The organism is Kluyvera intermedia, from assembly GCF_034424175.1.
Classification (GTDB): domain Bacteria; phylum Pseudomonadota; class Gammaproteobacteria; order Enterobacterales; family Enterobacteriaceae; genus Kluyvera; species Kluyvera intermedia.
Map to the genome: position 1 here is coordinate 3,336,346 of NZ_CP139986.1, position 57,671 is coordinate 3,394,016.

A 57,671-nucleotide genomic window follows, 5' to 3' on the forward strand; every position below is an offset into this window, starting at 1 on the left:
CGTGAGAGTCCGAATCCAGTAACCATTGTCTCTACCGGCCCGCAAACCAACGTTGCACTGTTGCTTAATAGCCATCCGGAACTTCATGCCAAAATCAATCGCATCGTCATCATGGGCGGTGCCATGAGCCTGGGTAACTGGACACCGGCGGCTGAATTCAATATCTACGTTGATCCTGAAGCCGCTGAAATTGTTTTCCAGTCAGGGATCCCGGTGGTAATGGCCGGGCTTGATGTAACCCATAAAGCACAAATCCACGCCGCCGACACCGAACGTTTTCGCGCCATTGGCAACCCTATCTCCACCATCGTGGCGGAATTACTCGATTTCTTTATGGAGTACCACAAAGACGAGAAATGGGGATTTGTCGGCGCACCGCTGCATGATCCGTGCACCATTGCATGGCTGCTGAAGCCGGAGATGTTTACCACCGTTGAATGCTGGGTGGGCGTGGAAACCCAAGGCAAATATACCCAGGGGATGACGGTCGTGGATTACTACTTCCTGACGGGGAATAAACCAAATGCAACGGTGATGGTTGATGTTGATCGCCAGGCGTTTGTGGATTTGTTGGCTGAGCGTTTGAAGTTTTACGGCTGAGTCTTTCCCGGGGCGCTTCGCTTGGCCGGGCTACATTGTAGGTAGCCCGGCCAAGCGAAGCGCCGCCGGGATTATCTACTATGGCTCAAACGGCCTGCGCTGGAACTGGTCATGTCCACATTTCGGGCAACGTGACAGCACATCAGGTGTATAAACCGCCAGGTGATAGTGGCATTTCTCGCACACCAGATTTCCCAGCCCCACCACTTCACCACTGTGGTACACGCCGTGGTGGTTGAGATCCTGAAACACCTCGCGCCACTCCAGCTGCGTCTTATCGGTAATATCCGCCAGCTCTTGCCAGATGCTCTCTTTAATCACTCGCAGGAATACGCTGTCAGACTCATCCTCCTGACTTTCACCATAGCTCATGGCGAACTCTTCCAGGTCGCGACGAACGGCGCGCAGAAGTTCATCAATTTCAGTGCGCGTTAACTCGCTGGTTTGCGCCACTTTCGCGCGCGCCTCGGCCACCAGCGTATCGATATCGCGTTCGCCGTTACGTAAGCGTTCGGTCAGTGTAGCGACCAGTTCCCGGTAAATTTGAGCAACCTTGTTCATTGTTTCCACTCCCAGCTAGTTAACCTACTCTAATAGTAGCCGTTATTTCCTTTTCGCTTTGCCAGCATCACCACAGAGTTCACAATTTAAGGCTTGAGCTTTTCACCCGCTTAACGTGCGAAAGGCTGTTTTGACGTGAGCGTTTGGGCTATGCTATGCGGATCTGGAATATCACATCTATTGGCTACATTTGTAGCTGCATTGAAAACAGGATCACTGGCTGCCATGCAAGAGCAATACCGCCCGGAAGAGATAGAATCGAAAGTCCAGCTTCATTGGGATGAGAAGCGCACATTTGAAGTTACTGAAGACGAGAGCAAAGAGAAGTATTACTGCCTGTCGATGCTTCCCTATCCTTCTGGCCGACTACACATGGGCCACGTCCGTAACTACACCATCGGCGACGTTATTGCTCGTTACCAGCGTATGCTGGGCAAAAACGTCCTGCAGCCTATCGGCTGGGATGCTTTCGGCCTGCCGGCTGAAGGTGCAGCGGTAAAAAACAATACCGCGCCCGCTCCGTGGACTTACGACAACATCGCGTACATGAAAAACCAGCTCAAAATGCTGGGCTTTGGCTATGACTGGAGCCGCGAGCTGGCAACCTGCACCCCGGAATACTACCGTTGGGAGCAGAAATTCTTCACCGAGCTGTATAAAAAAGGCCTGGTGTACAAGAAAACGTCCGCCGTTAACTGGTGCCCGAACGACCAGACCGTTCTCGCTAACGAGCAGGTTATCGATGGCTGCTGCTGGCGCTGCGACACCAAAGTCGAGCGTAAAGAGATCCCACAGTGGTTTATCAAAATCACCGCTTACGCTGACGAACTGTTAAACGATCTGGATAATCTCGATCACTGGCCTGACACCGTGAAAACGATGCAGCGCAACTGGATCGGCCGTTCTGAAGGTGTCGAAATCACCTTTGACGTGAAAGGCTACGACAACACGCTGACCGTTTACACTACCCGCCCGGACACCTTTATGGGTGCCACTTATCTGGCGGTTGCTGCCGGTCACCCTCTGGCGCAAAAAGCCGCCGCGGACAACGCGGAACTGGCTGCTTTCATCGACGAATGCCGTAACACCAAAATGGCCGAAGCCGAAATGGCGACCATGGAGAAAAAAGGCGTCGATACTGGCTTTAAAGCGGTTCACCCACTGACTGGCGAAGAAATTCCAGTCTGGGCAGCAAACTTCGTGCTGATGGAATATGGCACCGGTGCCGTGATGGCCGTTCCGGGCCACGATCAGCGCGACTACGAGTTCGCGACCAAATACAGCCTGAACATCAAACCAGTTATCCTCGCCGCTGACGGTTCCGCCCCGGATCTTTGTGAACAGGCGCTGACCGAAAAAGGCGTACTATTTAACTCTGGTGAATTTGATGGACTGAGCTTCGAAGCAGGCTTTAACGCTATTGCCGACAAACTGGTCGAAAAAGGCGTGGGTGAGCGCAAAATTAACTACCGTCTGCGTGACTGGGGCGTTTCCCGTCAACGTTACTGGGGCGCACCAATCCCAATGGTCACCCTGGAAGACGGCACCGTGCTGCCAACTCCAGAAGATCAGCTGCCGGTTATTCTGCCGGAAGATGTGGTTATGGACGGCATCACCAGCCCAATCAAAGCCGATCCAGAGTGGGCAAAAACCACCGTTAACGGTATGCCTGCGCTGCGTGAAACCGACACCTTCGATACCTTTATGGAATCATCATGGTACTACGCGCGTTACACCTGCCCGCAGTATCAGGAAGGCATGCTGGACTCTAAGGCCGCCAACTACTGGCTGCCGGTTGATATCTACATTGGCGGTATTGAACACGCTATCATGCACCTGCTGTATTTCCGCTTCTTCCACAAACTGATGCGTGATGCAGGCCTTGTGAACTCTGACGAACCGGCTAAACAGCTGCTGTGCCAGGGCATGGTTCTGGCCGATGCCTTCTACTACGTCGGCGTCAACGGCGAGCGTAACTGGGTTTCTCCGGTTGATGCTATCGTTGAGCGTGATGAAAAAGGTCGTATCGTGAAGGCGCAGGATGCTGAAGGTCATGAACTGGTGTATACCGGCATGAGCAAGATGTCCAAGTCGAAAAACAACGGCATCGACCCGCAGGTGATGGTTGAACGTTACGGCGCTGATACCGTACGTCTGTTCATGATGTTCGCCTCCCCGGCTGATATGACTCTGGAATGGCAAGAATCCGGCGTTGAAGGGGCAAACCGCTTCCTGAAACGCGTCTGGAAACTGGCATTTGAACATACCGCTCGTGGCCCGGTTGCCGCGCTGAACGCTGATACACTGAGCGAAGATCAGCAGGCGTTGCGTCGTGATATTCACAAAACTATCGCTAAAGTGACTGATGATATCGGTCGTCGTCAGACCTTCAACACCGCCATCGCGGCGATTATGGAGCTGATGAACAAGCTGGCGAAAGCACCGCAGGAAGGCGAGCAAGACCGCGCCCTGATTCAGGAAGCGCTGCTGGCCGTTGTGCGTATGCTTAACCCGTTCACCCCTCACGTCTGCTTTACTCTGTGGCAGGAACTGGGCGGCGAAGGCGATATCGACAATGCACCGTGGCCGGTTGCTGACGAAAAAGCGATGGTGGAAAACACCACGCTGGTCGTCGTGCAGGTTAACGGTAAAGTCCGCGGTAAAATCACCGTCGCCGTTGATGCAACCCAAGAACAAGTTCGTGAACGTGCAGGCCAGGAACACCTGGTAGCAAAATACCTTGAGGGCGTGACCGTACGTAAAGTGATTTACGTTCCGGGCAAGCTGCTTAACCTGGTCGTTGGCTAAGCGCGGGAGGAAGCGTGCGATATCTGACAACATTGTTGTTATCTTTGGCGGTGCTGGTCACCGCTGGATGTGGCTGGCATTTGCGCAGTACGACGCAGGTGCCGGACGAAATGAAAACTTTGATCCTGCAGTCAAGCGATCCAAACGGCCCATTAAGCCGTGCGGTGCGCGAACAGCTGCGGAGCAATGATATTACGCTGCTGGATCCAAGTACGCTGCGTAAGGATGTTCCGTCACTGCGTCTAGGCTCAAGCGGTATTCAAAAGGATACGGCATCGGTCTTCCAGAACGGTCAGACGGCGGAATACCAGATGGTGATGACCGTCAATGCCACGGTACTGATTCCGGGACAGGATATCTTCCCAATCACGACCAAGGTCTATCGTTCGTTCTTTGATAACCCGCAAAAAGCGCTGGCCAAAGACAACGAAGAAGGCATCATCATCCAGGAGATGTACCAGAAAGCCGCAGAGCAGCTGATTCGTAAACTGCCAAGCGTGCACATTGCAGATGTTAAAGAAAGCGAAGAGACAACAGCCACTACCCCGGCTGAAAGCCCTCGCGTTTCGACGACTCTGGGTAACTGATGATTCGGTTGTACCCAGAACAACTCCGCGCGCAGCTCTCTGAAGGGCTGCGCGCGGCGTATCTCCTGCTCGGTAATGACCCCCTCTTTCTCCAGGAAAGCCAGGACGCCATACGGCATGCCGCCGTCGGTGAAGGCTTTATCGAACACCATACTTTTACGCTCGATACCAGCACCGACTGGAGCGAGCTATTTTCACTTTGTCAGGCAATGAGCCTGTTCGCCAGCCGTCAGACGCTATTGCTGTTGTTGCCTGAAAATGGCCCGAATGCGGCAATTAACGAGCAAATGAACACGCTGGTGAGCCTGTTGCATGACGACCTGCTGCTTATCGTGCGCGGTAATAAGCTCACCAAATCTCAGGAAAATGCGGCCTGGCTAACCTCACTCGCCACTCGAGCAGTGCAAATCAATTGCCAGACGCCGGAACAAGCGCAACTGCCACGCTGGCTGGCGAACCGTGCTAAACAGCATAATCTCCAGCTTGATGAACCGGCCAGTCAGCTGCTTTGCTATTGCTATGAAGGCAATCTTCTGGCATTGGCGCAGGCGCTTGAGAGGCTGTCACTGCTGTGGCCTGACGGTAAACTCACGTTGCCTCGTGTTGAGCAGGCAGTTAACGACGCGGCGCACTTCACCCCGTTCCACTGGGTCGACGCCGTACTGGCCGGTAAAAGCAAACGTGCACTGCACATCCTGCAACAACTGCGGCTGGAAGGTAGTGAGCCGGTGATTTTGCTGCGCACTATTCAGCGTGAGTTGCTGCTGTTGGTGACGCTAAAACGCCACAGCGCACATACGCCCCTGCGCTCACTGTTTGATAAACACCGAGTCTGGCAGAACCGTCGGGCGATGGTGGGTGAAGCGGTGAATCGCCTTAGCAGCCCACAGCTACGTCAGGCCGTGACCTTGCTGAGCCATGCTGAGCTAACCTTAAAACAGGATTACGGTCAGTCGGTGTGGGCTGAACTGGAAAGTTTGTCGCTGCTGCTTTGTCATAAAGCGCTGCCCGACGTTTTTATTGATGGATGATATGGCAAAACTACAGGCGCTTTTCGGTGGGACCTTCGATCCCATTCATTATGGTCACCTGAAGCCGGTGGAAATTCTGGCCAATCAGATTGGTCTTTCTCGGGTGATCATTATGCCCAACAATGTGCCGCCGCATCGTCCGCAACCGGAAGCCAGCAGCGAGCAGCGCAAACTGATGGTCGAACTGGCGATTGCCGACAAACCGCTGTTTGTGCTCGACGAGCGTGAACTGCGCCGCGATACGCCGTCCTTTACGGCGGATACCCTTCAGGAATGGCGTCAGGAACAAGGTCCGGAAAAACCGTTGGCCTTTATTATCGGCCAGGATTCCCTACTCACTTTCCCAAGCTGGCATCGTTACGAAACCATTCTTGAAAACGCGCATCTGCTGGTCACCCGTCGTCCGGGATATCCACTCGCGATGGCAGAAGAAGCTTACCAACATTGGCTGGATAAACACCTCACCAGCAATATTGAGGATCTGCATAACCAGCCAGCGGGAAAAATCTATCTTGCCGAAACGCCGTGGTTTGACGTTTCTGCCACGCTTATCCGCGAACGTCTTGAACGTGATGAATCATGTGAAGAGATGATGCCGGAAGCGGTGCTGGCTTACATCATGCAGCAAGGTCTGTATCACCACGGCGCGTAGCGTCGCAATGAGGGGGAGCGCACCATGAAACTCTGGTTAGTGCGTCATGGCGAAACCGAAGCCAACGTGGCTGGACTTTATAGCGGCCATGCCCCGACTCCGCTCACTGAAAAAGGTCAAACCCAGGCCCGTCAATTGGGCAAAATGCTGCGTCAGGTTCCCTTCGATCGCGTGTTATGCAGTGAACTGGAACGGACTCACCTCACCGCCAGTCTGTTGTTAGGCGATCGTACACTCCCGCTTACCCCTCACTCGCGGTTAAACGAGATGTTTTTCGGCGATTGGGAAATGCGCCATCACCGCGATTTACAAGTCGAAGATAAAGAGAACTACGCCGCCTGGTGCAATGACTGGCAGCACGCCGCGCCCACCAACGGTGAAGGCTTTCCCGCATTTTCACAGCGCGTGAGCGATTTCGTGGGTGAGCTTGCCCATTACGATGACCAGAATCTGCTTATCGTCAGCCATCAGGGCGTCCTCAGCCTGTTAACCGCCCTGTTATTGGGAATGCCGACCGCCAGCATGTGGCATTTCCGCATCGACCATGGCGCCTGGAGCGTCATCGATATTTCGCAACAGTTTGCCACGCTAAGAGTACTCAATAGCCGCGCTATCTGGTTGCCAGACGAAGCATAAGACGGATTTCTGCTCTTGTGACTCGCCAATCCATTGACACGCATAAATAGACTGTTATTCTCCGCAGCCTGAAACATCCCCCTCCAGCATTTGTGGACAGAAATTGTTTTACAAAAATGGCGATGCAATCGGCATTAAGGAATGGGATGATAGCCCGCCTGAACGGCAGTAGCCGTTTTTAATCCCGACATGACGTTCAGTTCGGGTATACTGTCGGGCTATTTTATATTGTTTATCTTCACACCCCAGGGGGAACACTTGCAGGGTAAAGAACTCCAGGATTTTGTTGCTGACAAAATTGATGATTTGAAAGGTCAGGATATCGTCACTATCGATGTTCACGGTAAATCCAGCATCACCGATTGCATGATTATTTGCACCGGTACTTCCAGCCGCCACGTTATGTCCATTGCCGATCATGTGGTTCAGGAATCCCGCGCTGCCGGTCTGCTGCCACTGGGCGTTGAAGGCGAAAATGTTGGTGATTGGATCGTCGTCGATTTAGGCGATGTTATCGTCCACGTCATGCAGGAAGAGAGCCGTCGTCTGTATGAACTGGAAAAGCTCTGGGGTTAAGTTGTGAAGCTGCAGTTGGTCGCCGTCGGCACCAAAATGCCGGATTGGGTACAAACCGGTTTTACCGAATACCTTCGTCGCTTTCCGAAAGATATGCCGTTCGAACTGGTAGAAATTCCTGCCGGTAAGCGCGGTAAAAACGCGGACATCAAACGTATTCTGGATAAAGAAGGCGAAATGATGATCGCCGCCGCAGGAAAAAACCGTATCGTCACGCTGGATATCCCTGGAAAGCCCTGGGATACGCCTCAGCTTGCTCGTGAGCTGGAGCGCTGGAAGCTTGATGGTCGTGACGTCAGTTTGTTGATTGGCGGTCCTGAAGGTCTTTCTCCGGCATGCAAAGCCGCAGCAGAACAAAGTTGGTCGCTCTCCACATTGACGCTCCCTCACCCGCTTGTGCGCGTGCTGGTTGCCGAAAGCCTGTATCGGGCGTGGAGCATTACCACCAACCACCCTTACCACCGCGAGTAATGATGACCAGGGTAGATTAAGCAGCGAATGAAACTACAGAATTCTTTTCGCGACTATACGGCAGAGTCCGCGCTCTTTGTGCGCCGGGCGGTGGTCGCTTTTTTGGGAATTTTGCTGCTGACCGGCGTGCTGATTGCCAATCTCTACAATTTACAGATTGTGCGTTTCACCGACTACCAGACGCGTTCTAACGAAAACCGCATCAAATTGGTTCCAATCGCCCCGAGCCGCGGCATCATTTACGATCGCAACGGTGCTCCGCTGGCGTTAAACCGGACCATCTACCAACTGGAAATCATGCCGGAGAAGGTCGACAGCGTGCAACAGACCATCGATGGTCTGCGTAACGTTGTTGATCTTTCTGATGACGATATTGCCGCTTTCAAAAAAGAGCGCGCCCGTTCGCACCGCTTTACTTCAATACCGCTTAAAACGAACCTCACGGAAGTACAGGTCGCGCGCTTCGCCGTTAACCAGTACCGCTTCCCAGGCGTAGAAGTGAAAGGCTATAAACGCCGCTTCTATCCGTACGGCTCCGCCCTGACCCACGTTATCGGCTACGTCTCTAAAATTAATGATAAAGACGTCGACAGACTCGATAAGGACGGCAAGCTGGCCAACTACGCGGCCACCCACGATATTGGCAAACTCGGTATTGAGCGCTATTACGAAGACATGCTGCATGGTCAAACCGGCTATGAAGAGGTTGAAGTCAACAACCGTGGCCGTGTCATTCGCCAGCTCAAAGAAGTCCCGCCACAGGCAGGACACGATATTTATCTGACCATCGACCTGAAGCTACAGCAGTATGTTGAAACGCTGCTGGCCGGTAGTCGCGCAGCCGTCGTGGTCACCGACCCGCGTACGGGGAGCATCCTGGCGCTGGTGTCGATGCCAAGCTACGATCCCAATCTGTTCGTTGATGGCATCTCCAGCAAAGATTACAGCGGTCTGTTGAACGACCCGAATACTCCGCTGGTTAACCGTGCCACGCAGGGGGTTTACCCACCGGCCTCCACGGTAAAACCGTACGTTGCTGTCTCTGCAATGAGCGCGGGGGTTATCAACCGCAATACCAGCCTGTTTGACCCGGGCTGGTGGCAGCTTCCAGGTTCTGAAAAACGCTATCGTGACTGGAAAAAATGGGGCCACGGCCACCTGAACGTCACGAAAGCGCTGGAAGAATCAGCGGATACCTTCTTCTATCAGGTCGCCTACGATATGGGGATCGACCGCTTATCCGAGTGGATGACCAAATTTGGCTACGGTGATTATACCGGCATCGACCTTGCGGAAGAGCGCTCGGGTAACATGCCAACTCGCGACTGGAAGCTGAAACGTTTTAAAAAACCATGGTATCAGGGTGACACCATCCCGGTCGGTATCGGACAGGGCTACTGGACGGCAACGCCAATCCAGATGAGTAAAGCGCTGATGATCCTGATTAACGATGGCATCATTAAAACCCCTCACCTTCTGGCAAGTACAGTAGAAGAAGGGAAAAAAGTACCGTGGATGCAGCCACAGGAACCCCCTATTGGCGATATTCACTCCGGCTACTGGGAAATTGCCAAAGACGGGATGTATGGCGTCGCCAACCGGGGTAACGGTACTGCTCACAAGTACTTTGCTAACGCACCGTATAAAATCGCGGCGAAATCCGGTACGGCACAGGTCTTTGGCCTGAAAGCTAACGAAACGTATAACGCGCATCGTATTGCCGAGCGTTTGCGTGACCATAAATTAATGACCGCTTTTGCGCCTTATAATGATCCACAGGTCGCTGTGGCGATCATTTTAGAGAACGGCGGTGCAGGCCCGGCGGTGGGTACCATCATGCGTCAGATTCTTGACCACATCATGCTGGGTGATAACAACACCGACCTGCCAGCCGAAAATCCAGCGGCTACCGCGGCGGAGGACCAATAATCATGACGGATAATCCGAACAAAAAATCCATATGGGATAAAATCCATATCGACCCAGCCATGCTGCTGATCCTGCTGGCGCTGCTGACCTACAGTGCGCTGGTTATCTGGAGCGCCAGCGGCCAGGATATGGGGATGACGGAACGTAAGATCGGTCAGATCGCCATGGGGCTGGTTATCATGGTCGTGATGGCGCAGATCCCGCCTCGCGTTTATGAAGGCTGGGCGCCCTGGCTGTACATTGTCTGTATTATTCTGCTGGTGGCGGTTGACGCCTTTGGCGCCATATCCAAAGGCGCGCAGCGCTGGCTTGACCTCGGCATCGTCCGTTTCCAGCCCTCCGAGATTGCTAAAATTGCCGTCCCCTTAATGGTGGCTCGTTTTATCAACCGTGATGTCTGCCCACCTTCACTGAAAAATACCGGCATTGCGCTGGTATTGATTTTCATGCCAACCCTGTTGGTTGCCGCACAGCCTGACCTGGGGACCTCTATTCTGGTCGCCCTCTCCGGTCTGTTCGTGCTATTCCTCTCAGGCTTGAGCTGGCGCTTAATTCTGGTCGCCGTCTTGCTGGTCGCCGCCTTTATCCCGATTTTGTGGTTCTTCCTGATGCACGACTATCAGCGCCAACGTGTGATGATGCTGCTGGATCCGGAATCCGACCCACTTGGCGCGGGCTACCATATCATCCAGTCGAAAATCGCCATTGGCTCCGGAGGTCTGCGCGGTAAAGGCTGGCTGCACGGAACGCAATCGCAGCTCGAATTCCTGCCTGAACGCCACACCGATTTTATTTTCGCGGTGCTTGCCGAGGAGTTAGGCCTTATCGGTATTCTGGTTCTACTGGCGCTCTATGTGCTGCTGATTATGCGTGGCTTATGGATTGCCGCCCAGGCGCAAACCACCTTTGGCCGTGTCATGGCCGGCGGGTTGATGCTGATTTTATTCGTTTATGTGTTCGTAAATATTGGTATGGTAAGTGGCATCTTGCCGGTGGTTGGCGTGCCGCTACCGTTAGTCAGCTACGGGGGTTCTGCCCTCATCGTACTGATGGCCGGGTTCGGTATCGTGATGTCGATACACACCCACAGAAAAATGTTGTCAAAAAGCGTCTAAGGGGTGCTCAATGCGTAAGCAATGGCTTGGGATCTGCATAGCGGCAGGGCTGCTGGCGGCTTGTTCGAGTGATGATGTTCAGAAACAGACCGTTTCAGCACCACAACCTGCGGTATGTAACGGCCCAACGGTCGAAATCAGCGGGGCCGATCCACGCTTTGAACCGCTGAATGCCACCGCCAATCAGGATTACGAGCGCGACGGTAAGAAATACAAAATCGTCCAGGATCCGTCAACATTCAGCCAGGCCGGTTTCGCTGCCATTTATGACGCCGAACCTGGCAGCAATCTGACGGCGAGCGGTGAAGCATTCGATCCGAACCAGCTTACCGCCGCGCATCCCACGCTGCCTATTCCGAGCTATGCGCGTATCACCAACCTTGCCAATGGTCGGATGATCGTGGTGCGCATTAACGATCGTGGCCCATACGGTAACGATCGCGTGATTTCACTCTCACGCGCATCCGCAGATCGCCTGAATAACTCGAACAATACGAAAGTCCGTATCGATCCGATTATTGTGGCTCAGGATGGTTCGCTTTCAGGGCCAGGCATGGCGTGTACGACCGTCGCCAAACAAACTTACGCCCTTCCTGACCGCCCTGATTTGAGCGGTGGTATGGGTAGCGTATCCTCAGCACCACAGGCAGTCTCGCCGCAGGGCGACGTTCGGGCAATCAGCAATGACACACTAACCTCCGAGAGCACAGGCGAAGGCGCTCCGGTTAAAAGTAGTGGTTTCCTGGGTGCACCAACTCCGCTAAACAGCGGCGTTCTCGAAGACACCGCGCCGGCTGTTTCAACACAGGCTGCCGCTACCGCCCCTGTTACTGCTCCCGTAACCGCACCAGCAAGCGCGGCAACGGCTGCTGTAGCAGCCCCTGCAGCTACCTCTGCGACGGGTGACTTTGTGGTTCAGGTTGGCGCCGTCAGCGATCAAGCTCGCGCCCAGCAATACCAGCAGCGTTTAAGCCAGCAATTTTCCGTTCCTGGTCGCGTCACGCAAAACGGTGCCGTCTGGCGTATTCAGCTCGGGCCGTTTAGCAGCAAAGGCGAGGCTAGCACCATACAGCAACGTTTGCAGAGCGAAGCTCAACTGCAATCGTTTATTACACGCGCCAACTAAAACGCTCAGAGGTATCCGAATTTTCGTATATGACAAAGTCATTAACAAAGTCATATACGATGTCGGATGCCTGTCTGTAAGGCATTTGTTATAGTAAGGCACTTTTTTCACTTCATCACGGATGTCGTTGTTTTGACCATGAAGACCTCTTTCCTCGCACGCTTACTGATTCCGGCGCTTTCCGTCGCAGCTCTGACTTCCGCTGCTCACGCCGATGACCTGAATATTAAAACAATGATCCCAGGCGTTCCGCAGATTGACGCGGAGTCCTACATTCTTATTGATTACAACTCTGGCAAGGTACTGGCAGAGCAAAACGCGGACACTCGCCGCGACCCAGCAAGTCTGACCAAAATGATGACCAGCTACGTCATCGGTCAGGCAATGAAAGCCGGAAAGTTCAAAGAGTCTGATCTGGTGACCATCGGCAACGATGCCTGGGCAACCGGTAACCCGGTATTTAAAGGCTCATCGCTGATGTTCCTGAAACCAGGCATGCAGGTACCGGTATCACAGCTGATTCGCGGGATTAACTTGCAGTCAGGCAACGATGCCTGTGTAGCAATGGCCGACTATGTCGCCGGTAGCCAGGACGCCTTCGTCGGCCTGATGAACAGCTACGTTAACGCACTGGGCCTGAAGAACACCCACTTCCAGACCGTTCACGGCCTGGACGCCGATGGGCAATACAGCTCCGCACGTGATATGGCGCTGATCGGTCAGTCGCTTATCCGCGACGTGCCGAACGAGTACACCATCTATAAAGAAAAAGAGTTCACCTTTAACGGCATCCGCCAGATGAACCGTAACGGCCTGCTGTGGGATAACAGCCTGAACGTTGACGGCATCAAAACCGGCCATACCGACAAAGCTGGCTATAACCTGGTGGCATCAGCAACCGAAGGCCAGATGCGTCTGGTGTCTGCGGTGATGGGTGGACGTACCTATAAAGGTCGTGAAACCGAAAGCAAAAAGCTGCTGACCTGGGGCTTCCGCTTCTTTGAAACCGTTAACCCAATCAAAGCGGGTAAAGAGTTTGCCTCAGAACCAGCCTGGTTTGGCGATAACGACCGTGCCTCATTGGGTGTGGACAAAGACGTTTACCTGACCATCCCACGTGGCCGCATGAAAGACCTGAAAGCCAGCTACGTGCTGACTACCAGCGAGCTGCATGCGCCATTGCAGAAAAATCAGGTTGTTGGGACCATTAACTTCCAGCTGGACGGCAAAATTATCGACCAGCGTCCACTGGTGGTGCTGCAGGAAATTCCTGAAGGGAACTTCTTCGGCAATATCATTGATTACATTAAATTAATGTTCCACCATTGGTTTGGTTAAAAATCACCCACTTGAAAGTGTGATTTCCATCCCCATATAATATGCATTGTAAAAACAACTCCCGCCCAAGATGCGGGAGTTGTTCTTTTTTAACACTGGAGCTGACATGAAAACCAAACTGAACGAACTGCTTGAATTCCCTACACCATTTACTTACAAAGTAATGGGTCTGGCGAAACCTGAGCTGGTTGACCTGGTGGTTGAAGTGGTACAGCGCCATGCGCCAGGTGACTACTCTCCGCAGATAAAACCGAGCAGCAAAGGCAACTACCACTCGGTGTCTATTACCATCAACGCCACCCATGTTGAACAGGTAGAAACGTTGTACGAAGAGTTGGGCAATATTGAAATTGTTCGTATGGTGCTGTAATTGCATCTGATGTTACCCGGTATCGCCGGGTAACTCCGCCCTCCCCCTTCCCTGTGATATACTCTGCGTCCATGATTCCTCCTCTTAGCGGAGACCCTGTTTTGGACTTTAATACCCTCCTCATTCGTCAGCTTGGCCTTCAGCCCTATGAGCCCATCTCGCAAGCCATGCACGACTTCACCGATACCCGTGATGAAACAACGCTGGATGAAATCTGGCTGGTTGAGCATCAGCCGGTGTTTACGCAAGGACAGGCAGGTAAAGCTGAGCACGTATTGGTTCCCGGTGATATTCCGGTCATTCAGAGCGACCGTGGCGGCCAGGTCACCTATCATGGCCCAGGCCAGCAGGTGATGTACGTTTTGCTGAATCTAAAACGACGCAAACTTGGCGTCCGTGAGTTGGTCACGCTGCTGGAACAAACCGTGGTCAATACGCTGGCAGAGTTAGGTATTGAAGCCCACCCAAGAGCGGATGCTCCGGGAGTTTATGTGGGTGAGAAAAAGATTTGCTCGCTCGGTCTACGCATTCGCAAAGGCTGCTCATTCCACGGCCTTGCGCTGAATATTGCGATGGATTTATCTCCGTTCCTGAGAATTAACCCTTGTGGTTATGCGGGAATGGAAATGGCGCAGGTATCGCAGTGGGATTCAGCGGCTAAACCTGAAAATATTTCGCCGATTTTAGTTTCCCAATTTTTAGCGCTGCTTAATAATCCGCCTCACGAATATATCGCCGCTTAATATATTATATATTCTGACCCAATATTCTATTGGGTCATTGTCCGGCGCTTTATCAGCACATGAGGACAGGCCGCGCCATGAGGCCACTCACCGCTCAAATATCCCCACAGAAATGTCTACTGCCTCTCACTTTCATGAAAAATCACCACTAATTGCATTAATACTTCTAATATATTAAAAATATTAATAGGTTGAGTTTTCACGTAAAATTTCTGTTTTCACCTTGCGAATTTGTGTCTGCCGTAATAATAACAATAATAAAATCATCAACTATCATTCATGGAGTGAATGAATTCGGAGTGAGCAGTGTGGATTATAACGGTAAGCCAGAAAATAAAGTTAACCTAAACGTCGATAATGATACGCCACAAATTTTTCGCACCCTGCGTAATATAGATCTTAATTTATTGACCATATTTGAAGCAGTATACGTCCATAAAGGTATCGTCAATGCGGCGAAAATTTTAAACCTTACGCCGTCTGCTATTAGCCAATCCATTCAGAAACTCAGACTACTTTTTCCTGATCCACTGTTTATCCGTAAAGGCCAGGGCGTCACGCCCACGGCTTATGCTACGCATTTGCATGAGTATATAAGTCAGGGGCTGGAGTCGATTCTCGGGGCACTGGATCTCAATGGTAGCTACGATAAACAGCGGGTGATCACTATCGGAACAGCGGCTTCAACCGGCGCTATCGTGATGCCGGTTATCTATCAAGCCGTAAAGAAAACCTATCCGCATGTCCTGCTAAGAAACGTTGCGGTCACCGATGCCAATACGCAACTCAGCCAGTTTCAGACCGATCTGGTGATTGATAATTACGAGCACAACAATCCACGCACGCTGGGGCGGCATCCCTTGTTCAGTGATACTTTGGTTCTTGTTTGCCGCCACGACCATCCGATACACCAGGTTGGGCCATCTGCTGATGCCCTCGTTCAGTATGAGCACACGCTGCTGACGATGGATGGTGCCGGTAACAGTGACTTATATAAGCGCATTCGCGACATGCTGCCAGACCGTCAGGTGAGCGTAAGCAGTTACAATCTGTTCACTATTGCGTCACTGATCGCCTCAAGCGACCTGATCGGTATCATGCCGCAACGTTTTTATCATATTTTCAAACAGTGCTGGCCGCTGAGTACGTTAGACTTCGCGCCTCTGCAGCAAGAACAGCTCGACTTTTCATTGCATTACAACAAACTCAGTTTGCGTGACCCGGTAATGCAAAATATTATCAACGTCATCCAGGAGGCATTCTAGAACGAATCCCCCCTTATTCCTGTTGCCGGCAAAAAAGCATTATTCAACAACTATTTTACAATTTGCCGGCCTGATAGGCTGCTTTATACACCGTTTCAATGCTATACTGCGTGCCATTAATTCAAAAATAGTTGATAAATACAACATTCGCTTGAATTGAAACGCTTTCCCTCGATACTCGGAACTGGAAGACGCACGCTATGAGTAAACCCATTGTGATGGAACGCGGTGTTAAGTACCGCGACGCCGATAAAATGGCCCTAATCCCGGTTAAAAACGTGGTAACAGAGCGCGAAGCGCTGCTGCGAAAACCGGAATGGATGAAAATTAAACTTCCGGCGGACTCTTCCCGTATTCAGGGCATCAAAGCAGCCATGCGTAAAAATGGCCTGCACTCCGTATGTGAAGAAGCCTCTTGCCCGAACCTGGCGGAATGCTTTAACCACGGTACCGCCACCTTTATGATCCTCGGGGCAATCTGTACCCGCCGCTGCCCATTCTGCGATGTGGCCCACGGCCGTCCAGTGACGCCAGATGCCAATGAACCGCAGAAACTGGCGCAAACTATCGCCGACATGGCGCTGCGTTATGTGGTAATTACCTCTGTGGATCGTGACGATCTGCGCGATGGCGGCGCTCAGCATTTTGCCGACTGTATTTCCGCTATCCGCGAGAAAAGCCCGAGCATCAAGATCGAAACGCTGGTACCTGACTTCCGTGGCCGTATGGATCGCGCGCTGGATATCCTGACCGCGACCCCACCAGACGTCTTCAACCACAACCTGGAAAACGTACCGCGCATTTACCGTAACGTTCGCCCAGGCGCTGACTACAACTGGTCACTGAAGCTGCTAGAGCGTTTTAAAGAAGCACACCCTGAGATCCCAACCAAATCCGGGCTCATGGTTGGCTTAGGCGAAACCAACGCCGAAATCGTTGAAGTGATGCGCGATCTGCGTCGTCATGGCGTCACCATGCTGACGCTTGGGCAGTATCTGCAACCTAGTCGCCACCACTTACCGGTACAGCGTTACGTTAGCCCGGATGAATTCGAAGAGATGAAAGCCGAAGCTATGGCGATGGGCTTCACCCATGCTGCCTGCGGCCCATTCGTGCGTTCGTCTTACCATGCGGATCTCCAGGCTAAAGGCATGGAAGTGAAGTAAGCTTCGCAGCTGGAAACACGAAGCCGCGCTCGTTAAGATCGCGGCTTTTTTATGCCTGTATGAGTAATAAATTGTTTCAATAAGACAATTTTAGCAATGTTAATCGCATAAAAAAGGGCAACAACGGCTTGTCGTTGTCACCCTTCCTGCGAGTCATTAACCTCGCGCATGGCACGCACAGTTGTCTGCACACCACGTTAACCGCTGCCCTGCTTACTCTTTATGAGAGAGTTTTTCTGCCGGAGCTTCTTCTGCGCTTTTCTGCGCACTGGTTTCATCGTCATTCATGGCTTTCTTAAAGCCCTTGATCGCTGAACCCAAGTCTCCACCCAGTGTCCGTAATTTTTTGGTACCAAACACCAGAACAATCAGTGCTGCCACTACCAGCAGTTTGGTAATACTAATCTCACCCATAGATACCTTCTTCTCAAAAACAGGCTGCAGAATGCGCCACATCACTGTAGGTTATTAACGGTCATCTGGCGCGCGCACACAATAGCAATCTGTAACAAGGTGAATCAAGCGTTGTTTAAAAAAACGTCATATTAATTGCGGTAGCGCAAAGCGTCGGTTCTCTAGCACCGGTAGCTGCTGTCTAACGGTTAAAAGATGATCGCGTGACACCTCTGAAACAACCAGCTGCGGCGACAATCCTGCCCCGGCGAGGGTGATCCCGAGTGGGTCAATGATATAACTTTGCCCAATATTTCGATTTCCACACTCACCGCTGGCGACCACGTAGCAGGTGGTATCCAGCGCACGAGCCGCCAGCAGCGTCGACCAATGATGCTCCTTCAGCGGCCCACGAACCCAGGCAGCAGGTAGCGCCAGTATTTCTGCACCTTGCAGTGCCAGCGCTAGCGCCATATCGGGAAAGCGTAAATCATAGCAAGTCATCAGTCCGACCTTAAAGCCAGCCACCTCAATCAGCGGCGGTAGCGTTTGTCCGGCATCAACCCGTTTTGATTCCTGAATCGAAAAAGCATCATACAGATGCAGCTTGTGATAGTGGGCAATCACCTCTCCAGCGCGTAGCGCCACCAGCGTATTCCTTGCCCGGCCATCGTCAGAAGGGGTATGTACGGTAAAAATAGTCGTTAGCGTATCGCCACAGCTCTGCGCCTTGAGATGCTGAATAAAACCGCCGTCCAACGGCTGGGCTGATTTTACCGACAGGTCAGGGTCACGATCATCACGAGCCAGCAATGCCTCCGGCAATACAAGCAGCTCCGCTCCCTGCTCCACGGCCGATTTCATCAGCGTCACGCAGGTCTGCGCATTCACCCGCCACTCTGGCGTAACAGCAAACTGTCCCACAGCCACCCGCATGTCTGCTCCTTAAATTTGGCAATTATTTCAACATCATGAATAATGGTTAGGCTATGCCCTTAAAAACAGGTATAGAGTCAGACTCACCTCTGGCGTAATACGCTCAGGGGATTTATCAAAAATGGCAGGAAATACGCATGATGCAACTTTTATTAGCCGTTTTTATTGGCGGAGGCTCCGGTAGCGTCGCCCGCTGGTTGCTAAGCCTCAAGCTTAACCCAATGCACCACGCCCTGCCCCTGGGTACGCTTACGGCAAACCTGGTTGGCGCCTTTATTATTGGCGCTGGACTGGCGTGGTTTAACCGTCTGCCACAGATTGATCCGATGTGGAAATTGCTTATCACCACCGGTTTTTGCGGTGGGCTAACCACCTTTTCGACATTCTCATTAGAAGTCGTTTTTCTGCTGCAAGCGGGGAAATTTGGCTGGGCGCTGTTAAACGTCGCGGTCAATTTACTGGGATCATTTGCCATGACGGCTCTCGCCTTTTGGTTATTCACGGCCAGTCGGTAGGCATAAAAGAGGCGAAAAAAAACCCGCGATTAAGCGGGTTTTGAATTCTGAATGCTAGCGTCGCTTAATTACAGAGCGGTTACGTTAGCAGCAGAAGGGCCTTTGGCACCGTTAGTGATTTCGAACTCTACGCGCTGACCTTCAGCCAGAGTTTTGAAACCGTTGGTCTGGATTGCAGAGAAATGTACGAATACATCTTTGCTACCATCTTCAGGAGTAATGAAACCGAATCCTTTGGACTCATTAAACCACTTAACGTTACCTTTAATCTTAGACATCAAAATTACCTTTATATGAAAAAACGACACTCATCTGTGTCAGTAACCAGTACAACAATTGTGATGCGTTTTGTCCAGCCCCAGTTCGTCAAAAAGTGATAAATGTCGCTAACTTTTATTCGCGGGTTGACTTTGTCCTGCACTCCGCTACACACCTGGATTTCAGAACTGGAAACGCAGCCAGGCGAAGTAGACATTACCGTTGTTATAGGTTCCAGGAATGTAGGTCATCTGGAACGTTGCCGGGCCGTAGCCTATCGACGCCATCGGTAACACTACCGGTACCGGAATATAGTTCCAGTTATCACGCGCCGTTACACCCACGGTATACCCCAATCCCCAATGGAAATTATCATCCGCCAGCGGTCGCCAGGTGGCTTCCCAACCATAGCCGCCGATGGGTTCCCATTTGTTATAAGAGTCCTTAAAGGCCATCAGATAAATACCGTGCCAGTTACCTTTATCATCCCAGCGCGACACGCCGAAACCCGCCCCCCAGGGACGTTCGTTGTAACGGTCGGTTTTATCTTTGTCATAGGCAAACCGGGCATGCCAGGTAATCGCTGGCACGTACAAATCGTAATTCTGCGGCGCTTGCCATGTTTCGGCCACATTGTCGCTCAATGTGTTGTAGCCCTCTTTTACCGTTTGTGTAAAAGAGGCATAGGCAGGTTGTACCGCACTAAGCAGTCCAACAGAAACACATACCAGGAGAATAAATTTTTTTAATTTTAACACGATACTCTTGCCTATTAATCATCCATTACGAATAGTCTATCAAGAGTAAACTTAATCGCACCTTAACAGCATCGAAAACAACTCTATTTTTTTTGCTTCAATAGCAAATTAGAATAATCTTAGGGCCAGCGTCAAGTAAATACCATGGGCGATGATGAATAGTTATGGCTCGCCACCGCTCACTTTATGCACTTCTGATACTTCTGCAGCACAACTCACCCAAACTAAATAAGGTTATATTTAACAAATGACATTATCCCTTATATTATTCAGGCTTTAAATAATTCCTTTACCATTTAATTTAATAGTGAACACACTGATATTTTCTATTTATATTATTTATGCCCCGAACACAGCAAGCATCTATTGAGCCAAAAAAACGACCGCAACGCGCGATCAAATTCGCTGTTTGTAGGGTTATCATACGCTTTGATGACAAACTGCATCTCACAGACATTACCGCACACACCAATATCCATAGAAAAAATAACATTCCATTTACCTTAATTGTTTATTATTCCACCACCACGCTATACTCGATGCGAGGATAATGTTCAGCTTTGTGAGAACATCGCGTAAACTGAACTATCGTTGCCTTAATCAGGCTATTTTTTGATTTTCATCAGCTAAATCTGCCGCATTTTTCGGCACATTCCACCCCTAACTTTTTGGTGCAAATCTGCATCAACGTTTACAACTGGGCGATAGGTGTTAATAATGTTAACGTTCTTTGAACTCCTGATTGGTGTTGTGGTTATTGTCGGCGTAGCCCGCTACATCATCAAAGGTTATTCCGCAACGGGAGTCCTTTTCGTTGGTGGCCTGTTACTGCTGATTGCCAGCGCATTGATGGGCCATAAGATTTTACCGAGCAGTGAAACCAGTACCGGTTACTCCGCAACTGATATCATCGAATATATCAAGATCCTACTGATGAGCCGTGGCGGCGACCTCGGCATGATGATCATGATGCTGTGTGGCTTTGCAGCTTATATGACGCACATTGGCGCCAATGATATGGTTGTGAAGCTGGCCTCCAAGCCGCTGAAGTTTATCAACTCACCCTATTTGTTGATGATTGCCGCTTATTTTGTAGCATGTCTGATGTCGCTGGCCGTCTCTTCCGCCACCGGCCTTGGCGTATTGTTAATGGCAACCCTGTTCCCGGTCATGGTCAACGTCGGTATCAGCCGTGGCGCCGCTGCTGCTATTTGTGCGTCACCGGCGGCGATTATTCTATCACCAACATCCGGCGACGTTGTGTTGGCTGCTAAAGCCGCTGAAATGCCGTTAATTGATTTTGCTTTCAAGACCACCCTGCCTATTTCTATTGCCGCTATTATTGCTATGGCTATCGCCCATTTCTTCTGGCAGCGCTATCTTGATAAAAAAGAAAATATCTCTCATGAGATGTTGGACGTAAATGAAATTACCACCACCGCACCAAACTTCTATGCCATCTTGCCCTTTACGCCGATTATTGGCGTATTGATTTTCGATGGCAAATGGGGCCCGGAACTGCATATTATTGCTATTCTGGTTATCTGCATGCTGCTGGCAGCCGTGCTGGAATTCTTCCGTGGCTTTAATACTCAGAAAGTCTTTGCCGGTCTTGAAGTCGCCTATCGCGGCATGGCTGACGCCTTTGCTGGCGTGGTAATGCTGTTAGTCGCCGCGGGCGTATTCGCTCAGGGTCTGAGTACCATCGGCTTTATTAACAGCCTTATCTCTATCGCTACCTCGTTTGGTTCCGCCAGTATTATTCTGATGCTCGTACTGGTTGTGCTAACCATGCTGGCGGCAATGACCACGGGTTCTGGCAACGCGCCATTCTATGCTTTCGTCGAGATGATCCCAAAACTGGCTCACTCCTCCGGCATCAACCCAGCGTATCTCTCCATCCCAATGCTACAAGCTTCAAACCTGGGTCGTACTATCTCCCCGGTCTCAGGTGTGGTTGTGGCGGTTGCGGGGATGGCAAAAATTTCACCGTTTGAAGTGGTTAAACGTACCTCGGTGCCCGTTATTGTCGGCCTGATTGTGGTGATTATTGCCACCGAAATTCTGGTCCCAGGCGTCGCCGCGTAAGTATTTCCTAGCTAAATAAATAAGGCGCCTGATGGTGCCTTATTTTATGATTTAATAACATGACAAATGATAAAAACGTGGAGTCAGGAAAATGCTCAGGAAGAATATTGTGTCAGGATGCGCACTGCTGTTGTGTGCTGGTAGCCTTCATGCCGCCCCACTCACGCCGACACAATATGGTGACTTCGACCGTTATGTTCTGGCCCTCTCATGGCAAACGGGCTTTTGCCAAAGCCTGCATGACCGCAACCGCAAGGAACCACTAGAGTGTCATCGACAAACAGAGGCGAGCAATAAAGCCGATTATTTAACCGTGCACGGCTTATGGCCAAGCCTGCCGGGCTCTATCGCTTCCCGCGGCGTCGATAACAACCGCTGGATGCGTTTTGGCTGTGCCACCCGCCCTATCCCAAATATGCCCGAAGCCAAAGCTAGCCGAAAATGTGCGGCGCAAGAGACCGGGTTATCTTTGGAAATAGCCAATAAGCTCAACCAGGTCATGCCTGGCAGCGGCGGGAAAACCTGCCTGGAACGCTACGAATATGCCAAACATGGCGTCTGCTTTGGTTTCGATCCCGATGACTATTTCGGCACGATGGTTCGCCTGAATAGTGAGATAAAACAGAGTGCACTCGGCCAGTTCCTCGCCGACAATTACGGTAAAACGGTCACCCGCGTAAGCTTTGATAATGCCGTCGCCAGCGCTTTTGGCAAAGACAACGTCAAAGCGATTAAGCTCACCTGCAACGGTAATCCGGCGTATTTGACTGAAATGCAGATAGCCATCAAAGCAGCCAGCATTAACGCACCGCTTTCCAGTGATTCGCTATTACCACAGCCACACCCGGGCAACTGCGGTAAACAATTTGTACTGGATAAGATTGGTTACGGATCCCAGCCCCCGTTTTTCACGGGGGCCAGATCCGACTACTTCTGAATAAATTCCAGCAAATCGGCATTGATCTGATGTTTGTGCGTGGTACAAATTCCGTGTGAACCGCCGTGGTAAACCTTCAGCTCAGCGTCCGGTAGGATCTCTGCCGCCACCTTGCCGCAACTTTCAATCGGCACTATCTGGTCCTCATCGCCGTGAATCACAAGCGTTGGGATGGTCATCTTACGCAGGTCTTCACGCAGGTCAGTTTCAGAGAACGCTTTGATACAGTCGTAAAGCGCCTTAATCGATCCCTGCAACCCCTGCTCCACAAAGCCTTCACGCACGGCTTTTGATTCCTTCGCGCCATCACGGTTATAACCGTAAAACGCCGCCGTCAGTTCGTAGAAGAACGCACCGCGATCGTTAATCACGCCGTCACGAATCCCGTCAAATACCTCAATCGGCACACCGCTCGGGTTAAAATCGGTTTTCACCATGATTGGCGTCACCGCGCCTATTAGCACCGCTTTTGCCACTCGGCTCGTGCCATGACGCCCAATATAGCGTGCCACTTCCCCCCCGCCGGTGGAGTGACCAACGTGGATTGCCTCTTTTAAATTCAGATGCGCCGTGAGTTCGGCCAGATCATCTGCATACTGATCCATATTGTGCCCATCCCAGGGTTGAGCCGATCGTCCGTGTCCTCGTCTATCGTGGGCGATTACGCGATACCCTTTTGAACCCAGATACAACATCTGATCCTCGAATGCATCAGCCGTCAGCGGCCAACCGTGACTAAACACGATAGGTTGCCCGCTCCCCCAATCCTTGAACCAGAGGTAACTACCATCTTTCAGGGTCAGTTTATCGAAACCGCTCATACATTCTCCTGTGCTGGAGGGACGCTGCCAGGCGCAGCTTAAAAAGAATAATCCATATTTGCTGGTTGTGATGTCTTTCGCATAAAATTCATACAGAGAATAATTCACCGTGTCTGAATGTGCGCTACATCACTTCAAACCTGACGCTGGGATCAGTATGATGGGATCAGATGAACCCTTGCCGCTGGCGGTGAGGGTTTTCTTTTGGATAATAGAAATGACATGGAGTAGAGAATGACCAGACCTGCCATCATTATTAATGAGTTCGATGCCGAGCGTATCGACCGCCTGCTTGAGCAACCTGCTTACGCAAATTCACCGGTGGCGAATGCGCTAAACGACGAGCTGGATCGTGCCCAGATGTGTGCCCCAGAGGACATGCCGCATGATGTAGTGAGTATGAATAGCCAGGTCAAATTCCGCGACCTCACAACGGGCGAGGAGCGTGTACGTACGTTGGTATTCCCAGCCAACATGACCGATAGCGCTACCCAACTCTCAGTGATGGCTCCCGTCGGTGCGGCCCTTCTTGGCTTGCGTACCGGTAGCACGATTCACTGGGAACTGCCGGGCGGCACGTCCACCCACCTGGAAGTGCTTGAACTCCTTTACCAGCCGGAAGCCGCTGGCGAGTTCAATCGCTAACACCAGTAGCTGACTGATTAAGAGGATGCCGGGCATCCTCTTTCTGCCTCCCCACCTCACGAAACTTTACAACTCTTCCCCTACCTCGACACTATTTTGCGAACTGAATGACATATTAAAAATGCATTCTGTGTTTTGATAGTTTCACAAAGACAAGGAGGAGCCTATGTACAAAACAATCATTATGCCCGTTGATGTTTTTGAGATGGAGTTGAGTGACAAAGCCGTTCGCCATGCCGAGTTTATGGCGCAGCAGGATGGTATTATTCATCTTTTGCATGTGCTGCCGGCCTCGGCCAGCTATACCATGAGCCGCTTTGCGGGCGACCTGCGTCGCTTCGAAGAGCACCTACAGCAGGAAGCCGAAACCCGTCTGCAAACCATGGTGAGCCATTTCAGTATCGACCCTTCGCGTATCAAGATGCACGTTCGTTTGGGCAACGTTCGCGACGCCGTCAATGGTCTTATCGAAGAGCTGAATGCCGACATGGTGGTGATTGGTTCACGCAATCCATCAATCAGCACCCATCTGCTGGGCTCTAATGCTTCCAGCGTGATTCGTCATGCCCATATCCCAGTATTGGTCGTACGGTAGTCACAATCCAAAGCAAGCCTGAAAGCTGCGCGCCATCAGGCAATACGCAACAGATTGCCTGATGGACACAAAAAAAGGCCACCTTTCGGTGGCCTTTGACATTGCAGGTATTGTCTTCTTTTTTATGCTGTTTTGGTGCGAATCAGATAATCAAATGCGCTCAATGACGCCTTCGCACCCTCGCCTGCGGCGATGATAATTTGTTTGTAAGGCACGGTGGTACAGTCGCCCGCCGCAAATACGCCTTTGACGTTCGTTTCACATTTCGCATCGATGATAATTTCACCCATACGATTACGTTCGATAGCGCCTTCCAGCCAGTTAGTGTTCGGCAGCAGGCCAATCTGAACAAAGATACCCGCAAGCGCAACATGATGCTCATCGCCACTCACGCGGTCACGGTACTGTAAGCCGGTGACTTTGCTGCCATCACCTTTCACTTCCGTGGTTTGCGCGTTCAGGATAATGTCGACGTTTTTCAAGCTGCGCACTTTATCCTGCAATACCTGATCGGCTTTCATTTCTGGGGCAAATTCCAGCAACGTCACGTGTTCAACCACGCCCGCCAGGTCAATCGCCGCTTCAACACCGGAGTTACCGCCGCCGATCACCGCCACGCGTTTGCCTTTAAACAGCGGGCCATCACAGTGCGGGCAGTAGGTCACGCCTTTGGTGCGATACTGATCTTCGCCCGGTACGTTCATGTTACGCCATTTAGCACCGGTAGAAATGATGATACTGCGTGCTTTCAGCACCGCGCCGGAAGCCGTTTCAATCTGATGCAGACCACCTTCTACCGCTGCCGGAATCAGCTTTGAAGCACTCTGAGAATCAATCACATCAACGTTATATTCATTCACGTGTGCTTTTAACGCACCCGCCAGCTTCTGGCCTTCCGTCTTCGGCACGGAGATGTAGTTCTCAATGTCGACCGTATCCAGCACCTGGCCGCCAAAGCGTTCGCCCATCAAGCCTGTACGAATACCTTTACGTGCAGAATACACCGCAGCCGCTGCGCCGGACGGGCCGGATCCGACGATCAGCACGTCATAGGCATCGCGTTGATTCAGTTCTTCCGCTGCGCGTTTTTCCGCACCGGTATCGACTTTCGCTACGATCTCAGTCAGCGTCATACGCCCCTGACCAAATTCCTGACCGTTCAGGTAGACCGCCGGAACGCCCATCACGTTACGTTCCGTGATTTCGTTCTGGTAAACCCCACCGTCAATCGCGGTATGTTTAATGCGTGGATTCAGCACCGCCATCAGGTTCAGCGCCTGCACAACATCCGGGCAGTTGTGGCATGAAAGCGAATAGTACGTTTCAAATTCAAAATCACCGTCAAGGTCGCGAATCTGCTCAAGCAGAGACTGTGCCTCTTTTGACGGATGACCACCAGTCCACAACAGCGCCAGTACCAGCGAGGTAAACTCGTGGCCCAGCGGGGAGCCTGCAAAACGCGGCCCCTGATCAGAACCTGGATTAGTAATCAGGAACGATGGCTTACGCACTGCCAGGGTGTTGTCTTCTTTAAAGGTCACTTTATCTGACAGTTCAGCGATTTCAGCCAACAGTTCCTTGATCTCTGCCGATTTTGCGCCGTCATCCAGCGTGGCAATCAGCTCAACAGGTTTGGTCAGCTTCTCAAGGTAAGCCTTGAGCTGGGTTTTCATGTTGGTGTCGAGCATTTTTATCTCCTGGGCTTAAAACATCATCATGCAAGCGGCCACATACGCGCTGCGTGTAAGCAACTTGCATCATGATGCTGGAATAAAACAGGCGCAGAGTTGCGCCTGTTGGATGCCGGATGGCACTGCGTTTATCCGGCCTACATACTGGTGCACCCATTTTAGAGGGGTGATTTCCTAAGTATTTCACATCACAGCAAGGCGGCTAGCGAGTGAATCCCCGGGAGCTTACATAAGTAAGTGACCGGGGTGAACACGCGACGCCAACGCCGCTGTGGTGCGAAAGACGACGGAAATTTAAATCTTACCGACCAGGTCTAAAGATGGAGCCAGAGTCGCTTCGCCTTCTTTCCACTTAGCCGGGCAAACTTCACCTGGGTGGGAAGCAACGTACTGAGCGGCTTTAATTTTACGCAGCAGGTCAGACGCATCGCGGCCGATACCTTCAGCAGTAACTTCGATTGCCTGGATGATACCCTGTGGGTCAACAACGAAGGTTGCACGGTCAGCAAGACCTTCATCTTCACGCATGTTTTCAAAGTTACGGGTCAGGGCGCCAGTCGGGTCACCGATCATCGCATATTTGATTTTTGCGATGGTGTCAGAGCTACCGTGCCATGCTTTGTGGGTGAAGTGGGTATCGGTAGAAACAGAGTACACGTCTACGCCCAGCTTCTGCAGTTCTTCATAATGGTCTGCTACGTCGCCCAGTTCAGTTGGGCATACGAAGGTGAAGTCAGCCGGGTAGAAGAAGAAGACGCTCCAGCGACCTTCGGTATCTTTCTCGGTTACTTCGATGAACTCACCGTTTTTGAACGCCTGGTTTTTGAAAGGTTTGATTTTGGTATTAATTAAGGACATCTATACTTCCTCCGTGTTTTCGTTGAGGTCTAAGTTAACGAACTTTTCCCGATTCGACCAATGCGTTTACATTATCAAATCAATCAGCGTTACCTAACAACCGGAACAGAACAACTTTGTGAACCTATGATGGGGACAGGCACAAATTGCCCATACCCGGAGATCAATGGCCCCATGGGCCGTTACAGCTTCTCGATTACAGCACCCAGTGTTTTAAAGGACAACACCTCAGTCATCTACCTGACCAATGGTTGTGATAGGCTATGCCATAGATACGTGATTACATACTGATTTTACAGAGATTTTACATGCAAAACTCTTCTTTACTGTCGTATTTTCTGTCGCGATTTGCGCAGCGTCATACGTTTCCACCTGGAAAAATGGGAAGAAGAGCCGCTAAAAACGAAAATATATAATAAGGACAAATAAAATCTGTTTTCTTTATTTATATAATTCAGAGAACAAATACATTTGCCAACCTTAACAAATAGTGGATAATTTCTTTTCTCTGCTATATATTTAGTTTAGATTGAAACTATATTTAGATTTTCGAACACATGGATTGTTTCGATGAAATATAACAAAGCGCACTATGCTGTGCACGGTAGACAAAAAATATCAAGGAGATTCAATGGCTAACCTCTATAACCTGAAGCGTTTCGATCTCAACCTGCTGATCATTTTCGAATGTATCTATCAAAACCTCAGCATCAGCCAGGCGGCACAAACGCTCTTTATTACCCCTTCGGCCGTTAGCCAGTCGCTACAGCGTCTTCGTGTTCAATTAAACGACCCTTTATTTGTTCGCTCAGGGAAAGGCATTACGCCAACGACCGTCGCGGTCAATCTGCACCATCATCTTGAAAAGAACCTGAACAACATTGAAGAAACTATCAATATGATGGGGACTTCTGAGCTCAAAAAACAATTTGTGGTTTACGGCCCACAGTTTCACGCCATACCAGCAATAACAGATTTCATGAATATCCTCATCGAGGACCCCAATCTGGAAGTGACCTATCATGATACTTCAGCCATCACTGAAGATATTGAAGACATCATGAACTACCGCAAAGCAGATGTTATATTTCATATTGCCCCTTGTACCAATCGTTCACTTATCTGTATTCCATTGAATAAGTTCAATATTTCCCTTATCTGTCGAAAAGATCATCCCCGACTAGGTAATAATGCAACATTTTCAGAACTGTCGAAGGAACGGTTTATACTATTTCAGGCGCGTGAAAATGAAATAAAAGATTATAAACAATACTATGAAGAAATTTCATTAACTGAAAGAAACATTGCCTTTCGCTCATCTTCACTGATGAGTCTTGCTAATACCATTCATAGCAGTGACCTAATTGGATTCATGCCAACGAGAGTGTTTGAACTGCTTAAGGACTCTCTAAAATTAAAAGAAGTAATACTTCCAAAGAGCCTTCCGGAATTCACTATGTATATGATTTACAGTCGCTCATCAATGAGCTCTCCGTTCTTTTCAGAAGTAATTAATAAAGCCAACAAATTAAAGTCGCATTCAGCAAATGAATGCAACAAAGATATTTAATTAAAAACAAATATATAAACTTTTATTTATCCTCCTACGATTCATTGTATTATATTAGCCTTCCGTTAGACGTCATCGCCATAAAGGACGGCTGATTTATGTCAATCACCAAACTCCCGCTGCCTCTTTCCGTACTTGAGGCAAGCCGGGAACGTATTCGCTGGACATTAGAGAATTTCCCACGCGTCTGTGTTTCATTCTCAGGTGGTAAAGATTCCACGGTAATGCTGCATTTAACCGCTGAAATTGCGCGTTCATTGGGTAAAAAAATATGTGTCCTGTTTATTGATTGGGAAGCTCAGTTTTCCTCAACCATCGCCCACTGCGAAAAATTACGTGAAGTCTACCAGGATGTTATTGACGAATTCTATTGGGTTGCGCTGCCGCTCACCACGCAAAATTCACTGACGCAGTTTAACCCTGAGTGGCAATGCTGGGAGCCCGGCGCAAAATGGGTACGACATCCCCCGAAGGATGCCATCACCGACCCCGCCTTCTTCCCCTTCTACCAAACGGGCATCACCTTCGAAACGTTTGTACAAAAGTTTGCTGAATGGTTTTCTCAGCGGCGTCCGGCTGCCGTGATGGTCGGTATTCGCGCTGATGAATCTTATAACCGATTTTTAACCATCTCCTCCCAGCGTAAACGACGCTTCGCCGACGACAAACCCTGGACCACCGTTGCTCCCGGTAACCATGCCTGGTACGTCTATCCCATCTATGACTGGAAAACCGCCGACATCTGGACCTGGTGTGCGAAAAGCCACCAGCCCTATAACCCGCTTTATGATCTGATGTACCAGGCGGGGGTTCCACTGCGGTATATGCGCATCTGCGAGCCTTTTGGCCCCGAACAACGCCAGGGACTGTGGCTTTATCACGTCCTCGAACCGGAACGTTGGGCGGATATGTGCCAACGGGTGAGCGGCGTTCACAGCGGCGGTATTTATGCAGGCCAGGACAACCAGTTCTATGGGCATCGAAAACTCGACAAGCCGCAGAATCACAGTTGGCGCAGCTATGCCCATTTCTTACTCCAAAGCATGCCAGAGACTACAGCGGACCACTACCGCAACAAAATTGCTGTTTATCTGCACTGGTATCAAAAACAGGGATGGGAAGATATTCCCGATAGCCAGGAAAAAGATCTGGGTTCAAAAGATATTCCATCATGGCGACGAATATGCAAGACACTGTTAAATAATGATTACTGGTGTAGATCGCTCTCCTTTAGCCCCACGAAATCCAGCCACTATCAACGCTACCGTACGCGTATGGAGCAAAAGCGCCAGCAATGGGGAATTTTATGCGACAACGACTAATAGAAGAAATGCATGACTACCTGCAAGCCCTCTCGTTTGATGAAAAAATCGAGGCGCTGAATCAGTTTCGCCAGGCGCTGCATGAAGAAAGTCCGTTTAACGATCAGCCTATCGACTGTGTGCTGTGGGTCAAAGAAGAGCAGGTTTCACCTAACGACTACAATCCCAACAATATGGCCCCGCAGGAAAAACGGTTACTGACCAAATCACTGGAAGCCGATGGTTTTACACAACCGATCGTGGTGATTGAGAAGCAAGATCACAGCTTTGAAATCGTTGATGGCTTTCATCGCCACGTGCTTTCTCAGTCCAAAGCCGCATTGAAAAAACGCTTTCACGGCTACCTGCCGGTCACGCAGCTAGAACGCCAGGACAGTTCGCTGCCTTCACGGATGGCTGCCACCATTCGTCATAACCGCGCGCGTGGGCGTCACCAGATTAGCGCAATGTCAGAGATTGTGCGTGAGCTCAGCCAGCTCGGCTGGAGCGATGAGAAAATGGGACAAGAATTGGGAATGGACGCCGACGAAGTACTGCGGCTGAAACAGATAAACGGCCTGTGCGAAATGTTCGGTAATCGTCAGTTCTCACAGGCCTGGACGGTCAAATAACTACAATTGACACAGTCGCTCGGCGGCCGCCAGCAGGGTTGATTCCTGCTTGGCAAAGCATAGACGAATTAACTTGTGTGGGAACGGCGCGGCGCAAAATACCGACAACGGTATTGCCGCCACGCCAATCTCCGTCGTTAACCACCGACAGAAACTGACGTCATCCCACTCAGAAATTGCGCTGTAATCGGCCAGCAAGAAATAAGTGCCTTCACAGGGCAGAAGTTTTAATCGGCTTTGGCTTAACGCATCAATAAACAGATCGCGGCGCGCACGGTAGAAATCAGGTAGCTGACGGTAATGTTCGGGTTCTTCGCGCAGCATATCGGCAAGCGCCAGTTGAGCCGGTGTATTAACCGCAAATGTCAGATACTGGTGAACCTTGCGAAGCTCCGCGCTAATAGCCGCAGGCGCAATGCAGTAACCCACTTTCCAGCCGGTCATATGATAGGTTTTGCCAAACGACGATACCGCTACCGCCCGCTCCCGAAGCTCGGGATGAGCCAACACGCTGGCGTGTCCTTGTGTTGCAAAGCAGATGTGTTCGTACACTTCATCACTGAGCACATAAATTTCCCGCTCGGCAATCGCCTGCCAAAGTGACTCAAAGTCCGCTGCCTGCCACACCGTGGCCGTTGGGTTATGCGGAGTATTGAGGATAACCAGCCGAGTTTTGTCCGTTAATTGCGCGGCAAACGCCTGCCAGTCAACGCCAAAGTGCGGTGGCTGGAGCGCGATACGCTTCACTATGCCACCAGAGAGCTCGACGGCTGGGGCATAGCTGTCATAACTAGGATCAAAACAGATAACTTCATCACCAACGCGTACCAGCGCGGTAATGGCGGCGTACAACGCTTCGGTTGCCCCTGCGGTTACCGTGATATCGCTATTCGCATCGGCCACATAACCGTACAGCGCGGCAGTTTTCTCAGCAATGGCTTCACGCAGCGCCTGCGCGCCGGTCATCGGCGCATATTGATTGGCCCCGCTTGCCACATGGTATGCCAGCCGCACCTGAAGATATTCCGGGCCGTCAAAATCAGGAAACCCCTGAGACAGGTTGATGGCCTGATGCTCATGGGCCAGCGCGCTCATCTGGGTAAAAATCGTGGTGCCAAGATGGGGGAGTTTACTTTGCGGGATGAGTTGCTTTGTTGTCATTCGTTGTCTGCCGCTCGAGAGACCAATGTTAACAACAATATAACACGGAGAGCGGGTTTGGCAATCAAGACGTTTAGATGTCTAAATAAACATTAGCAACACTTAGCGCCTCCCTTCCCGCCATAGCGCGCGTCCTGACGATCGCGGAAGAACGCTTCGTAAGTCATCGGCTCCTGGTCTGGATGATTGATGCGCATATGCTCGACGTAGTTGTCGTAATCCGGCACGCCAATCATCATTTTTGCCGCCTGACCGAGGTATTTCCCGGCTTTCGAAAGAGTATCAAACATCTTTTTATCCTTTAAAGTGGACCCGGCGGCGCTGCGCTTGGCCGGGCTACAAATTTGCACAATCGCGTACATTGCCGGATGGCGGCTACGCCTTATCCGGCCTACACCAATCGGTAACCCGGCCAAGCGCAGCACCGCCGGGAAAAAGCGCGCGTTTCGCCTGAGGGTAGCCCGGCCAAGCGCAGCGCCGCCGGGAAAGCACGCGCATTAATGCGCGCGTTTCGCCTGAGTCACCAGACTTTCCGCATCCGCCGGCATCGGCTCATACGGGGTTTCTTTCGCCGTCGGTTTATCTTCCTTCAACGCCGCCAGCGCGGTTTTGATGGAGAACACTGCCAACACCACAACCACCACCATAAAGAAGATAGTCAGGCCAGCATCCAGACGGTTGTTAAACACCAGCTGCGAAAGCTGAGATTCGGTGTACTGCGGCGGGATATTTCCGCTGTCGATCATCGCCTGGAACTTGTTGGCAATCGCCAGGAAGCCCACGCGGGTATCTTCGCTGAACGATTTCTGCCAACCGGCAACCAGCGTACACACCAGCAACCAGGAGGTTGGCACCAGTGCCACCCACGCATAACGCTGACGTTTCATCTTGAACAGTACCACCGCACAAAGCATCAGCGCCATACCGGCCAGCATCTGGTTAGCAATACCGAACAGCGGCCACAGCGTGTTAATGCCGCCCAGCGGGTCAACCACCCCTTGATGCAGGAAGTAACCCCAGGCCAGCACGCACAGCGCCGTCGCTAACAGGTTCGCGGGCAGCGAGTCGGTACGTTTAAGCCCTGGGCTGATAACGCCCAGCAGATCTTGCAGCATAAAGCGTGCCGCACGGGTCCCGGCATCGACCGCCGTCAGAATAAACAGCGCTTCAAACAAAATGGCAAAGTGATACCAGAAAGCCACATCCATCAAGCCGCCCAGCGCACCGTGCAAGATGTAGGCCATCCCCACTGCAAGCGTTGGCGCACCGCCCGCTCGTGAGATAATCGACTGCTCGCCCACCTCATTGGCGATTTGATGCAGCAGATCCGGTGTGACCGCAAAGCCCCAACTGCTGACCACCTGCGCGGCAGACGCCACCACGTCAACGGTACCGGCTGGCGCCAGCATCGCCATCGGGCTGTTCATCGCAAAGTAGACACCTGGGTCAATGATACACGCAGAAACCAGCGCCATGATGGCGACAAAGGATTCCATCAACATCCCACCGTAGCCGATAAAGCAGGCCTGGCCTTCGTTCGCCAGCATCTTCGGCGTAGTGCCAGAAGCAATCAGCGCGTGGAAGCCAGATACCGCGCCACAGGCGATGGTGATAAACAGGAACGGGAAGAGATCGCCAGTCCATACCGGGCCGGTGCCATCGATAAATTTCGTCAGCGCGGGCATGGTCAGGGTTGGACGCATAATCAGAATACCAATCGCCAGGCCGACGATGGTGCCGATTTTCAGGAAGGTAGAGAGGTAGTCGCGTGGCGCCAACAGCAGCCACACCGGCAGTACCGAGGCCACAAAGCCATAGCCCACCAGCATCCAGGTCAGCTGTACACCGGTATAGTCAAACCATGGAGCCCAGGTCACACTCTCTGCTACCCAACCACCGGAGATGATAGCAAATACCAGCATCACAAGGCCGATAACCGACACTTCGCCGATACGTCCCGGACGCAGATAGCGAATATAAATCCCCATAAACAGCGCCAGCGGGATGGTGAAGGCCACGGTGTAGGTGCCCCACGGGCTGTGGGTCAACGCTTTTACTACAATCATCGCCAGTACCGCCAGAATGATCACCATGATCATAAAGGTGGCAACCAGCGCAATCACTCCTGCAGTAGGGCCCATCTCTTCACGAACCAGTTCGCCCAAAGAGCGACCATCACGACGCGTGGAGACAAACAGCACCATAAAGTCCTGCACCGCCCCGGCAAGCACCACGCCTGCCAGCAGCCAAATCATCCCCGGCAGATAGCCCATTTGTGCCGCCAGCACCGGTCCCACCAGCGGGCCAGCCCCGGCAATGGCCGCAAAGTGGTGACCGAACAGCACTTTTTTGTCGGTGGGTACGTAGTCGAGGCCATCGTTATGACGCACGGCGGGTGTCATACGCGTCGGGTCAACCTGCAAGACCTTTTTCGCGATATAGAGACCATAAAAACGGTACGCGATGAGATAAACGCAAACCGCCGCCACGACGATCCACAGCGCATTTATCTGTTCACCACGGTTAAGGGCGATATAGCCCAGGGCAAACGCTCCGACAATGGAGAGCAATGCCCATATAAGGTATTTCCCTGAATTGTTCATAGTTATTGTCCGTATCAGTAGCAGAGGATGTTACATTTTGTGTCCATAGCAACACCTCTGATTTAACATCTTAGAAACGGATATGAACAGGAAGAGAACCTGACTTTTACATCACAGTGTTAAGGGGATCACTTAAGTCAGTAAAACAGATGAGGGATGAGGAGAGAAATTGCGATGAATGCAGGGATGTGGGGCGGCAAACTTCCCGGCGGCGCTGCGCTTGGCCGGGCTACATGCGTGCATATTTGTAAACCGTACGAACGAATGTGTGCATATTTGCAAACCGTTCGAACGAATGTGTGCATATTTGTAGCCCGGCCAAGCGCAGCGCCGCCGGGAACGGGCACAATGCTTAACCGAGCACCGCCGTCCCTAACCGGCAGGTACAACAGCGTCGCCCCTGTTCGTCAAACACCACTATCTCCCAACTCTGGCTTTGACGCCCTGTATGCAGCGGCTGGCACACCGCCCGCACCTGCCCCTGCGACACCGGGCGATGGTGCGTAGCGTTCAGCTCCGTCCCCACCACGCACTGCCCGTCGCGGGTCATCAGAAAACCGGCCATCGAGCCTAACGTTTCTGCCAGCGCCGCCGATGCCCCGCCGTGCAGCAAACCAAACGGCTGATGGGTCCGGCTATCCACTGGCATCACCGCTTCCAGGCTATCATCGCCGATATGGGTGTAGACAATGCCCAGATGCGCGACCATGGTGTTATCGCTGGTCGCATTCAGTTCATCAAGCGTCAAATGACGTTTCCAGATCATCTTACGCTCCTAACGTTGAGCCGCCGTCCACCACGATATCCTGCAACGTGATGTGGCTGGCACAATCAGAGGCCAGGAACAAAATCGTATTGGCGATCTCTTGCGGACGGGCGATTTTACCCAGTGGAATGCCCAGCTTAAACTGCTCGGCAAAACCGCGAATGCGCTGCTGTTCAGCATCATCGCTGACCCACAGCACGCGCTGCATATCGGTATCGGTCGAGCCCGGTGACACAATATTGCAGCGTACCCCATAGCTTGCCAATTCCAGCCCAACGGTCAACGCCAGGCTTTTCAACGCCGCCTTCGACGCGCCGTAAGCGCTCATGCCGATACGCGGCGTGTGCGCCGCATCAGAAGCGACAGTGACGATCGCCCCGCCCTGCTGACGACGAAACTGCGCCATCGTCTGCTGGAACAGATTAAACGCTCCGCCGACGTTGACCGCAAAGGTCTGCTGCCAGTCGGCCTGGCTTAACGCATCGGTTGCCCCCATGCGCAAAATCCCCGCCGCATTGACCAGCACGTCCAGCCGTTCGGTTTTCGCCAGCAGGCGCTCACACACTTGCGCCACCTGCTGCGCATCGGCCACGTCGACAACTTCGGTGGCAAACGGATAATCTTCACCGCCGAACGCCAGATCGAAGCCGGTGACTTTCGCCCCCGCCTCAACAAATGCCAGCGCGGTGCTGTAGCCAATCCCTTTCCCCGCGCCGGTTACCCATACGGTCTGACCGCTAAAATCAAACCCGGCCATTATTTCACCTCACGGGACAGCAGCGCCCACCAGGCATCAATGCTCGGATTTTTCGCCAGCATCACGAAATCAATATCGCCGTGCACTTTACGCCAGCGGGCTGCCAGCGCCATCATCCGTACCGAATCCAGGCCGTAATCAATCAGGTTATCATCGTCAAACGGCTCGTCAGATTCATCCAGCAGCGGCAACACCAGCGCGCGCAGCGCTTCTTTGCTCACGGGAACCGACGGCAGCAGTTCATCGGTCATCACCACGCGACCGCTGCGCCCGGCCACGTATTTCAGCGACATCAAATGTTCATCACGGCTGAAATCCGCCAGCGCATCGGCGACAAAGAACGGCTTGATATCGCGCATAAACGCGTCGGTAGCCGTGGTCATACAGCCAATGTGTGCATACACGCCGGTGATGATTAACTGGTTGCGCCCGTTCTCTTTAAGCATCTCCTCAAGCGGCGAACGATGAAACGCGCTATAGCGCCATTTCACCAGCACGGTGTCGTCTTCATCCGGGGCCAGCGCGGCAATCACCTGCTGTTGCTCCGGCGAGCGGGTCAACCCCGGCCCCCACATATCGTTCAACAGTGCACGGTCTTCATCGCTCTGCTCTTTCGGCTGGGCGGTGTAAAAAACGGGAATACCGTTCTTTTTGCAGAAATCACGAAGGGCGGCGATATTTGCCACCACCTTCTCCATCATCTCGCTGTCATCGCCCCAGAAGTTGAGGAAATATTCCTGCATATCGTGAATCAGCAGCGCTGCGCGCGCCGGTTCAAATGCCCAGTTCACCTTGTTCTCTGGAAGATCCAGCGCGGTTGGCAGCGCGTAGCCCTGTAATTTTGGAATCGCCATAATATTGTCTCCTTCAGCCCTGCGAGCGGCTTGCCAGCCACTGACGTAATTGTTTTTTATCGACTTTACCGACGTGGGTCAGCGGCAGTTCATCCACACACTCGACGCGGTCAGGCAGTTTAAATTCAGCCACCCCCTGCTCACGCAGGAAGCGACGCACCTGCACGGCGCGCAGCGGTTCTTTAACCACCAGATAAGCGCAGCTTTTTTCACCCAGCAGGCTGTCTTCCATACTGACCAGCGCCGCGTAGATAACCGCCTCATGGCGCAGCAGCAGGTTTTCAATTTCTTCAGCAGCAATCTTCTCGCCGCCGCGGTTGATCTGATCTTTCTCGCGCCCTTCGACGGTGATGTAGCCGTCCTGGTCGATGGCGATCAGATCGCCGGAGCAGTAAAAACCGTCGGCATCAAAAGCGCTGGCATTGTGCTGCGGGCTTTTGTAGTAGCCACGGAAAGTGTACGGGCCACGGGTCATCAGGCGACCCACCTCACCGCGCGGCAGCGGGTTACCGTCGGCATCCGCCACCCACACTTCATCGTCCGGGCACATCGGATAGCCCTGGGTATTGAGGATTTTCGCCTCAGAATCATCCAGACGGGTGTAGTTCACCAGCCCTTCTGCCATCCCAAATACCTGCTGTAGCTGGCAGCCAATCTCGGCAGGAATGCGCGCCGCCAGGGTCGCCGACAAACGCGCACCGCCAACCTGTAACAGCGTTAGCGAACGGAGCTGCGCGTTGCTGCCCCATTCTCCAATCGCCTGTAGCCACAGACTGACAGCAGGTGGCACCAGCGCCGCAACGTTAACCTGATGTTTTTCAATCAGCGGGAAGCACAGCGTTGGGCTTGGATCCGCCGCCAGCACCACCGTACCTTCGGCGAGGAATACCCCCAGCGCGCCCGGTGAACTCATGGCGTAGTTGTGCGCCGACGGGATCGCACACAGATAACGCGTCTGCGCATCAAAGCGGCAAATCTCATTACTGCGGCGAATACTGTAGTAATAATCGTTGTGGGTGCGGGGAATCAGCTTCGGTGTGCCGGTACTGCCGCCGGAAAGCTGGAAGAAAGCCACCTCATCGGCGGCGGTCGGCGTGGCGATAAAGTCGCCCGCAGGGCGCTCAATCGCCGCTTCCAGCGCGTGCTCTCCCGAGCCATGGCGCAGCAATACCACGCGCACCGAGCGGTGCTGTTCGCAGAAAGTATTGAGGAATGCGTCATCGCCAAACAGCGCATGCGAACGGTCGGCAATCAGCGCGACCGGCGCAATCTGCTCAGCGTAGGCATTCAGCTCACTACGCTGATGGCTGAACAGCGCGTTCACCGGTGCCACACCGATTTTCAGCAGCGCAAACAGCGTCATATAAAATTCAGCAATGTTGCCCAGCTGTACCAGCGCGGTTTCGCCGCGCTTGAGCCCCTGACGCTGCAAGGCGGCGGCAAGGTTATCAACAGACTGGTTAAGCTGGCGATAGCTTATCTGGCGTTCGCCATCAATTACCGCTATCGCATCACTGTCCGCGTGACGGGTCAGCATGTCGGTCAACAGCAGATCCTGCCAGTAGCCTTTTTCACGATAGCGCGCCGCCAGCGCGTCCGGCCAGCGGGTAAATTCCACGGTCATTGGGGTTCCTTAATGCAGGCCGAAAACATTCAGCATGGTAGAAAGTTTGACGCCGGTTTCGCGCCACTCAGACTCAGGCGATGACGCGGGAACAATCCCTGCGCCAGCAAACAGACGCACGCCGTTGTCCTTCACTCGCGCACAGCGGATAGTCACCACCCACTCACCGTTACCTTCGGCGTCGCACCAGCCGACAATGCCGCCGAACAGATCACGCTCGAACGGTTCCAGCTCGGCAATCACCTGTTTAGCAACCTGATGAGGGAAGCCGCTCAACGCCGGCGTCGGGTGCAGCAGACAGGCCAGCGTCAGCGCGTTTTCACAAGGCTTGGCCTGACCTTCAATCGGCGTCGCAAGGTGCCAGAGGGTTGGCGTGGTAATCAATTGCGGGGTATTGGGTAGCGTCAACTGGAGGCTGCGTGGAGCCAGCGTTTTTTTCATCGACTGGGTCACTAGTTCGTGCTCGTGACGGTCTTTTTCCGATGCCAACAGGCGGTTACCCGCTTCGCGATCGAGGACGTCGTCCGGCTGACGGCGAGCGGAACCCGCAAGCGGCAGAGAGCTATAGTGGTCACCCTCTTTGCGCAGCAGCAGTTCGGGGCTAGCGCCCAGCAGCACACCGCCGTCTGGCAGCGGGACGTGGAAGTTAAAGCTTGCTGGATTTTGCGCGATTAAGCGCTCCAGCAGCGCACCGCTGTCCAGATTTTGCGTAGCTTTAATATCAATCAACCGCGAGAGCACCACTTTGTCGACCTGCGGCGTTGCCGTAAGCGTAGCGGCTTTGGCAACCATATCGAGGAAAACGGGGTGCTCCGGGATTTCCTGACGTTCAGTTACCTTCATCGGCTCACGCGAAGCGTTATAGCGTGATGACTTCTGTTTCGCGGGACGTGAGAACGTCTCGCAACGCTCAGGAATAAACAGCGCGGAAGGCTGACGGGTATCGAATGGGATCGCCCCGACCATCACCGGGTTTTCGATTCCGGCCGCTTTTGCCGCCGCAAAAGCGGAGGCCAGCTCTTTCTGGAAGGCGCTGTCTGGCGCATCGCCCCCTTCGGCAGAACAGGTCAAGCGCGTAAAGCAGCCCGAGGTGGTAAAACTGCGAAATGGCGACATAAAGAAAAAGCTGTCCGCCGGGACCAGGGTCTGGTGCTGCTGTTCTTGCGTTTGGGCTGCCACTGACGTTTCCATATCATCCTCCAAAAACGATAAAGATATTACGAATAATTATCATTTATATTTTGGTTCGGTAACCTAAAAGTAAACGCTCCGTATGTCAACAGGACGAAGCAGCATCTTGTGCTTAATAGCCTCGCAATTTGCCCGACGTTGTTCTTCAGCTCCGTGGGCATAACACTTGCATCAAGGCAGAAGATTAGTTGAAAATGAGAAGCATTAACCAACTCGAACCAGGACTCGTATTCGTGAACTTCACTGCACTTTGGCGTACCGTCGCATTGTTCGCCTGTTTTAGCGTTTTGGGATTATCCTCAGCTCATGCCTCTGACTGGCCGCGACAGATAACCGACAGCCACGGCGTCCATACGCTGGAACAAAAACCAACCCGCATCGTCTCCACCAGCGTCACCCTCACCGGCTCCCTGCTGGCGATTGATGCGCCGGTGATTGCCAGCGGAGCCACCACGCCGAATAACCGCGTCGCCGACGGCCAGGGATTTTTGCGTCAATGGGGCGATGTGGCAAAAGCGCGTAAACTCACCCGGCTGTATATCGGCGAACCGAGCGCCGAAGCGGTTGCCGCACAAATGCCGGATCTGATCTTGATAAGCGCTACCGGCGGTGATTCTGCGCTGGCGCTGTACGACCAGCTCTCGACCATCGCCCCAACGCTTATCGTCAACTACGACGATAAAAGCTGGCAGGCGCTGCTGACTCAGCTTGGTGGCATGACCGGCCAGGAAAAGCAGGCCGCCGCGCGTATCGCCGAGTTTGATAAACAGCTGGCAACGGTGAAACAGCAAATTAAGCTGCCACCACAGCCGGTTAGCGCCGTGGTGTATACCGCCGCGGCCCACAGCGCCAACCTGTGGACCAGCGAGTCCGCGCAGGGGCAATTCTTGCAGCAGCTTGGGTTTACGCAAGCCACCCTGCCCGCTGGGCTCCACGCCAGCCAAAGTCAGGGCAAACGCCATGACATCATCCAGCTTGGCGGCGAAAACCTGGCAACCGGGTTGAACGGCGAGAGCCTATTCTTGTTTGCCGGTGACCAGAAAGACGTTGATGCGGTTTACGCCAATCCCCTGCTGGCACACCTGCCGGCGGTGAAAAATAAACATGTTTATGCGCTGGGTACCGAAACATTCCGCCTGGATTACTACAGTGCGACGCGGGTGTTAGAACGTCTGTCGGTGCTGTTTGGTTAAACACTTGTGCACTCCCGGGGTCGCATTCTGCTCGCCCGGGCTACCGTGTGATTTTGGATTGCCAGTTGCTGTAGCCCGGATAAAGCGTTTACGCCGACTCCGGGTTTTCGCGCCGAAACCGCCGCAGCTCACCGAGCACCAGCAGCAAAATCCCACCGACAATCGCTAACCCCCAGCCGCTGACGCTCGCCGAGGCTACCGGTGTGAGCATCACGCCCAACCCGCCTAACAGCGCCGCGCCAATGGCATCACCGGTCACGTTCTGCGCCGTCCACAGGCCGTTAATACGGCCCAGCATTGCCTCCGGCGTCTGGGTTTGAATCAGGGTATATTGCAGCAGAGAACTGATAGCGCTCAGCCAGCCAAACAGCGCCAGACACACCATCCCCAGCGCCCAATGCGGCATCATGGCAAACATTCCAATCGCCACAAACGCAGCGACCGTCGCCAACAGCATTATCCAGCCCGGACGCTCGTTGTGCGCCAGCTTGCCGCTGGTCAATGCGCCAAAAGCTGCGCCCAGCGGAATCGCGCCATACAGCAGGCCAATCTGCGCCGCTGACATCTGCCAGCCCTGCGCCAGTGCCGGATACAGCACGCGCACGGCACTCGCCATCGTGACTAGCGCGCCCAGCAGCGCAATACCACCAATCAGCGGGCTACTGAGCAGAAAACGAAAACCGGCCACCAGCGAGGCGAGCGGGTGCTCACGCGGCTGCGGTGGCGGCGGTAATTGCGGTAAACGCAGCAGCGTCAACGTCGTGATAAAGGTCCCGAGCGCCGCCAGCAGGTAGTTCCACGACACCCCGCCGGAGGCCAACAGCAGCCCGCCCACCATAGGCGAAATCACCGATCCCAGGCGCACCGTCAGCATGGTAATCGCTCCGGCTTGCATCAGGTTTTCGCGCCCGACTAGCGCTGGCGTCGCTGCCAGCAGCGCCGTGACGCCAAGCGAGGCAAAGAAGCCATCCCATAAACCCAACACATATATCGCCACCAGCGACGGTTCCGGCAACAGCGCGTTCAACCACAGGCCGATAAACCCAATACCGCAGGTGCCGCGCGCCAACAGAATCAACTTGCGGCGTTCGTAACGATCGGCCAGCACACCGCCGACCATCAGCCCGATAAACATCGCGCTACCGGTTAATGTCACCGACAGCCCCACCTGCCAGGTGGAATGCGTCATCATCTGGATTTGTACCGGCACGGCAACACCGAGCAGGCCAAGTGAAAGAATGGAGATAAAACGGGCAATAAACACGGCGCGGAAGGCCGGATGTGTTTTGAGTAGGCTCAGATTTAGCAGCCAGGATTGTCGGTTCATTACAAGACCTTGTGACTTATTTTCATACCCTTTCCAAGGGCGCTCATGCTAACATAAACGAATAAGATAGATAACGATAATCACTATCATTATCACATCAGGGATGTCACCATGTCGTTTTCCACTTCCGTGCTGCGTGTCGTTACGCTGCCCGGTTTACTGATACTGCTGTTTCTCGCCGTCACGCTCAGTTTGTTAATCGGTGCCCGACCGCTGCCTGTCTCCGTTGTCATAGATGCCCTCGGCGGTACCTGTCAGAGCGCTGACTGCATCATTGTGCTCGACGCCCGTCTGCCACGAACCCTGGCTGGATTACTCGCCGGAGGCGCATTAGGTCTTGCCGGGGCGTTGATGCAAACCCTGACTCGCAACCCGCTTGCCGACCCAGGTATTCTCGGTGTGAATGCCGGAGCCAGCTTCGCTATCGTACTCGGCGCCGCGCTTCTGGGAATTTCCTCTCCACAAGAACAGCTGGCCATGGCCTTTTGTGGCGCATTGGTTGCCTCATTGATTGTGGCGTTTACCGGCAGCCAGGGCGGAGGACAGCTTAGCCCGGTGCGTTTAACGCTGGCGGGCGTGGCGCTCGCTGCCGTGCTGGAAGGATTCTCTAACGGTATCGCCCTGCTGAACCCCGACGTTTACGATCAGCTACGCTTCTGGCAGGCCGGGTCGCTGGATATCCGCACGCTGCAAACCCTCAAAACGGTGCTTATCCCGGTGCTGATTGCCGGAGCCGTGGCGCTGATGATGAGCCGCTCGCTCAATAGCCTGAGCCTTGGTACCGACACCGCGACTGCATTAGGAAGCAAAGTGGCACGCACGCAAATCATCGGGCTGCTAGTGATTAGTATTCTGTGCGCCAGCGCGACGTCGGTAGTTGGGCCTATCGCCTTTATCGGCCTGATGATGCCGCATATTGCCCGCTGGCTGGTCGGTGCAGATCACCGCTGGTCGCTGCCCGTCACCCTACTGGCAACACCTTCTCTGCTCTTATTCGCCGATATTATCGGTCGCTTACTGGTGCCCGGCGAACTGCGCGTGTCGGTAGTCAGCGCGTTTATTGGCGCGCCGGTGCTGATATTCCTTGTGCGTCGTCAACGCAGCGGAGGTGGCCGATGATCGCGCCCTCCCGCCGCTTACTCGCCAGTTGCCTGCTGCTGGTCGCCGCTTGCGCGCTGTTAACGCTGCTCAGTCTGCGCAGCGGTGCAGTCACCCTGGAATTCTCACAAATTATCGCGGCGTTGTTCGGCAATGCCCCGCGCGCTATTACCATGGTGGTGACCGAGTGGCGTCTGCCGCGCGTGATGATGGCACTGCTGATTGGCGCCGCGCTTGGCGTCAGCGGCGCGATTTTCCAGTCACTGATGCGTAACCCACTGGGCAGCCCGGACGTGATGGGCTTTAACACCGGAGCGTGGAGCGGCGTGCTGGTGGCGATGGTCTTCTTTGGCCAGAACCTGACCACCATCACTCTGGCGGCGATGGCCGGGGGGATTGTCACCTCGCTGTTGGTGTGGGCGCTGGCGTGGCGCGACGGCATTGACACCTTCCGGCTGATTATTATTGGTATCGGCATCCGCGCGATGCTGATGGCCTTCAACACCTGGCTGCTGCTGCGCGCCTCACTTGAGACCGCTGTCTCTGCCGGGCTGTGGTTTTCCGGCTCGCTCAACGGCCTGATCTGGGCAAAAATCTGGCCCGCCGCGCCGTTAATGGTTGTGGCATTGGTCGGTTCCGCACTGTTGGTTCGCCGTCTGCGTCTTCTCGAGATGGGCGATGACAGCGCCTGTGCGCTGGGCGTGCGGGTCGAATCCTCCCGCCTGTTGCTGATGCTGGTTGCCGTAGTGCTCACCGCTGCCGCCACCGCGCTGGCAGGGCCGATTTCGTTTATTGCGCTGGTGGCCCCGCATATTGCCCGCCGCCTGAGCGGCACCGCCCGCTGGGGCCTGACTCAGGCCGCTCTTTGCGGCGCAGTTCTGCTGGCCGCCGCAGATTTCTGCGCCCAGCAGCTGTTCCAGCCATACCAACTTCCGGTGGGCGTGGTCACCGTCAGCCTTGGCGGTATCTACCTCATCGTGTTGCTTATTCAGGAGTCTCGCAAAAAATGACCGACACCGTAGCCCGTTTGCATGGCGAGCAGTTAACCCTCGCCTACGGTAAAAAAATCATTGCCGAGTCGCTGAACGTCACCATCCCGGATGGTCATTTCACGGCGATTATCGGCCCCAATGGCTGCGGTAAATCAACGCTCCTACGCACCCTTAGTCGCCTGATGACACCAACCCACGGTCACGTGTACCTCGATGGTGAAGAGATCCAACATTACGCCAGTAAAGAAGTCGCCCGGCGCATTGGTCTGCTGGCGCAAAATGCCACCACGCCAGGTGATATTTCCGTACAGGAACTGGTGGCACGCGGTCGCTATCCGCATCAGCCGCTGTTTAGCCGCTGGCGTCAGGAAGATGAAGACGCGGTGCAAAATGCCATGCTGGCGACCGGCATTGTCAATCTGGCGAACCAGAGCGTAGACACGCTCTCCGGCGGTCAGCGTCAGCGAGTGTGGATTGCCATGGTGCTGGCGCAGGATACCTCGATAATGCTGCTCGATGAGCCAACCACCTGGTTGGATATCAGTCATCAGATCGATCTGCTGGAACTGCTGAGCGAACTGAACCGCGAGCGGGGCTTTACGCTGGCTGCGGTGTTGCATGATTTGAATCAGGCCTGCCGGTATGCCACGCACCTGATTGCAATGCGGGACGGAAAAATTGTCGCAGAAGGCGCGCCAAGGGAGATTGTGACGCCGGAGTTTATTGAAGCGGTGTACGGGCTGCGCTGCATGATTATCGAAGACCCGGTGGCACACACGCCGCTTGTGGTGCCGCTGGGGCGGCGCTGAGGAAACACTACAAATCAAATGTAGGCATGATAAGCGTAGCGCCATCAGGCACAACGGCGCAGATTGCCCCCTCACCCTAACCCTCTCCCCAAAGGGGCGAGGGGATCGAACCGAGCGCGGTTTTATGAACTGAGCAAAATCATAAACCTACCCCAGAATCTCACGAATCACCGGCCCAATCGACTCAAATGCCGCGGGCGTTGCGCCCTCTCCCTTTCAGGGAGAGGGCCGGGGTGAGGGTACATCACGCACATTGCCCCTCACCCTAACCCTCTCCCCTAAGGGGCGAGGGGATCGAACCTAGCGCGGCTTTATGAACTGGGCAAAATCATAAACCTATCCCAGAATCTCACAAATCACCGGCCCTATCGACTCAAATGCCTCAGGCGTTGCTCCTTCTCCCTTTCAGGGAGAGGGCCGGGGTGAGGGTACATCGCGCACATTGCCCCTCACCCTAACCCTCTCCCCAAAGGGGTGAGGGGATCAAACCGAGCGCAGCTTTATGAACTGAGCAAAATCATAAACCTACCCCAGGATCTCGCGAATCACCGGCCCAATCGACTCAAATGCCGCAGGCGTTGCTCCCTCTCCCTTTCAGGGAGAGGGCCGGGGTGAGGGTACATCGCGCACATTGCCCCTCCCCCTAACCCTCTTCCCTAAGGGGCGAGGGGATCAAACCGAGCGTGGTTTTATGAATTGAGCAAAATCATAGACCTACCCCAGAATCTCGTGAATCACCGGCCCAATCGACTCAAATGCCGCAGGCGTAATGATATCCACATGCGCACAATCCTGACGGTAAACCTCCAGCTCTCCTACCCACGGCCCCCACGCGGCCTGCGGGTCCGCTGAGCGCGTTTTCTCCGCCACAAACAGCGTCGCTTTGCCATCAAACGTCGCGCTGTGCGCGGTGGTCAACAGACGCACCGCATCTGCATAGTTACCTTCAATCGTGCTAAACAGCTCACCTGAACCCTGTCCTTGCTGGGCAGCGAGAAACGCCTCGCGCTCACGGTCAATCTCTGCAAGAACCGCCGGATCAAGACCGTTAGCCTCTTTTTCCGCCCAGTTTTGGGTTTCTGGCGGCCAGGTATCGAGCAGACCGAGGAACGCCACCTCTTCACCACGCTGACGTAACCGGGCGGCAATGCCCTGCGCCAGCGTACCGCCTAGCGAATAGCCCAGCAGGTAATACGGCCCGTGCGGCTGCTGTTGGAGAAGCCGCGCCAGATGATGTTCGCAGACTTCATCCAGCGTGGCGGCGGTCTGCATTGGCCCGTGTGGGCGCGGCGACTGGATACCGGTAATCGACCAGCGCGGCGACAGGTAGCGCGACAGTACGCTGAACTGCCAGGCAAATCCGGAAGCCGGGTGGAAGCAGAATAACGTTGGCCCGGTGCCGGTACGCAGCGGTAACAGGGCTTCATAACCCAGACGCTGCGCCTGTTCATCATCACCGGCGTCGAGCAATGCGCTCAGTTTACCGACGGTCGACGACACCATCACCTGCCCCGGCGTCACCGAACGTCCGGTACGCTGACCGAGTATCGCCGCCAGGCGCATTGCCAGCAGCGAGTGTCCGCCAAGGGCAAAGAAGTCGGCGTCGATATCCTGGATATCGCACCCCAGCAATTGACTGAAAGCTTCAGCAACGACAGCTTCCGTAGCCGTTTGCGGTGCGCGCCCCGCCGTTTTCTGCGTCAGTGACGGCAGCGGCAAGGCTTTGCGATCCAGCTTGCCGTTAGCGCTCAGCGGCAACGCGCTAAGCTGTAACAGCACCACCGGCACCATGTGTGGCGGCAACTGTTCGCGCAAACGCGCCAACAGCGTCTCCGTTTCCAGCGGTAAGCCCGACGCAGACACCACGTAGCCCACCAGTTGACGTGCATCGCCGCCGGTTGCCGCTGCCTGATTAATAACGCAAGCATGAGTCACCGCTTGTTCAACATCCGGCAGGGTTTGCATCACGCGGTTAATTTCACCCAGTTCAATACGCTGGCCGCGAATTTTTAGCTGATCGTCGCTGCGGCCTAAATATTCCACTGCACCGTTGTCCAGCCAGCGCGCCACATCGCCGGTACGGTACATCCGCGCGCCGGGGTTATACGGGTCAGCGATAAAGCGGCTGGCCGTAAGATCCGGGCGGCCCAGATAGCCTTGCGCTAACTGAATGCCGGTGAGATACAGATCCCCCGCCACGCCAAATGGCAAGGGGCGCATCATCGCATCAAGTATGCGCAACCCGGTATTCCATACCGGGAACCCAATCGGCACGCTGTTGCCGGTCACTTGCGCCAGCGCTTCGCCGTAGGCCGGATACCAGCTCACATCGACAGCGGCTTCAGTTGGCCCGTACAGGTTATGCAGCGGCACGTGAGTCAACAATTCCCAGTCGCGACACAGCGCGGTCGGCAACGCTTCACCACTACAGAAAACCTGTTTAAGCGAGCCGCAACAGTCCGCCGTTTCTGGCGTCAGTGACGCAACAAACGCCGCCAGCATTGATGGAACAAAGTGGGTTGTCGTGATGCCGTACTCAGCAAAAAAGCGCTGCATTGCCAGCGGATCGCGGTGGGCTTCAGGGGCAGCCATCACCAGACTTGCGCCGGTCATAAACGGCCACCAGAATTCCCACACCGAAACGTCAAAGCTGCACGGGGTTTTTTGTGCCACCACATCATTTTCGGTCAGCGGATAATGATCCTGCATCCACAGCAGGCGGTTAACGATCGCCTCATGACCCACCATCACCCCTTTCGGGCGGCCGGTGGAGCCGGAAGTGAAGATGATATAAGCCGTCTGTTCCGGCTGTGCTAACCCTAACGGCAGGTCGTCCTCCCCCGCGAGCGGGGCGTTCAGGCACAGGCTTTCTCTGTTCGGGAAACGGGATAACTGGTCGTCGGAGGTGATGAGAAGCGAAGGACGTGCGTCCTGTAGCATCATCTGCAAACGGTCGTCCGGGTAGCCGGTGTCCAGCGGCAGCCAGGCGGCGCCCGCCTCTACAATCGCATGTAGCGCCAGGGTCAGGAAAACCGAGCGCGGCAACGCAACGGCGACGCTATCACCCGGCTTAACGCCACGCTGGCGCAACACGTTAGCCAGTGCCACCACCTGCTGGCGCATTTCACGGTAGGTAAAGCGATAGTGGGCATCCACCAGCGCCACCGCATCCGGCGTTTTGGCTGCCTGTTCGGCCACTAAAGAGCTTAAGGTCGCTCGCGGCAGCGCTTTTTCGGTCGCGTTAATCTGCGCCAGACGCTGATATTCATCCTCTGACAGCAACTCAACATCGGCGCAATGAACTGCAGAATTGTCGGCGAACTGCTGTAAAAGTGTGGTTAAACGGGCGATATGCTGCTGTAACGTCGCTTTATCGTAACGCTGCTGATTGGCCAGAATTTCCAGCGATAATCCACCGTCTTCATCCGGGAACAGCGCCAGTTCGAGATCGTTGACCGGGCCGGTTGCCAGCGTATGGGTAACAAAGTCAACGTCGTCGAAACCGAGGCGATAATCGAACATCTTGACGTTAAATACCGGGCCAAACAACGCTTCATCACCCGCAGCTTTTCCTGCATCACGGACGATTTGCTCGGCATCATAACGCTGATGACGACGCATTTTTTTGAGCTGCCCGGAGAGTCGGGTCGCTAATTCAGCCAGCGTTTCCTGCCCTCGCAGGGTTACCGCCAGCGGCAGCACGTTGAGCACCGGGCCGGTAGCCGTCAGGGCGGCAGACCCCATCCGGCGCATAAAGATAAACCCGGCGGCATAGTCGCTACGTCCGCACAGGCGCCCCAGCCACAGCGCGGCTAAGGCCAGCGCCAGGTCGGCAGGTTGACACTGGGGGTGAGAGGCCGTCAGGCGGGAAAACGCACGGCGGTCAGCGGTGAGTTTTAATCGCCAGATGGCGGTGCTTTCCGCGCGCCCCGGCAGCGGTGCAGGCGAGAGAGAGGCTGGGGACGGCAGCGCTTTTCGCAGCTCGGCCCAGAAGGTCTTGTCGCGCTGGCAGGCTTCGCTTTCGCGATAGCGCTGGTATTCCTCCACCACCTCGGAAAACGGCGTGAACGCCGATTCTGGCGTCGCTTCGCCGCGCTGCCAGGCCTGATAAATCAGGCTTATCTGGCGGGTAATCGCCGGGAAGCTAAAGCCATCAACCAGCAGGTGGTGATAACGTTGATACCAGAACCAGTGGTTATCGCCAATCTGGAAAAGTTGATGATTAAACAGTGGATTGCCGCTGTCGACGCGGCTGTTTTGCGCAAGATCGGCCTGCATCATCGCCAGCGCGTCCTGCTGCGGGTTTTCTCTTCCGCGCAGGTCGTGGCGGAGCGGTTTGGCAATCACTGCGCTTTCGTCTACCCACTGCCACACCTCGCCGTTATCCTCGGCAAAACGCATACGCAATGTGTCGGCCTGCATCATGCCGGTGGCAATAGCGCGCGCCAGCAGGTCACCGTCAATATTTCCTTTTAGCTCAACGTAATGCGCCACGCTCCAGGCGTTGGGCAGCGTAGAGAGCGCTTCTGCCATCCAGATCCCCGGCTGGGCTGCAATCAGCGGTAAACGAGCGCTCATACCAGGCCTCCGAGGGTCGAAAAATGATCCGGCACGAGTGTGTTCCAGTGAGCCGACAGCCAGTCGTTACACGCCTCAAGCGGCTGCGGCTCGCAGACCACCGTCCAGCCCGTCGGCAGCGAGCACTGCTGGGGCCAAAGGCTGAACTGCTGCTGAGGGTTTTGCAGAAGATAAAATTGCCCTTGCGTGTCGTCGAAGGGGTTACTGACTTGCATACCAAACTCCTGTCGTTAATCCCGCTTTGCGGCCTGGGTGTCCCAGAGCGTTATCAGCCCGGCGGTCAGTCCGCCGCGCCAGCAAAGCGCATCATGCCCGCCGTCAACCTGACGCCAGAAAACCGGCTGCTGCATGTGTTCCAGTTGCGCCAAAAGCGACTGATTAGCACGAAAAATAATCGGTTCACGGGTACCGGCTTCCAGCACAATCCGCAATCCTTGAGGGTTGAGTTCACCACGTTGCAGCTTCTCCAGAATCTCACCGGTTTGCCGTCCACCGCGATGCGGCCACCAGTACGATCCTGACTGGCTCAACACACAGCCAAAGCGCGACGGCCAGTGCAGCCCGGCGAACATCGCCGACAGGCCGCCAAAGCTCTGCCCCGCTACCACCGTACGGTCGGCGCGGTCGCTAAAGGGCGCAACGGCCTGCACCTGCGGCAGTAACTCCTGCTGTACCGCAAGCCAAAAATCCGGGTTACACGGCAGTTCATCGCTGCGGTGGGCATTGTCGATAACATCAATGAGCAAATAGACCGCCGACGGGAGTTTTTGGGCATCGGTAAGTGCTGTGAGTGCGGGCCAGACCGGCATGCTTTCGGCCCAGAATTGGCCGTCCAGCAGCACCGCCAGCGGTCGCTCGGCGTCGTTTGGCTCGCCGGTGGTGAAAATCCATACCCGGCGCTGATTCCCTAAGCGATCGCTGCGCCAGGTGATGCACTGCGGTTCATTCCAGACGGCTGCGGGCGTTGACCAACCGGGCTGTTCAGGGGCAAGCGGGAGTTCGAAAGCGGAGACCGCATGTCCACGACCACCCTTCCAGCTGTGCGGATTTAACGGGTCGGCCACGGCGTGCGGCAGCAATTTGCGCCAGCCTTCACGCAACTGCATACGGTCCGGCTCGGCGGCGGTGAAAATCTCGGGGGCAAAATCGTCTTCCCGTTCGGAGGGGACGAAGCAGTAGCTGCCACGCCAGGTTGACGGCAGCGTGGTTGTCCAGCACCAGGCATCGGTGTGTGGAATTCGTTGCAGGGTCTGCGGGGCGCAATTGTGGTGGTGGTCGGTGACGCCGGTAATGTAAATCCACACCCGACGAATCGGTGATGTGGTCTCGTTTCCCGCGGGGTCACGCCACCAGAAAGTGACCTTACAATCCTCGTTAACCTGTTCATATTGCGGGCCTTTTAGCGTAGCCCACCATGCGTCACTTCCTGTCACTAACTTCCCCACCACGTTAACCTCATGTTTATTGTGGAATTTCTTGTTACACATGAAAATTTATTGATAATATTATTGATAACTATTTGCATTTGCAATAGCGTAATGCCGCGCAACTTTCTCATGCTTTAGGCATATAACCACGCCGTAGCGCCCTTTTGGGTATGGACGCACACAGCATACGGCGACAGAAAGCAGGACACACAATGAATAATAAAATCAAATCCCTGGCCTTCCTGGTCAATTTGGGAATTTATGGTATCGCGGCACCGGCTTTTGCCGCAGAGACCACTGGCGACAAAACCGCTGACGGGGAAACGATGGTGGTCACCGCCGCCGAGCAGAACCTACAGGCTCCGGGTGTTTCAACCATTACCGCAGACGAAATTCGCAAGCGCCCACCGGCGCGCGACATCTCTGAAATCATCCGTACCATGCCGGGCGTGAACCTCACCGGTAACTCAACCAGCGGCCAGCGCGGCAACAATCGCCAGATTGATATCCGCGGTATGGGCCCGGAAAACACCCTGATTCTCATCGACGGTAAACCGGTCACCAGCCGCAATTCCGTGCGTCAGGGCTGGCGCGGCGAGCGTGATACCCGCGGCGACACCGGCTGGGTTCCGCCAGAAATGATTGAACGAATTGAAGTGCTGCGTGGCCCTGCGGCTGCCCGTTACGGTAACGGTGCAGCGGGCGGCGTGGTAAACATCATCACCAAAAAAGGTGGCGATGAGTGGCACGGCTCCTGGAACACCTACATGAACGCGCCGGAGCACAAAGAAGAAGGCTCCACCAAGCGTACCAACTTCAGCCTGAACGGCCCGCTGGGCGGAGATTTCAGCTTCCGTCTATTTGGTAATCTCGATAAAACCCAGGCCGACGCATGGGATATTAACGACGGCCACCAGTCTGAGCGTACCGGTGCGTACGCCGACACCATGCCTGCCGGGCGTGAAGGCGTTGAGAATAAAGATATTAACGGTCAGGTACGTTGGGACTTCGCGCCAATGCAGTCGCTGGAGTTCGAAGCGGGCTACAGCCGTCAGGGTAACCTGTACGCGGGCGATACCCAAAACACCAACAACGACAATAAAACCAACGGGCTGGTGAAAAAATACTACGGGAAAGAAACTAACCGTATGTATCGCCAGAACTATGCACTGACCTGGAACGGCGGCTGGGATAACGGTATCACCACCAGCAACTGGGCGCAGTACGAACACACCCGTAACTCCCGTCTGGGAGAAGGTCTGGCGGGCGGTCTGGAAGGTCTGTTTAACAGCAATCAATTTAGCGATACCGATCTCGCTGACGTGATGCTACACAGTGAAATCAGCATTCCGTTCGATCTGTTTGTTAACCAGAACCTGACCTTGGGTACCGAGTGGAATCAGCAGCGCATGAAGGATTCCAGCTCCAATACGCAAACCTTTATGGGCGGTAATATTCCGGGTTCCGACAGCACTGACCGCAGCCCGTATTCCCAGGCAGAGATTTTCTCCCTGTTCGCTGAAAACAATATGGAGCTGACCGACAGCACCATGTTAACGCCAGCGTTGCGTTTCGATCACCACAGTATTGTCGGTGATAACTGGAGCCCATCACTGAACCTGTCACAAGGTTTAGGCGACGACTTCACCCTGAAAATGGGTATCGCAAGAGCATACAAAGCACCAAGCCTGTATCAAACCAACCCGGATTACATTTTGTACAGTAAAGGCCAGGGATGCTTCGCCACGGGTGCGGCAACCGGTATCGGCTGCTACATGATGGGTAACGATGACCTGAAAGCCGAGACCAGTATCAACAAAGAAATTGGTCTGGAGTTCAAACGTGAAGGCTGGCTGGCCGGAGTGACATGGTTCCGCAACGATTACCGTAACAAAATTGAAGCAGGCACCACACCACTGAGCAGAACGTCCATTACTAAAGGTAAAGCAACCACCTACACCGATATCTACCAGTGGGAAAACATCCCTAAAGCGGTGGTTGAAGGTCTGGAAGGGACGTTGAATATTCCGGTAAGCGAAACCGTTAACTGGACCAACAACATCACCTACATGCTGCAAAGCAAGAATAAAGAGACCGGCGAACGTCTGTCGATTATTCCTGAGTACACTCTAAACTCCACGCTGAGCTGGCAAGTTCGTCAGGACGTTTCTCTGCAATCCACCTTCACCTGGTACGGTAAGCAAGAGCCGAAAAAATACGATTATCAGGGTAAACCGGTTACCGGCACATCGGCCACCGTGGCGAGCCCATACAGTATTCTCGGCCTGAGCGCGACCTGGGACGTAAACAAGAACCTCAGCCTGACCGGCGGCGTAGACAACGTCTTCGACAAACGTTTGTGGCGCGAGGGTAATGCCCAAACCGTTAGCGATATCAAAACCGGCGACTATATGGCGGGCGCAGGCGCGTACACCTATAACGAACCGGGCCGTACGTGGTACATGAGCGTTAACACCCACTTCTGATAAGATGAGTGCCCCCTCTCCCACTCGGGAGAGGGATCTTCAGGAGCCGCATGCTTACCCATTACAGCACCCTCAACATCATTTCACGCATCGATTTCGAACCCGACACCTTCACGCCTGGCGATCTGCTGTGGTTACCGCATCATGCTAAGCTTGCGCGCGCAGGCAGAAAACGCCAGACCGAGCATTTAGCTGGACGCATTGCTGCCGTTCATGCGCTGCGTTTGTTGGGTGAAAAAGCAGTGCCCGATATCGGTGAACAGCGTCAGCCGCTGTGGCCTGCGGGGCTGTATGGCAGTATCAGCCACAGTGAACATACGGCGGTGGCCGTGGTTTCGCAGACACCAGTAGGGATTGATATTGAACGCGTGTTTGACGACGAACTGGCAAATTCTTTGGCGCAACAGATTGCCTGCGACGATGAACTCACCGTGTTACGCAAAGGCCCGCTCGCCTTTGCGCTGGCATTAACCCTCACCTTCTCGGCAAAAGAAAGTCTCTATAAAGCCTTCAGTGCAAACCATCCTGCATTGCTGCATTTTCACCATGCATCGGTGCTCGCCGTGGATGAGCAACAGATCACACTAAACATCCCCATACTGACGCGTACCGTCAGCCTCAGTTGGTTCTCCCTTGATGCGAAGACCATCCTCACCCTCTTCCACCAGCCATAAATATGACCAGACATCGGAAACACCGAATCAACAACCAGTTATAAACTTATAACCGGAATAAAAAATAAATAAATGCGATTTTCATCAGTTTTATCCACCACAAAAATAGAGTTTCCCTACGTGATTACCTCTATGATTTCCCAGAAACATTCACACAAACAATGAAACAATTGTGCGGAATTAAGGAAATCGAATGAGTACCAACACACGGACACGGAATGAAGTGAGTGAGAGCCGCCTGATGAGCGGTTTTCTTAACGCTATTGAAAAAGCGGGCAACCGCCTGCCTGAACCGGCGCTGATCTTTTTCTATTTTTTACTGGCGGTGATGGGCCTTTCGGCGGTGCTCTCAATGATGACTTTCGACGTCATCAACCCGATGACGCAGGAAGCCGTACAGATTAATAACCTGCTCTCCGCCGAAGCGTTAACCAACACATTGGCGAATATGGTTACCACCTTTACCGGCTTTGCCCCACTCGGGATCGTGCTGGTCGCAATGCTGGGCGTGGGCGTGGCGGAAAGCTCCGGCTTTATTAACGTGGCGCTGAAAAAGATGCTGCGTGTAACGCCGAAGAAGCTGCTGACACCAATGCTGATTTTTGTGGCCATGTTCAGCCATGTGGCGGCTGATGCCGGTTACGTGCTGGTGATCCCGCTAGGCGCCATTATCTTTATGTCTGCCGGACGTCACCCGCTGGTGGGTATTGCCGCTGCTTTCTCCGGCGTTTCCGGTGGTTTTGCTGCCAACATGGTGCCAACCGGCAACGATGCGCTGTTGCAGGGGTTTACCCAGGCCGCCGCACAGTTATTAGATAGTAGCTATACCGTCAATACCCTGTGCAACCTGTTCTTTGGCATTGCTTCATCTATCATCATCACGCTGGTGGGTTGGTGGGTGACCGAGCGCATCGTAGAGCCGCGCGTGAGCAAGATGACTATCGACGGCGACTTTAAGCATGATGAAGATATGTCGAGCGTGACACCGCTTGAGAGCCGCGCTTTTACTCGCGCATCATTCGTCATGCTGCTGGGTCTGGCGGCACTGGCGGTTGCAGCCTGGCCGGAAGGGTCGATGCTGCGCGGTACAGACGGTTCGCTGACCTCTTATAGCGCGCCGATTATGAAATCTATCGTGCCGCTAATTTTCCTGATCTTTATCTTACCGGGTATCGTTTACGGCTTCGCCTCCGGCACCTTTAAGAGCGGCAAAGATGTGATTGGCTCGATGAATGATTCCATGAGCAAAATGGGGTCATACATGGTGATGGCGTTCTTCTGCGCCATGTTTATCAAAGCGTTTAGCGATTCCAATATTGGGACGCTGGTGGCGTTGATGGGTGCAGACGGCTTAAAAGCGCTGGCGCTGCCGGGGCAAGCCACGATTATCGGCATGATTGTGCTGACGGCGGTGGTGAATCTGCTGATTGGTTCCGCATCGGCTAAATGGGCGCTGCTGTCGCCAATTATGGTGCCGATGCTGATGGCGGTCGGGATCTCTCCTGAACTGACGCAAGCCGCATTCCGTATTGGCGACTCCTGCACCAATATCATTACTCCATTGATGGTCTTCTTCCCGCTGATTGTGATCTACTGCCAGCGCTACGTGAAGGGCGCGGGCATCGGCACGCTGGTATCGATGATGATGCCATACTCCATCGCCTTCTTCGTGGCGTGGAGCATTCTGCTGCTGGTGTGGTGGGGCGTGGGCATGCCACTAGGCGTAGCGGCACCGTATACCTGGAGTCCGAGGTAAACCCCGGCGGCGCTGCGCTTGGCCGGGCTACGGTAGTCCACGTTTGTAGCCCGGGCGAGGCGTTTACGCCGACCCAGGGGTGGCTAAATGGGCGAAATTGCTTAATACGCTGCGCAAAATCCCCAGCCCTTGCTGTACCTGCTCGGCGGTGATGGTGCATGGCGGCACCACGTGAATGCGGTTTTCCACCACAAAACTCAGCAGCCCCGCTTCGGTCAATGCGCCCTTAATCTCCGCCATATCCCCGGCGGCCAGCGGCGTTTTCTTCACCCGATCGCTGACCAGTTCCAGCGCCTGGAACACACCACGACCGCGCACTTCTCCGATTAACGCCGAGGAAGCCGCCAGCGCTTCCAGCCCCTGGCGCAGCACGCCGTTACCGATGGTTGCGGCATTCTCGATGATGCGCTCCTCTTTCATGGTATCCAGCGTGGCAACAATCGCCGCCATCGCCAGCGGATGACCGGAGTAGGTTAATCCTCCCGCAAAAAAGTGATCGTCAAAATAGTGGGCGATCGGGTCGCTGATGATCACCCCGCCCGCTGGCACGTACCCGGCGTTGACCCCTTTGGCGAAGGTGATCAGATCCGGTACGATCCCATCTTGTTCGAAAGCAAACCAGCTGCCGGTACGGCCAAACCCGGCCATCACTTCGTCCAGAATCAGCATAATGCCGAACTCGTCCGCCAGCGCCCGCACACCCTTCATATACCCTTCCGGCGGCACCAGAATCCCGGCGGTACCCGGAATCGACTCCAGCAAGATGGCGGCAATCGCCTTCGGACCTTCGCATTCAATCATCCGGCGCAGGTGCGCCAACGCGCGGCTGCACTCTTCTTGTTCGCTGGTGGCGTTAAACTCACTGCGATACAAGTACGGGTTAAAGAAGTGCACGTGCCCGCGAGAATACTCGTTCGGAACACGACGCCAGTCGCCGGTGGCAGCAATCGCACTGCCGGTGTTGCCGTGGTAGGAACGGTAGGCCGACAGCACTTTATCGCGCCCGGTATAAAGCCGCGCCATACGGATGGCGTTCTCGTTAGCATCGGCCCCCGCGTTGGTGAAGAACACTTTGCTGAACCCTTCCGGAGCCAGATCCACAATGCGTTTTGCCGCCTCGCCGCGCGCCTGGTTGGCGGTGGCGGGCGCAATGGTCACCAGCGACTCAAGCTGCGCTTTCATTGCCGCTAGCACTCGCGGATGCTGGTAACCTAGGTTAACGTTCACCAATTGGCTGCTGAAATCCAGATAGGTTTTACCGTCGTAATCCCACAGCTCACACCCTTTCGCCCCGGCAATCACCAGGGGATTCAGATTCCCCTGCATCGTCCAGGAATGAAAAACATACTCTCTGTCCAGTTGGCGAACCGCGTTGTTGTTTAGCTCTGTCATCGTCATTCCTC

Annotated in this window: 52 protein-coding genes (1 of these 52 running past the window's edge); 31 read left to right on the forward strand and 21 right to left on the reverse strand. The window is 53.8% G+C overall.

The window, feature by feature from the left end; translation table 11 throughout:
• On the forward strand, nucleotides 1-600 hold the 3' portion of the coding sequence (gene rihA / locus U0026_RS16145) for a pyrimidine-specific ribonucleoside hydrolase RihA (RefSeq protein WP_062775177.1). The gene continues 336 nt to the left of window position 1, outside the view; only the last 600 of its 936 coding nucleotides appear in the window; its start codon lies off the left edge, out of view; it ends in the stop codon at nucleotides 598-600.
• 78 nt (nucleotides 601-678) lie between these two features.
• Here the strand turns inward: rihA and U0026_RS16150 are convergent, their stop codons facing one another.
• Nucleotides 679-1,161 carry a zinc ribbon-containing protein gene (locus U0026_RS16150; protein ID WP_062775179.1) on the reverse strand — a complete coding sequence of 161 codons (483 nt, stop codon included), beginning with the start codon at nucleotides 1,159-1,161 and terminating at the stop codon, nucleotides 679-681.
• Nucleotides 1,162-1,386: 225 nt separating this feature from the next.
• Between U0026_RS16150 and leuS the strand changes: the two genes are divergently transcribed.
• The 15 genes from leuS (at nucleotide 1,387) to lipA (ending at nucleotide 16,974) form a co-directional block, all read left to right on the forward strand.
• The gene (gene leuS, locus U0026_RS16155) at nucleotides 1,387-3,969 is read left to right on the forward strand and encodes a leucine--tRNA ligase (protein ID WP_156484211.1); all 2,583 of its coding nucleotides are present in this window, start codon (nucleotides 1,387-1,389) and stop codon (nucleotides 3,967-3,969) included.
• Between the two features lie 14 nt (nucleotides 3,970-3,983).
• Nucleotides 3,984-4,556 (forward strand): LPS assembly lipoprotein LptE, encoded by a 573-nt coding sequence (gene lptE, locus U0026_RS16160; RefSeq protein WP_062775183.1) that lies wholly within the window; start codon nucleotides 3,984-3,986, stop codon nucleotides 4,554-4,556.
• Nucleotides 4,556-5,587 carry a DNA polymerase III subunit delta gene (gene holA / locus U0026_RS16165; RefSeq protein ID WP_062775185.1) on the forward strand — a complete coding sequence of 344 codons (1,032 nt, stop codon included), beginning with the start codon at nucleotides 4,556-4,558 and terminating at the stop codon, nucleotides 5,585-5,587. The genes lptE and holA overlap by 1 nt, the downstream gene beginning before the upstream one ends.
• A complete protein-coding gene (nadD, locus tag U0026_RS16170; protein WP_062775187.1) occupies nucleotides 5,580-6,239 on the forward strand; it encodes a nicotinate-nucleotide adenylyltransferase in 660 nt (219 codons plus the stop codon). Before holA ends, nadD begins: the two co-directional genes overlap by 8 nt.
• A 24-nt stretch (nucleotides 6,240-6,263) precedes the next feature.
• Entirely contained in the window at nucleotides 6,264-6,875 is a 612-nt protein-coding gene (locus tag U0026_RS16175; RefSeq protein ID WP_062775189.1) for an adenosylcobalamin/alpha-ribazole phosphatase, read from the forward strand.
• Between the two features lie 258 nt (nucleotides 6,876-7,133).
• Nucleotides 7,134-7,451: a ribosome silencing factor gene (rsfS, locus tag U0026_RS16180; RefSeq protein ID WP_062775191.1), complete on the forward strand. Its 318-nt coding sequence runs from the start codon at nucleotides 7,134-7,136 to the stop codon at nucleotides 7,449-7,451.
• Between the two features lie 3 nt (nucleotides 7,452-7,454).
• Nucleotides 7,455-7,922 (forward strand): 23S rRNA (pseudouridine(1915)-N(3))-methyltransferase RlmH, encoded by a 468-nt coding sequence (rlmH, locus tag U0026_RS16185; RefSeq protein WP_062775192.1) that lies wholly within the window; start codon nucleotides 7,455-7,457, stop codon nucleotides 7,920-7,922.
• Nucleotides 7,923-7,949: 27 nt separating this feature from the next.
• Complete coding sequence (gene mrdA, locus U0026_RS16190; protein ID WP_062775194.1) at nucleotides 7,950-9,851, forward strand: peptidoglycan DD-transpeptidase MrdA; 1,902 nt, start codon at nucleotides 7,950-7,952, stop codon at nucleotides 9,849-9,851.
• A 2-nt stretch (nucleotides 9,852-9,853) separates the two neighbouring features.
• Nucleotides 9,854-10,966, forward strand: coding sequence for a peptidoglycan glycosyltransferase MrdB (gene mrdB, locus U0026_RS16195; RefSeq protein WP_062775195.1), 1,113 nt, complete (start codon nucleotides 9,854-9,856; stop codon nucleotides 10,964-10,966).
• A 10-nt stretch (nucleotides 10,967-10,976) separates the two neighbouring features.
• On the forward strand, nucleotides 10,977-12,092 hold the full coding sequence (rlpA, locus tag U0026_RS16200) for an endolytic peptidoglycan transglycosylase RlpA (protein ID WP_062775197.1): 1,116 nt from the start codon (nucleotides 10,977-10,979) through the stop codon (nucleotides 12,090-12,092).
• 138 nt (nucleotides 12,093-12,230) lie between these two features.
• On the forward strand, nucleotides 12,231-13,430 hold the full coding sequence (dacA, locus tag U0026_RS16205; protein ID WP_062775199.1) for a D-alanyl-D-alanine carboxypeptidase DacA: 1,200 nt from the start codon (nucleotides 12,231-12,233) through the stop codon (nucleotides 13,428-13,430).
• A gap of 106 nt (nucleotides 13,431-13,536) precedes the next feature.
• Entirely contained in the window at nucleotides 13,537-13,800 is a 264-nt protein-coding gene (ybeD, locus tag U0026_RS16210; protein ID WP_062775201.1) for a DUF493 family protein YbeD, read from the forward strand.
• 71 nt (nucleotides 13,801-13,871) lie between these two features.
• Nucleotides 13,872-14,543: a lipoyl(octanoyl) transferase LipB gene (lipB, locus tag U0026_RS16215; RefSeq protein WP_062775202.1), complete on the forward strand. Its 672-nt coding sequence runs from the start codon at nucleotides 13,872-13,874 to the stop codon at nucleotides 14,541-14,543.
• Nucleotides 14,544-14,851: 308 nt separating this feature from the next.
• The gene (locus U0026_RS16220; RefSeq protein WP_062775204.1) at nucleotides 14,852-15,808 is read left to right on the forward strand and encodes a YbeF family transcriptional regulator; all 957 of its coding nucleotides are present in this window, start codon (nucleotides 14,852-14,854) and stop codon (nucleotides 15,806-15,808) included.
• 200 nt (nucleotides 15,809-16,008) lie between these two features.
• On the forward strand, nucleotides 16,009-16,974 hold the full coding sequence (gene lipA / locus U0026_RS16225) for a lipoyl synthase (protein ID WP_062775205.1): 966 nt from the start codon (nucleotides 16,009-16,011) through the stop codon (nucleotides 16,972-16,974).
• Nucleotides 16,975-17,187: 213 nt separating this feature from the next.
• Here the strand turns inward: lipA and tatE are convergent, their stop codons facing one another.
• A complete protein-coding gene (tatE, locus tag U0026_RS16230) occupies nucleotides 17,188-17,388 on the reverse strand; it encodes a twin-arginine translocase subunit TatE (protein WP_062775207.1) in 201 nt (66 codons plus the stop codon).
• Nucleotides 17,389-17,514: 126 nt separating this feature from the next.
• Complete coding sequence (locus tag U0026_RS16235) at nucleotides 17,515-18,303, reverse strand: deaminated glutathione amidase (protein WP_062775208.1); 789 nt, start codon at nucleotides 18,301-18,303, stop codon at nucleotides 17,515-17,517.
• Between the two features lie 137 nt (nucleotides 18,304-18,440).
• On the opposite strand from U0026_RS16235, the gene crcB reads away from it, so the two are divergent.
• Nucleotides 18,441-18,818: a fluoride efflux transporter CrcB gene (gene crcB, locus U0026_RS16240; RefSeq protein WP_062775210.1), complete on the forward strand. Its 378-nt coding sequence runs from the start codon at nucleotides 18,441-18,443 to the stop codon at nucleotides 18,816-18,818.
• A 68-nt stretch (nucleotides 18,819-18,886) separates the two neighbouring features.
• Here crcB and cspE read toward each other — a convergent pair whose 3' ends face one another.
• Both cspE and pagP read right to left on the reverse strand, forming a co-directional pair.
• Nucleotides 18,887-19,096 carry a transcription antiterminator/RNA stability regulator CspE gene (cspE, locus tag U0026_RS16245; RefSeq protein WP_000034826.1) on the reverse strand — a complete coding sequence of 70 codons (210 nt, stop codon included), beginning with the start codon at nucleotides 19,094-19,096 and terminating at the stop codon, nucleotides 18,887-18,889.
• Between the two features lie 162 nt (nucleotides 19,097-19,258).
• Complete coding sequence (gene pagP, locus U0026_RS16250; RefSeq protein WP_062775212.1) at nucleotides 19,259-19,834, reverse strand: lipid IV(A) palmitoyltransferase PagP; 576 nt, start codon at nucleotides 19,832-19,834, stop codon at nucleotides 19,259-19,261.
• Nucleotides 19,835-20,551: 717 nt separating this feature from the next.
• On the opposite strand from pagP, the gene dcuC reads away from it, so the two are divergent.
• Together dcuC and rna are read left to right on the forward strand one after the other, a co-directional pair.
• Nucleotides 20,552-21,922 carry an anaerobic C4-dicarboxylate transporter DcuC gene (dcuC, locus tag U0026_RS16255; protein WP_062775215.1) on the forward strand — a complete coding sequence of 457 codons (1,371 nt, stop codon included), beginning with the start codon at nucleotides 20,552-20,554 and terminating at the stop codon, nucleotides 21,920-21,922.
• 91 nt (nucleotides 21,923-22,013) lie between these two features.
• The gene (gene rna, locus U0026_RS16260; protein WP_062775216.1) at nucleotides 22,014-22,859 is read left to right on the forward strand and encodes a ribonuclease I; all 846 of its coding nucleotides are present in this window, start codon (nucleotides 22,014-22,016) and stop codon (nucleotides 22,857-22,859) included.
• Here the strand turns inward: rna and U0026_RS16265 are convergent.
• Nucleotides 22,850-23,680 carry an alpha/beta fold hydrolase gene (locus U0026_RS16265; protein WP_062775218.1) on the reverse strand — a complete coding sequence of 277 codons (831 nt, stop codon included), beginning with the start codon at nucleotides 23,678-23,680 and terminating at the stop codon, nucleotides 22,850-22,852. The genes rna and U0026_RS16265 overlap by 10 nt on opposite strands.
• Nucleotides 23,681-23,914: 234 nt before the next feature.
• On the opposite strand from U0026_RS16265, the gene rnk reads away from it, so the two are divergent.
• Together rnk and uspG are read left to right on the forward strand one after the other, a co-directional pair.
• Complete coding sequence (gene rnk / locus U0026_RS16270) at nucleotides 23,915-24,325, forward strand: nucleoside diphosphate kinase regulator (protein WP_062775220.1); 411 nt, start codon at nucleotides 23,915-23,917, stop codon at nucleotides 24,323-24,325.
• A gap of 166 nt (nucleotides 24,326-24,491) precedes the next feature.
• Nucleotides 24,492-24,920: a universal stress protein UspG gene (gene uspG / locus U0026_RS16275; protein WP_062775221.1), complete on the forward strand. Its 429-nt coding sequence runs from the start codon at nucleotides 24,492-24,494 to the stop codon at nucleotides 24,918-24,920.
• A 122-nt stretch (nucleotides 24,921-25,042) separates the two neighbouring features.
• Here the strand turns inward: uspG and ahpF are convergent, their stop codons facing one another.
• Both ahpF and ahpC read right to left on the reverse strand, forming a co-directional pair.
• Complete coding sequence (ahpF, locus tag U0026_RS16280; protein ID WP_062775223.1) at nucleotides 25,043-26,608, reverse strand: alkyl hydroperoxide reductase subunit F; 1,566 nt, start codon at nucleotides 26,606-26,608, stop codon at nucleotides 25,043-25,045.
• A 297-nt stretch (nucleotides 26,609-26,905) separates the two neighbouring features.
• Nucleotides 26,906-27,469, reverse strand: coding sequence for an alkyl hydroperoxide reductase subunit C (gene ahpC / locus U0026_RS16285; RefSeq protein ID WP_052284784.1), 564 nt, complete (start codon nucleotides 27,467-27,469; stop codon nucleotides 26,906-26,908).
• 631 nt (nucleotides 27,470-28,100) lie between these two features.
• Here ahpC and citR point away from each other — a divergent pair.
• The 3 genes from citR to U0026_RS16300 all read left to right on the forward strand — a co-directional run bounded on the left by citR (nucleotide 28,101) and on the right by U0026_RS16300 (nucleotide 30,972).
• A complete protein-coding gene (citR, locus tag U0026_RS16290; protein WP_062775225.1) occupies nucleotides 28,101-29,039 on the forward strand; it encodes a DNA-binding transcriptional repressor CitR in 939 nt (312 codons plus the stop codon).
• Nucleotides 29,040-29,137: 98 nt separating this feature from the next.
• The gene (locus U0026_RS16295) at nucleotides 29,138-30,361 is read left to right on the forward strand and encodes a phosphoadenosine phosphosulfate reductase (RefSeq protein WP_062775227.1); all 1,224 of its coding nucleotides are present in this window, start codon (nucleotides 29,138-29,140) and stop codon (nucleotides 30,359-30,361) included.
• Nucleotides 30,346-30,972 (forward strand): IbrB-like domain-containing protein, encoded by a 627-nt coding sequence (locus U0026_RS16300; RefSeq protein ID WP_062775230.1) that lies wholly within the window; start codon nucleotides 30,346-30,348, stop codon nucleotides 30,970-30,972. The genes U0026_RS16295 and U0026_RS16300 overlap by 16 nt, the downstream gene beginning before the upstream one ends.
• Here U0026_RS16300 and U0026_RS16305 read toward each other — a convergent pair whose 3' ends face one another.
• The 8 genes from U0026_RS16305 to entC form a co-directional block, all read right to left on the reverse strand.
• Entirely contained in the window at nucleotides 30,973-32,133 is a 1,161-nt protein-coding gene (locus U0026_RS16305) for a pyridoxal phosphate-dependent aminotransferase (protein WP_062775231.1), read from the reverse strand.
• A gap of 92 nt (nucleotides 32,134-32,225) precedes the next feature.
• Nucleotides 32,226-32,423, reverse strand: coding sequence for a YbdD/YjiX family protein (locus U0026_RS16310; protein WP_062775277.1), 198 nt, complete (start codon nucleotides 32,421-32,423; stop codon nucleotides 32,226-32,228).
• A 207-nt stretch (nucleotides 32,424-32,630) separates the two neighbouring features.
• The gene (cstA, locus tag U0026_RS16315) at nucleotides 32,631-34,736 is read right to left on the reverse strand and encodes a pyruvate/proton symporter CstA (protein ID WP_062775233.1); all 2,106 of its coding nucleotides are present in this window, start codon (nucleotides 34,734-34,736) and stop codon (nucleotides 32,631-32,633) included.
• A 352-nt stretch (nucleotides 34,737-35,088) separates the two neighbouring features.
• Nucleotides 35,089-35,502: a proofreading thioesterase EntH gene (gene entH / locus U0026_RS16320; protein WP_062775234.1), complete on the reverse strand. Its 414-nt coding sequence runs from the start codon at nucleotides 35,500-35,502 to the stop codon at nucleotides 35,089-35,091.
• 1 nt (nucleotide 35,503) lies between these two features.
• Nucleotides 35,504-36,259 (reverse strand): 2,3-dihydro-2,3-dihydroxybenzoate dehydrogenase EntA, encoded by a 756-nt coding sequence (entA, locus tag U0026_RS16325; RefSeq protein WP_062775235.1) that lies wholly within the window; start codon nucleotides 36,257-36,259, stop codon nucleotides 35,504-35,506.
• On the reverse strand, nucleotides 36,259-37,113 hold the full coding sequence (locus U0026_RS16330) for an isochorismatase (protein ID WP_062775237.1): 855 nt from the start codon (nucleotides 37,111-37,113) through the stop codon (nucleotides 36,259-36,261). Before U0026_RS16330 ends, entA begins: the two co-directional genes overlap by 1 nt.
• A gap of 13 nt (nucleotides 37,114-37,126) precedes the next feature.
• The gene (gene entE / locus U0026_RS16335; RefSeq protein ID WP_062775239.1) at nucleotides 37,127-38,737 is read right to left on the reverse strand and encodes a (2,3-dihydroxybenzoyl)adenylate synthase EntE; all 1,611 of its coding nucleotides are present in this window, start codon (nucleotides 38,735-38,737) and stop codon (nucleotides 37,127-37,129) included.
• Between the two features lie 9 nt (nucleotides 38,738-38,746).
• Nucleotides 38,747-39,928, reverse strand: coding sequence for an isochorismate synthase EntC (entC, locus tag U0026_RS16340; RefSeq protein ID WP_062775240.1), 1,182 nt, complete (start codon nucleotides 39,926-39,928; stop codon nucleotides 38,747-38,749).
• Between the two features lie 233 nt (nucleotides 39,929-40,161).
• Here entC and fepB point away from each other — a divergent pair, with 233 nt between their 5' ends.
• Nucleotides 40,162-41,121 (forward strand): Fe2+-enterobactin ABC transporter substrate-binding protein, encoded by a 960-nt coding sequence (gene fepB / locus U0026_RS16345; RefSeq protein ID WP_062775242.1) that lies wholly within the window; start codon nucleotides 40,162-40,164, stop codon nucleotides 41,119-41,121.
• 88 nt (nucleotides 41,122-41,209) lie between these two features.
• Here the strand turns inward: fepB and entS are convergent, their stop codons facing one another.
• Nucleotides 41,210-42,448 carry an enterobactin transporter EntS gene (gene entS / locus U0026_RS16350; protein ID WP_062775244.1) on the reverse strand — a complete coding sequence of 413 codons (1,239 nt, stop codon included), beginning with the start codon at nucleotides 42,446-42,448 and terminating at the stop codon, nucleotides 41,210-41,212.
• A gap of 111 nt (nucleotides 42,449-42,559) precedes the next feature.
• Here entS and fepD point away from each other — a divergent pair, with 111 nt between their 5' ends.
• Genes fepD through fepC form a run of 3 tightly spaced genes read left to right on the forward strand, consistent with a single transcriptional unit; the run spans nucleotide 42,560 to nucleotide 45,347 of the window.
• Nucleotides 42,560-43,567: a Fe(3+)-siderophore ABC transporter permease gene (fepD, locus tag U0026_RS16355; protein ID WP_062775246.1), complete on the forward strand. Its 1,008-nt coding sequence runs from the start codon at nucleotides 42,560-42,562 to the stop codon at nucleotides 43,565-43,567.
• Entirely contained in the window at nucleotides 43,564-44,556 is a 993-nt protein-coding gene (fepG, locus tag U0026_RS16360; RefSeq protein ID WP_062775247.1) for an iron-enterobactin ABC transporter permease, read from the forward strand. The genes fepD and fepG overlap by 4 nt, the downstream gene beginning before the upstream one ends.
• A complete protein-coding gene (fepC, locus tag U0026_RS16365; protein WP_062775248.1) occupies nucleotides 44,553-45,347 on the forward strand; it encodes an iron-enterobactin ABC transporter ATP-binding protein in 795 nt (264 codons plus the stop codon). Before fepG ends, fepC begins: the two co-directional genes overlap by 4 nt.
• 714 nt (nucleotides 45,348-46,061) lie before the next feature.
• On the opposite strand, the gene entF is transcribed toward fepC, so the two are convergent.
• The 3 genes from entF to fes are packed head-to-tail and all read right to left on the reverse strand — an operon-like array spanning nucleotide 46,062 to nucleotide 51,412.
• On the reverse strand, nucleotides 46,062-49,925 hold the full coding sequence (gene entF / locus U0026_RS16370; protein WP_062775250.1) for an enterobactin non-ribosomal peptide synthetase EntF: 3,864 nt from the start codon (nucleotides 49,923-49,925) through the stop codon (nucleotides 46,062-46,064).
• On the reverse strand, nucleotides 49,922-50,140 hold the full coding sequence (locus U0026_RS16375) for an MbtH family protein (protein WP_062775251.1): 219 nt from the start codon (nucleotides 50,138-50,140) through the stop codon (nucleotides 49,922-49,924). The genes entF and U0026_RS16375 overlap by 4 nt, the downstream gene beginning before the upstream one ends.
• A 15-nt stretch (nucleotides 50,141-50,155) precedes the next feature.
• Complete coding sequence (gene fes, locus U0026_RS16380) at nucleotides 50,156-51,412, reverse strand: enterochelin esterase (protein ID WP_062775253.1); 1,257 nt, start codon at nucleotides 51,410-51,412, stop codon at nucleotides 50,156-50,158.
• Between the two features lie 152 nt (nucleotides 51,413-51,564).
• Here fes and U0026_RS16385 point away from each other — a divergent pair, with 152 nt between their 5' ends.
• The 3 genes from U0026_RS16385 (at nucleotide 51,565) to U0026_RS16395 (ending at nucleotide 56,268) form a co-directional block, all read left to right on the forward strand.
• The gene (locus U0026_RS16385; protein ID WP_062775254.1) at nucleotides 51,565-53,838 is read left to right on the forward strand and encodes a TonB-dependent siderophore receptor; all 2,274 of its coding nucleotides are present in this window, start codon (nucleotides 51,565-51,567) and stop codon (nucleotides 53,836-53,838) included.
• A gap of 50 nt (nucleotides 53,839-53,888) precedes the next feature.
• Entirely contained in the window at nucleotides 53,889-54,512 is a 624-nt protein-coding gene (entD, locus tag U0026_RS16390) for an enterobactin synthase subunit EntD (RefSeq protein WP_062775256.1), read from the forward strand.
• A 193-nt stretch (nucleotides 54,513-54,705) separates the two neighbouring features.
• Nucleotides 54,706-56,268: an AbgT family transporter gene (locus U0026_RS16395; protein ID WP_062775257.1), complete on the forward strand. Its 1,563-nt coding sequence runs from the start codon at nucleotides 54,706-54,708 to the stop codon at nucleotides 56,266-56,268.
• A gap of 63 nt (nucleotides 56,269-56,331) precedes the next feature.
• On the opposite strand, the gene U0026_RS16400 is transcribed toward U0026_RS16395, so the two are convergent.
• Nucleotides 56,332-57,660, reverse strand: a complete 1,329-nt coding sequence (locus U0026_RS16400) for an aspartate aminotransferase family protein (RefSeq protein ID WP_373859527.1) — start codon at nucleotides 57,658-57,660, stop codon at nucleotides 56,332-56,334.
• Between the last annotated feature and the right edge of the window lie 11 nt (nucleotides 57,661-57,671).

Excerpts from the sequence above, each read along its gene's own strand:
- ahpC (WP_052284784.1), bottom strand. The coding sequence starts at position 27,469 with ATGTCCTTAATTAATACCAAAATCAAACCTTTCAAAAACCAGGCGTTC.
- cspE (WP_000034826.1), bottom strand. The coding sequence starts at position 19,096 with ATGTCTAAGATTAAAGGTAACGTTAAGTGGTTTAATGAGTCCAAAGGA.
- citR (WP_062775225.1), top strand. The coding sequence starts at position 28,101 with ATGGCTAACCTCTATAACCTGAAGCGTTTCGATCTCAACCTGCTGATC.
- U0026_RS16395 (WP_062775257.1), top strand. The coding sequence starts at position 54,706 with ATGAGTACCAACACACGGACACGGAATGAAGTGAGTGAGAGCCGCCTG.
- U0026_RS16400 (WP_373859527.1), bottom strand. The coding sequence starts at position 57,660 with ATGACAGAGCTAAACAACAACGCGGTTCGCCAACTGGACAGAGAGTAT.
- entE (WP_062775239.1), bottom strand. The coding sequence starts at position 38,737 with ATGACCGTGGAATTTACCCGCTGGCCGGACGCGCTGGCGGCGCGCTAT.
- crcB (WP_062775210.1), top strand. The coding sequence starts at position 18,441 with ATGATGCAACTTTTATTAGCCGTTTTTATTGGCGGAGGCTCCGGTAGC.
- entA (WP_062775235.1), bottom strand. The coding sequence starts at position 36,259 with ATGGCCGGGTTTGATTTTAGCGGTCAGACCGTATGGGTAACCGGCGCG.
- holA (WP_062775185.1), top strand. The coding sequence starts at position 4,556 with ATGATTCGGTTGTACCCAGAACAACTCCGCGCGCAGCTCTCTGAAGGG.
- lipA (WP_062775205.1), top strand. The coding sequence starts at position 16,009 with ATGAGTAAACCCATTGTGATGGAACGCGGTGTTAAGTACCGCGACGCC.
- U0026_RS16385 (WP_062775254.1), top strand. The coding sequence starts at position 51,565 with ATGAATAATAAAATCAAATCCCTGGCCTTCCTGGTCAATTTGGGAATT.
- U0026_RS16295 (WP_062775227.1), top strand. The coding sequence starts at position 29,138 with ATGTCAATCACCAAACTCCCGCTGCCTCTTTCCGTACTTGAGGCAAGC.
- uspG (WP_062775221.1), top strand. The coding sequence starts at position 24,492 with ATGTACAAAACAATCATTATGCCCGTTGATGTTTTTGAGATGGAGTTG.
- fes (WP_062775253.1), bottom strand. The coding sequence starts at position 51,412 with ATGTGTAACAAGAAATTCCACAATAAACATGAGGTTAACGTGGTGGGG.
- U0026_RS16375 (WP_062775251.1), bottom strand. The coding sequence starts at position 50,140 with ATGCAAGTCAGTAACCCCTTCGACGACACGCAAGGGCAATTTTATCTT.
- nadD (WP_062775187.1), top strand. The coding sequence starts at position 5,580 with ATGGATGATATGGCAAAACTACAGGCGCTTTTCGGTGGGACCTTCGAT.
- U0026_RS16300 (WP_062775230.1), top strand. The coding sequence starts at position 30,346 with ATGCGACAACGACTAATAGAAGAAATGCATGACTACCTGCAAGCCCTC.
- U0026_RS16305 (WP_062775231.1), bottom strand. The coding sequence starts at position 32,133 with ATGACAACAAAGCAACTCATCCCGCAAAGTAAACTCCCCCATCTTGGC.
- dcuC (WP_062775215.1), top strand. The coding sequence starts at position 20,552 with ATGTTAACGTTCTTTGAACTCCTGATTGGTGTTGTGGTTATTGTCGGC.
- entC (WP_062775240.1), bottom strand. The coding sequence starts at position 39,928 with ATGGAAACGTCAGTGGCAGCCCAAACGCAAGAACAGCAGCACCAGACC.
- U0026_RS16310 (WP_062775277.1), bottom strand. The coding sequence starts at position 32,423 with ATGTTTGATACTCTTTCGAAAGCCGGGAAATACCTCGGTCAGGCGGCA.
- leuS (WP_156484211.1), top strand. The coding sequence starts at position 1,387 with ATGCAAGAGCAATACCGCCCGGAAGAGATAGAATCGAAAGTCCAGCTT.
- entS (WP_062775244.1), bottom strand. The coding sequence starts at position 42,448 with ATGAACCGACAATCCTGGCTGCTAAATCTGAGCCTACTCAAAACACAT.
- entH (WP_062775234.1), bottom strand. The coding sequence starts at position 35,502 with ATGATCTGGAAACGTCATTTGACGCTTGATGAACTGAATGCGACCAGC.
- dacA (WP_062775199.1), top strand. The coding sequence starts at position 12,231 with ATGAAGACCTCTTTCCTCGCACGCTTACTGATTCCGGCGCTTTCCGTC.
- U0026_RS16330 (WP_062775237.1), bottom strand. The coding sequence starts at position 37,113 with ATGGCGATTCCAAAATTACAGGGCTACGCGCTGCCAACCGCGCTGGAT.
- fepD (WP_062775246.1), top strand. The coding sequence starts at position 42,560 with ATGTCGTTTTCCACTTCCGTGCTGCGTGTCGTTACGCTGCCCGGTTTA.
- cstA (WP_062775233.1), bottom strand. The coding sequence starts at position 34,736 with ATGAACAATTCAGGGAAATACCTTATATGGGCATTGCTCTCCATTGTC.
- entD (WP_062775256.1), top strand. The coding sequence starts at position 53,889 with ATGCTTACCCATTACAGCACCCTCAACATCATTTCACGCATCGATTTC.
- rna (WP_062775216.1), top strand. The coding sequence starts at position 22,014 with ATGCTCAGGAAGAATATTGTGTCAGGATGCGCACTGCTGTTGTGTGCT.
- fepC (WP_062775248.1), top strand. The coding sequence starts at position 44,553 with ATGACCGACACCGTAGCCCGTTTGCATGGCGAGCAGTTAACCCTCGCC.
- mrdA (WP_062775194.1), top strand. The coding sequence starts at position 7,950 with ATGAAACTACAGAATTCTTTTCGCGACTATACGGCAGAGTCCGCGCTC.
- U0026_RS16235 (WP_062775208.1), bottom strand. The coding sequence starts at position 18,303 with ATGCGGGTGGCTGTGGGACAGTTTGCTGTTACGCCAGAGTGGCGGGTG.
- entF (WP_062775250.1), bottom strand. The coding sequence starts at position 49,925 with ATGAGCGCTCGTTTACCGCTGATTGCAGCCCAGCCGGGGATCTGGATG.
- fepG (WP_062775247.1), top strand. The coding sequence starts at position 43,564 with ATGATCGCGCCCTCCCGCCGCTTACTCGCCAGTTGCCTGCTGCTGGTC.
- mrdB (WP_062775195.1), top strand. The coding sequence starts at position 9,854 with ATGACGGATAATCCGAACAAAAAATCCATATGGGATAAAATCCATATC.
- rnk (WP_062775220.1), top strand. The coding sequence starts at position 23,915 with ATGACCAGACCTGCCATCATTATTAATGAGTTCGATGCCGAGCGTATC.
- ybeD (WP_062775201.1), top strand. The coding sequence starts at position 13,537 with ATGAAAACCAAACTGAACGAACTGCTTGAATTCCCTACACCATTTACT.
- ahpF (WP_062775223.1), bottom strand. The coding sequence starts at position 26,608 with ATGCTCGACACCAACATGAAAACCCAGCTCAAGGCTTACCTTGAGAAG.
- U0026_RS16175 (WP_062775189.1), top strand. The coding sequence starts at position 6,264 with ATGAAACTCTGGTTAGTGCGTCATGGCGAAACCGAAGCCAACGTGGCT.
- lipB (WP_062775202.1), top strand. The coding sequence starts at position 13,872 with ATGATTCCTCCTCTTAGCGGAGACCCTGTTTTGGACTTTAATACCCTC.
- rlpA (WP_062775197.1), top strand. The coding sequence starts at position 10,977 with ATGCGTAAGCAATGGCTTGGGATCTGCATAGCGGCAGGGCTGCTGGCG.
- tatE (WP_062775207.1), bottom strand. The coding sequence starts at position 17,388 with ATGGGTGAGATTAGTATTACCAAACTGCTGGTAGTGGCAGCACTGATT.
- U0026_RS16265 (WP_062775218.1), bottom strand. The coding sequence starts at position 23,680 with ATGAGCGGTTTCGATAAACTGACCCTGAAAGATGGTAGTTACCTCTGG.
- U0026_RS16150 (WP_062775179.1), bottom strand. The coding sequence starts at position 1,161 with ATGAACAAGGTTGCTCAAATTTACCGGGAACTGGTCGCTACACTGACC.